Here is a 57,671-nt window from a genome sequence, read left to right on the forward strand (position 1 = left end):
CTGGTGCCCAACCCCGCGGGGCGGGGGCCCCCCCCCCCCGGGGCCCCCCCGGGGGGGGGCCGCCCCCCCCCCCCCCCCGGGGGGGGGGGCGGGGGGCCCCCCCCCCCCCCCCCGCCCCGGCGGTCGTTCGGGCTACCGGGCGGCGGAGTCGCCGTCGCCTGACGCCGTGCTCGCCGGACTCGCACCCTCCGGCACGGTGTAGACGTACTCCTCGATCCGGTCGATCAGCTCACCCTCGAACCGGAAGTACACGACGGTCTGGACCTCATGGCGGGAACCGTCGGTCAGCACCAGGTGGATGACCTGCTGCTGGAGCACCTCGTCCGACTTCCGGAACTGGCGGATGACGTCGTACCGCAAGGAATCGAGCGTCGCGGCGAAGGACTTGAAGTGCTCCAGCCGCTCGCCGATCGGCTGCTCCCCCTGCCCGTCGTTCTGCCACACCGTGGCCTTGGCGGTGCACAGCGCCCGGAAGCCCGCGAAGTCGCTCACCTCCAGGCGCCGCAGACCCGCCAGGACCGTCTCGTCGATGCTCTGCGCCATGTCGAACTCCCGTTTCTTCCGCGTCGGATGGGTCAGGGGCTAACGAAGGAGCAGCCCGAGGTGGCGCAGGTCGGTGACGTACTTGCCGATCAGGGCCGCCGACAGGTGCGGGATGTCCTGGTCCGGGCCGACCTTCGCGGCCCGCACGGCGGCGTGGAACCGCGCGGCGGGAACCGCCGAACCGGGGACGCCCTCCTCGGGTTGCGCGAAGGCGGGCAGCAGGGGCAGCAACGAGTCCCGGCGCTGCTTCTCCGGCAGGGCGCGGAGCGCGGTCGTGATGCGGGCGAGCCAGTCGTCGTAGTCGTCGATCCGCCGGATCGGGTGGCCGGCTTCGATGAGCCAGTCGACGAAGGTGTCCAGCGAGACGCCGTCGTCGTGCGGGTTCAGCGCGTTGAAGGTCCGGTAGCCCCCGGTGGCCTGCGCGCCCAGCGTGGCGACGGCCTCGGCGGTGAAGTCGACCGGCAGGCCGTCGTAGTGCGCGCGCTTGCCGTTGCGGTAGAACGAGCCCGGCGCGATGCCGGTGGCGAGCAGGCTGAGCAGTAGCCGGGTGAAGACGTCGGGCACGTTCAGCTGCCCCCGGTACCGGCTGTGCGCGAGGATCATGTCCGACCGGAGGGTGACGACCGGCAGCCCGCACAGGTCGTGCGCCTCCCGGAGCAGGACCTCGCCCGCCCACTTGCTGGTCGCGTACCCGTTGGCGTAGCCCTGGTCGAGCCGCCGCACCGGGCTGCTGCGGCGGATGTCGGCGTCCTCGTCGAGGACTGCGGGCGCGGATCCGGCGAGCACCGCGACCGTGGACACGTAGGTGACGGGCTTGATCCGCGAGGTGAGCGCCAGGCGGATCAGTTCGGCCGTGCCGACGACGTTGGGTCCGAACAGCTCGCGGTAGGGCAGCACGTGGTTGACCAGGGCGGCCGGGTGGACGATCAGGTCCACGGTGTCGGCCAGCCGCTGCCAGGTGTCCTCGTCCAGGCCCAACCGCGGCTCGCCGATGTCGCCCGCGAGGACGTCCAGGCTCCCCTCGGCCAAGTCCCGGTAGCGCCCGAGCAGTTCGGCGTCACCGCTGTCGAAGGCCGCCTCCAGCCGCTGCGCCGCCGCGGCGGCGTCGCCGCCCCGGACGACGCAGACCAGCCGGCCGCCCGAGGACGCCAGCCGCTCCAGCCATTCCAGGCACAGGAACCGGCCGAGGTAGCCGGTGGCCCCGGTCAGCAGGACGGTGCGGACGGCGCCGTCGGGGCGGGGCAGGGTCGGGGCGGCGGCGATCGTCGAGGCGTCGAGGAAGCGATCCAGGGTCAGATCACCCGCGCGGACCTCGGAGCCGTGCTCGCCGTGGACGGAGGCGAAGGTGGGCCGTTTCGCCCCGGATCCGCGTTCCTCCTCGATGTACCGCGCCAGCCGCGCCAGGTCGTTGGCCGGGCTGATCACCACCCCGACCGGCAGCTCGATCCGGAAGATCTCCTTCATGAGCGTGGCGAAGGACAGCGCGGACAGCGAGTCCCCACCCAGCTCGGTGAAGTGGGCGTCGGCCCTCAGCTCGGTGCCGGAACAACCGAGCAGCGCCTGGGCGGCCCGGCCGACCACCTCCGCCACCGGCTGGTCCGGCCCGGCCTGCCGCAGTGCGCGCAGTTGTCGGGCCTGCCCGTCGGCGAGTTCGGTGTACAGCCGCTCCAGGGCCGTGCCGTAGCGCTCCCGGAGTCTGGGGCGCAGCAGCTTGTGGCTGTCGGCGAGCAGGCCGTTGCCGGTGCTGAAGGGTTCGGTCTCGATCAGGAAGTCGCGCGGGATCTCGTAGGAGTTGAGCTCGGCCTCCTTGGCGGCCCGCTGGAGCGACTCGGCGAGCAGCGGCTTGAGCGCGGCGGTGTCCCCGCCGGCCCTGGCCAGCGCGTCCGGTGCGGGGACGATCACGGCGAGCGGGTAGGCGCGCTCGCTGTTGCCGTACACGAAGACCTGTCGGATGAGGGGGCTGGCGACGAAGACGCCCTCCAGGCGGGAGACGGCCACGAACTCGCCCTGGGAGAGCTTCAGGACGTCCTTGGTGCGGTCGACGTGGACCAGCCGGTCGGGCCCGATCTCGGCCATGATGTCGCCGGTCCGGTAGTAGCCGTCCGCGTCGAAGATCTCGGCGGTGAGCTCGGGCCGCTTGTAGTACCCGGGGATGGCGGTAGTCGTCTTGAGCAGCAGCTCGCCGCGCGGGTACGGCACGTCCGTCCGGAAGTAGCCCAGCTCCGGGGCGTCGACCAGCTTGTAGTCGAGCACCGGCGGGCGCTGCACCACCGTGTCGAGCAGCACCCCGCCGGCTTCGGTGGAGCCGTAGCCGGTGTAGAGGTGGAAGCCGAGGCAGGACTCGACGAAGGCCGCCACCTCGGCGGACAGCGGGGCGGTGCCGCAGAAGGCCTTGGCGACGCGCCCGCCGAGGAAGTTCTCCCGCAGGTCGGTCTTGACCGCCGTCTCGACGTCGCCCGGCTCGCCGGCCCGCCGGTCCAGTTCGCTCCGGTACTGCTGGAAGATCATGTCGCACACGCGCGGGACCATGGTCAGCTCCGTGGGGCGGACCAGCCCGATGTCCTCGAACAGGGTGGACAGGTCGCTCCTGGCGGTGAAGTAGCCGACACCGCCCCGGGCGAGCGAGCCCATCAGCGCCATGTGGCCGGCGAGGTGGCTCTGCGGCATGTAGTGGATGCTGATCGGGGGCACGTCCTCCGAGCCGTAGGTGAACCCGTTCCACGAGGTGCCGACCAGCCGTTGGGTGTAGATGGCCCCCTTGGGGGTGCCGGTGCTGCCGGAGGTGTAGATGATCAGGGCCAGCGGGTCGTCGCCCGGGTCGGCGGTGAACAGGGGCGCGGGCGGCAGGACGGCTCCGGCGTCGATCACGGCGGCCAGCGGTTCGACGGCCACCGGGCGGCCGGCTTCGGCCAGGCGCCTTCGGGCGGACTCGAAGGCGTCGCACTGCCCCGCGACCTCGGGGCGGTAGTCGAACACGATCACCCGTCGGATCGTGGTTCCCCCGAGGGCGGCCTCCACGGCGGTGTCCAGGCGCTCGATGCTCGCGGCGAGGGCGAGCGGTTCGGTCTCGGCGATGAGCGGCCCCAGTTGGGACAGCGGTGCGCTGGACTGCAGCGGTACGGCCACGACGCCCGCGTGGATGCACGCGAGGTCGAGCGTGGCGTAGTCGGTGCTGGTGAACCCCAGGAGGCAGAGCCGGTCGCCCGCGCTCAGCGGGTACTGCGGGTGGTGGTGCCACTCGCCGGCGACCGCGCGCACCCGGGCCCACAACTCGCGGTAGCTGATGGTGTCGAAGCCGGGGAGCAGGCGCGCGGTCGAGGGCTCCCGGGCGCGTTCGCCGAGCGCGGGCCGGTCCCCGTAGCCCTCCATGATGGCCGCCATGACCTCGGCAAGTCCCTTGCCCGGATCACGCACGACCGCGGTGACCGGCTCCAGTGGTTCGGCCATGCTGAGCCCTCCCGTAGCGTCCGGGTGATGTCGATTGCGGACTGGCCCCTGCGCCGTCGGGCGGTGGTCCCGGTCGGTGGGCGCCCCGCCACCGGCGCGAGTCTCACCAGCCGACCGGCAGGGCGTCCGCGCCGCGGATGAGGCGCTCGGTCCGCCAGGGCACCTGGTCGGCCGGCACGGCGAGGTGCAGGCCGGGCAGCCGGCGCACCAGGGTGTCCAGCACGACCCGCAGTTCCATCCTGGCCAGCTGCGCGCCGAGGCAGTGGTGCACGCCGTGCCCGAAGGCGAGGTGCGGGACGCTCCCCCGGCGGAAGTCGATCTCGTCGGGGCGGTCGAACACCTCAGGGTCCCGGTTGGCCAGGGCGAATTCGGCGACCACCGCGTCACCGGCGCGCACGGTCTGCCCGCTCAGTTCCACGTCCTCGGTGGCGATCCGGGTGAAGCCCGCGGTGGCGCTGATCGGGACGATCCGGAAGAGTTCCTCGACCGCGTCGGGTATCAGGCCGGGATCGTCGACGAGTTGCCGCCAGAGCTCGGGCCTGGTCAGCAGCGTGTAGACGAAGTTGCCGATCTGGTTGGCGGTGGCCTCCTGGCCGGCGGACAGCAGGCTGACCCCGAGGCTGACCAGTTCCTCCTCGGTGAGCCGGCTCTCCTCGTCCTCGACGGCGGCCAGTTCGCCGAGCAGGTCATCGGTGGGGGTGATCCGGCGGGCCGCGATCAGACCGGCGAGGTAGTCGTTGAGGTGCCCGCGGTCCCGCGCCGACCGCTCCGGATCGGAGAGCATCAGCAGGCCGTCCACCCAGGTGTTGAACTGTTCGCGGTCGGCGAAGGGCACGCCGAGCAGCTCGCAGATCATCGTGACCGGCAGCGGCCAGGTCAGCATCCGGGTCAGGTCGGCCGGCGCCCCTTCGGCGATCATGGTGTCGAGCAGGCCGTCCACGATCTCCTGGGCGCGCGGGCGCAGCGCTTCGACCCGGCGCACCGTGAAGGGATTGGCCACCCGGCGCCGCAGCCGGCTGTGCTCCGGCGGGTCCATGCTCAGCATGGAGGTGCGGGGCAGGCCGGCCGAGACCGTGCGGGGCACGTCCTCGCCCACGGCGGCGGCCCGGCTGAACCGGGGATCGGCCAGCACCGTCTTGGCGTCCGCGTGCCGTGTGACCAGCCAGGCGTCGCCGCCGTAGGGCAGGCTCACGCGCAGGACCGGCTGTTCGGCGCAGGCCTTGGCCAGCTCGGGGTCGACGTTGAGCTGGTCAATCGGGCCGAACGGGTAGGCCCGCGGCCCGTCCCCTGTCGCGGTCATCGTGTCAGTCCTTCCAGTCGTGGTGGGCGAGTCCCGCCGTGGCGGGCGGTCACAGCGAGGCGCTCTTCCCGCCGTCGATGACGAGGTTGCTGCCGGTGATCCACGAAGCGCGTCGGGACACCAGGAAGCCGACCGCGTCGGCGATGTCCTGGGTCTGGCCGATCCGCCCGAGCGGAACTTCGTCGGCCCAGTCCTCCGATTCGCTGCCGAGATAGTCGACGATCTTGTCGCGCGCTTCGTCCGCTCCCGGTGTCATCACGTTTCCCGGAGAGAGGGCGACGACGCGGATACCGTGCGGCGCCAGTTCGACCGCGAGCCCTTTGCTGTACACCTCCAGGGCGGATTTGGCGGCGGCGTAGTGCAGGATCATCGGGTACGACGAAATGGTGGCGATCGACGACATGTGGACGATCACCCCGCCGCCGCCCGCGCGCATGGACGGCACGAGTGCGGAATTGAGCCGGACGGCGGAGAGGAAATTGATGTCGACCGTGTACTGCCAGTCGTTCTCGATCTCCAGCGCGGTCTGAAAGGCCCGGCAGCCACCCGCGTTGTTGACGATGATGTCCACCCCGCCGAGCGCGTCCAGCGCGGCGTCCGCGAACCCGCGCACACCGTCCGGCGTGCCGAGGTCCGCCGGCACGAACTTGGCGGCGGACGGAGTGTGTTCGGTGGGCCTGCGGGCGCCGGTGACGACGGTGGCGCCGGCGTCGAGGAGGTTCTGCACGATGGCGGCGCCGATGCCGCGGCTGCCGCCGGTGACCACCGCCCGCTTGCCGTCCAGCTCATGGGAAATCTGCGCGGTAAGGGGACTCTGACTCACCCTGGGTTCCGCCACCTTTCTTTCCTCGGCAATCCTGTCCGCGACACTCATCGCCAGGGGAATCAATTCACCGGTGCGACTCGAAAGGCGACGCGGAACCACCTGGACCACTATCAGTGATCACGCGGACACGGTCAAGATGATTATGTCGATGCACTGGATCGCCTTGTGCAATCCAATACCACCGGCCGGGCCGCGGCTGGACGCCGCGATCAGCAGGGCCGATAATCATGCGCTACCGGGGTGCGACCGGCCAGACCATTTCCCGCACGACCCGGAAACGATGTGACGGGGCGTCGGAAAAGGCGCACCCGGGATGTTTGTGCCAGTAGTGCCGACAATTCGGGAGGAACCATGGCCAGCCTGGACGAGCCGTTCGTCGTGGGTGATCTGACGGTGCCCAACCGCATCGTGATGGCCCCGATGACCAGGATGAAGTCCCCCGGCGGCGTGCCGGGCCAGGAGGTTGCGGAGTACTACGCACGCCGGGCGGCGCACCAGGTCGGGCTGATCATCACCGAGGGCACCTACGTCGGCCGGGCCGCCGCCCGCGCGTACGACGACGTGCCGCGCTTCCACGGCGAGCAGGCGCTCGCCGGGTGGGCCCACGTGGTGGAGCGGGTGCACCGGGCCGGCGGCAGGATCATTCCCCAGCTGTGGCACACCGGGGTGGTGCGCACCGGCACCGAGCCGCCCACCGAGGGCCCGTCCGGTCTCGGCCTGGACGGCGGCCCGGCCGGGCGGGCCATGACCCAGCGGGACATCGACGACACGGTGGCGGCCTTCACCGAGGCCGCCGTCACCGCCGAGCGGCTCGGGTTCGACGGCGTCGAACTGCACGGCGCGCACGGCTACCTGATCGACGACTTCCTGTGGAGCACCACCAACCGGCGCACCGACCGCTACGGCGGCGACCCGGCCTCCCGGGCCCGCTTCGGCGCCGAGATCGTGCAGGCCATCCGCGCGGCCGTCAGCCCGGGCTTCCCGGTGTTCTTCCGGTTCTCCCAGTGGAAGGTCAACCACTACGGGGCCCGCATCGCCGAGAACCCGGAGGAGCTGGAGCAGCTGCTCACCCCGCTGGCCGACGCGGGTGTCGACGTCTTCCACGCCTCCACCCGGCGCTACTGGCTGCCCGAGTTCGAGGGCAGCGAGCTCAACCTGGCCGGCTGGACGCGCAAGCTCAGCGGCAAGGCCGTCGTGACGGTCGGCTCGGTCGGCCTGGACCGGCAGTTCGGTGAGGGCCAGTTCGCCCAGGGCTACACCGGGCAGGCCGGCGTGACCGGGATCGGCGAACTGGTGGCCCGGCTGGAGCGCGACGAGTTCGACCTCGTCGCCGTGGGCAGGACGCTGCTGGCCAACCCGGACTGGGCGGCGAAGGCGCTGCGCGGCGAGCTGGCCGGGACCGTCCCGTACGACCCGGCCGTGCTGACCACCCTGGTCTGACGCCACCGCGGCGGGTGGACCACCGCAGCCGGGCCGCGACGGTCGTCGCGGCCCGGCTGTCGTGCGAAGGCCGCCCGGATACCGGTGAGCGGCCGGCGCCCGGCCGGCCGCTCACCGCGGGTCAGTCCAGGCCCAGCTCGCCCCGGATGACCGCGTGCCAGTCGTCCGTCATGCGCCGCGCCGTGGCCTCGTCGAACACGTTCGCGTCGTACTTGAGGAACACCTTGTACCCGTCGCCCTCCCGGTAGAACTCCGTGGCGAGGACGTACTCCCCGGCGTACGGCAGGTCGTCGAACAGCCGCAGGTCCAACTCGCCGGCCCCGGCCGGCGCTTCGTTGGTGAGCAGGTCGGCGCCCTCGAAGTTCTGGAACAGGAAGTTCGTCAGGACCAGCGGTTCGTCGTCCGATCCCACCGCGCGGGTGATCTCCGGCAGCGGGTAGCCGCCGTGCTCGATGCCGCCGACCACCTTGCGCTGCAGGGACTTGAGCAGTTCGGGGAAGCCCCCGGCGGCCGTGCAGCGGATGGGCAGGCAGTTCGCGAACTGGCCGACCACGTCCTGGAACCGCTCCTCGTAGCGGGCGGCCGCGGTCATGCCCAGGACCACGTCGTCCTGTCCGGTCAGCCGGTGCAGGAACCGCACGTACGTGGTGAACAGCACGATGGCGACGCTGACCCGGTGCTCCCGCGCGGTGTCGGCCAGTGCGCCGACCAGCGTCGGCGACAGCCTCATCGTCGCCACCTCCACCCGGGGCATCCGCTTCGGGTCGTACGGACGGTCGTAGGGCAGCGCGAGCGCCGGCCGCGGCCCGTCCAACTCCCGGACCCAGTAGTCCCGGTGCTTCCGTCCCTGCGGGCCGGTGAGCATCGCCTCCTCCCAGGCGACGAAGTCGCCGAAGCCGGCCCGGTTCAGGCTCCCCCGGCCCTGGTAGGCCTCCTTGAGCGTGCGGACCAGGACCGCCGTCGACGTGCCGTCCAGCAGGATGTGGTGCGCGGTGATCAGCAGCAGCCGCCGGCCGCCGGCGAGGGAGACCAGGTGCGCCCGCACCAGCGGGCCCGTCGCCAGGTCGAACGGGACGTCCACCAGGTCGCGCAGCCCGGCCAGTTGCGCGGCGCGCGAGGTGGTGGCGAGGTCGACCCGGTCGAAGGACGGCGTCCTGGTCGGGTCGATGTCCAGGTACGGCACACCGTCCCGCTCGCCGAGGACCGCGCTCAGCACCGGGTGGATCCCGGTCTGCGCGCGGATCGCCCGTTCCAGGGCCGCCTCGTCCAGCTCGCCGTGGATCTCGAAGAGCAGCGGGAGGTGGTAGTTGGTCGACTCCGGCGAGCGCAGCTGGTCCCGGTACATGGTCAGCTGACCGCGCGCGAGGTTCCACCGCCCGCCCGCCGGGCCGGTGAAGTGGGCGCACAGGCCCTCGATGGTCTCGACGTCGAAGAGCAGGGTGGCGGAGACGTCGTCACCGAAGTCCTCGCGCAGGGCGTTGGTGAGCTGGAGCACGAGGATCGAGTCCAGGCCGTAGTTGGTGAGCGGCGCTGTGGTGTCGATCCGCTCGGCCGGGATGCCGAGGACGGCGGCCGCCTTGCCGAGGATGAGCGCGGCCAGGTCGGACGGCGTCGCCGGCGCGGCCGAGGGCTCCGGAACCGGGACGGGCACGGGCTCGGGGGTCGGCGCGGGCTCCGGTCGCGGTGCCGACGCCGGTAGCGGCCGCTCCGGCCCGCCGGTCCCCTGCCGTGCGGCGCTCCCCGGCCCGGCGCCGACCGCCTGCCGGGCCACCCCGTCGCTCTCCGCCGCGATGACCTGCTGCCCCAGCGGCAGCGCCTGCGCCAGCGGGAACACGACCGTGCCGAAGCCCTCCCCCGCCAGCACGTCCCGCCAGTTCTCCGGCGACAGCGCCGGCGAGCCGGGGATCCGCAGCGACCGGTCGTCGAACAGCCACCAGCCGGCGAGCAGCCCGAACGTCACATGGCTGAACAGGTCGAACGCCGACAGCTCGTTCAGCAGCAGCCACCCGCCGGCCCGCATCGCGGCCTTGGCGTTGCGCAGGGTGTTGCGGGTGTCCCTGGTCGCGTGCAGCACGTTGGCGGCGATCACCAGGTCGAACCCGCCCTCGCCGATGTCCTGCCCGGCCAGCGGCTGCTCGATGTTGAGCAGCCGGCAGTCCAGGTACGGCACGTCCGGCCCGTACGCGGTGCGCGCGTGGTTGAGGAAGGCCTTGGACAGGTCCGTGTAGACGTAGGTCTCGATGCTGTCCTGGTAGGGCTTGAGCGCGGCGAACATCCCGGCGCTGGTACCGCCGGTACCGGCGCCGATCTCCAGGATCCGCAGCCGCGCGCCGGGCTCCCGGCGCAGCCGCTCCGCCACCACGCCGACGGCGGCGCCGGCCATGGCACGGTTGAACAGGTCCGCGACGTGGTTGTCCCGGTAGCAGCCCTCCACCAACTCCACCGAACCGCGCGGGAACATCACGTCGGTGGGCCTGGTCCGGCCGGTCAGGATGCCCGGCAGCGCCCGCAGCATGGCGGAGGCCAGCCGCAGTTCGGCCCTGCGGTCGGCGTCGGTCGACCACCGCTCGCACTGCCGGTCCCACTGCCCGAGCACGACGTCCACCGGCTCGGCCGGGACGAGGACGCGCCGGGCGTGCTCCAGCCAGTCGGCGTACAGCGGCAGGATCGCCGCGTGGTCGACGGTCGCCAGCTGCGCCGCCAGCACCTTCGCCAGCCACGGGTCCCGTTCGGCTCGACGCCACCGCACGACCTCGTCCATGAGGTCGTCCGCGCCCTCGGGCGCGATCAGCAGCTCACCGGGGACCCGCGACGGCGTCCGGCCGTGCACGGTGACCCTGGTGGCGCGGTCGAAGTTCGCCAGGGTGTTGTGCCGGTTGGTCTTGACGAAGGCGAGCTGCCGCTGGCCTCCGCCGAGCAGCGCGTCCAGGGCGGCCAGCCCCTCGCGCGGCTCGATCGACACCAGACCGACCCGGCTCAGCCGCTCCCGGTAGAACGCGGACGTGACGCTCCCGAGGTCGCCCCACCACCCCCAGTTCATGACCCTGACCGGGGTGTCCCAGTGCTGTCCGAGCGCGTGCGCGTAGGCGTCGCTGAAGGTGCACCCGGCCGCGTAGTTGCCCTGGCCGGCCGCCGTCGTGAAGGACTGCATCGACGACAGCAGCACCGCGAAGTCCAGTTGCTCGCCGTCGAAGACCTCGGCCATCGCGGTGGTGACGTCGACCTTGGCCGCCAGCCCCGCGCGGAGGGTGGCCTCGTCCATCCTGGCGAACGTGCTGTCCCGCAGCACGAGTGCGGCCTGCACCACCCCGTCGATCCGCGGGTGGCGCTCCTTGACCGCCGCGACGGCACGGCGCAGCGCGGCCGGGTCCGCGGCGTCGGCGCTGAGGTAGCGGACGGTACCGCGTCCCTGGACGGAGCGGATCCGGTCCTCGACGGACGCGTCGGGTGCGCTGCGGCCGATCCAGGTGACGTGCGCGCCGAACTCGCGCACCACGTGCTGGGTCCACGCCGTGCCCAGGCCGCCGGCCCCGCCGATCACCACGTAGACGCCGCCCTCGCGGTACACCGGCTTCGCCGGCGCCTCGCACGGCGCCCAGTGCCGGGCGAGCCACTGGCCGGCCCGCCGGACCCAGGCGTCCTCGGGCGACCGGGCCGGCAGGGCCGGCAGGTCGGCGGGCCACTCGGGGCCGTCGAGGTCGACGCGGCGGACGGTCCACTGCGCGTACTCCCGGCCCAGCGAGCCGAACAGGCCGTGCAGTCCGGCGTGTGCCGGCTGGACGGGGTCGTCGGTGTGGGTGGCCAGCGCGCGGGTCGTGACCAGCGTGATCCCCAGCGGCCGGGCGTCGTACCCGGCACCGATCAGCGCCTTGATCATGCGAAAGGCCGCGACGACGCCGTCGTCCTGGGCGGCCACGTACCCGGCGGCGTCGACGGGGTCGAGCTTGGGCTCGGGCGCGGTCCAGACCAGGTGGTCGATCGGCCCGAGCTCGCGCAGCGCGGCGGTCACCTCCTCGACGGACGCCGACGGCGGCAGCGGCCAGGCCAGCGCGCCGGCGAGGGCCGAGGGTCCGCCGACGGACAGGACCCGGTCGGTCCGGGCGGGCACGGGCGCGTCGGTCGCGCTGATCGAATCCCAGACGGGGGCGAACAGTGCGGGCTCGCTCCGGCCCGTGCGGCGCGAGGTGTACCCGGTCAGCCGCACGCAGACCGCGCCGTCGGCGTCGACCAGGTCGATGTCCAGCTTGCCGAGCGGCCCGGACGCACCGCCTCGGACGACGGCCCACATCGTGGCAGGGCACGGGGCGAACAGGTCGAGCCGGTCCAGGGCGAACGGCACGGCGGTGTCACTCATCCCGTCGAGGTGGGGCGCGACCGCCGCCTGGATCGCCGAGTCCAGCATCGCGGGCGTCAGCGCGCCGGGCTCCGCCGAGTCGGGCCGGACCAGTTCGGCCAGGACCGTCCCGGAGCCGACGTGCGCCCGCCGGATCGCCCGGAGGGTCGGACCGTGGTCGATGCCCATCGACACCAGGGCCTGGTGGATCCGGTCGCCGGACACGGTCTCCGGGCAGTCCGCGCGCAGTGCGGCGAGGTCGACCGGTGCCGGGCGCGGGGCGTCGGACGGTGCGATGCGGCCTTCACAGCACACGGTGGCGCCGGCGGCGATCTCGAACCGGTGCCCGCCCGTGGTGTCGGCGCGCACCTCGACCCGGACGTCGACCGGGTCGTCCGCGACCTCCAGCGGCTGCACCCAGGTCACGTTGCGCATCCGCACCCGGGTGGCGCCCAGCGCCTTGCGGGCCAGTTCCAGGTAGGCGACCGCGGGCAGGAGGTGACGGCCCTGCACCACGTGGTCGCGCAGCAGGCCGTGGGCGCGGGTCAGCGTCACCGCGTCGGCGCGGGTCCGTGGCACAGTGTCCGCGGGGGTCGGCGGCACAGCGTCCGCGCGGGCGGGCGGTACGGCTTCGCCGCCGGTCGCGGGCCAGTGCCGGTCGCGGGCGAAGGGGTAGGTCGGCAGCGGGATGCGCCGGCCCTCGACCGGGGGCCGGGTGTCCTCGGGCACCCGGGCCGGGCTCGTGCCGTCGAGGACCCGGATCAGCTCCTCGCGGTCGCGCACCACGCAGGCGAACCGGTGCGCGAACCGCTCCCGGCCGACGGCCAGGGTGTAGGCGAGGTCGCCGAGGTCGATCGAGGCGTGGGCGCGGACGTGTGCGGCCAGTCGGCGCCGCTGTTCGAGGAGCTGCTGCTCCGTCCGCGCCGAGAGCACCACCACGTGCTCCGCCTGCGGTGCGGCGGCCGGTGCGACGGTCCGCGCGACGTCCCACGCGACGTCCCGCGCGACGGACGGGGCCTCCTCGATCACGAGGTGCGCGTTGGTCCCGCTGGCGCCGAAGGAGCTCACCACGCCGCAGCGCGGCACCCCGGCGGGGGTCTCCCAGTCGTGGGTGCGGGTGCTCAGGTAGAACGGGCTGCCCGCCAGCGGGATCGCCTCGTTCGCGCTCTCGAAGTGCAGCGAGGCGGGGATCCGCCGGTGTTTGATCGCCAGCAGCACCTTCAGCACGCCCGCGACGCCGGCCGCGAACTGGGCGTGGCCGATGTTGGTCTTCAGCGAACCGACCGCGCAGTACTCCGCCTTGTCGGTGCGGGCGCGGAACGCGCGGTTCAGCGCCTGGAACTCGATCGGGTCGCCCAGCTTGGTGCCGGTGCCGTGCGCCTCGACGAGTCCGATGCGTTCCACGTCGACGTCGAACCGCTCGTACACCTCGCCGAGCAGAGCCTCCTGGGACACCGAACTCGGCGCGGTGATCCCGTTGGTGGCGCCGTCCTGGTTGACGCCGCTGGCCTTGATCACGCCGTGGATGTGGTCGCCGTCGGCCAGTGCGTCCGCGAGCCGCTTCAGCACGACGACCCCGACGCCCTCGCCGGGTACGAAGCCGTCGGCGCGGTGGTCGAAGGTGTGGCAGCGGCCGGTCGGCGAGAGCATGCCGGCGCGGCCCGCGAGCCCGTACAGCCGTGGTGTGGACTGCACGAACACCCCGCCCGCCAGCGCCATCGAGGTCTCGCCGGACCACAGGTCCTTGCACGCCAGGTCGATCGCCACGAGCGAGCTGGAGCACGAGGTGTCGACGGCGATCGCCGGGCCCTTGAGGTCGAGGAAGTAGCCCACCCGGCTCGGGATGACCGAGGCCATGTTGCCCCACAGGGTCTGCGCCGGTGCGTCCCGGTCGAGCAGCGTCTGGTAGTCCCCCGCCCACGCCCCGACGTAGACGCCGCAGCGCCGCCGGCCCATCCGGCCCGCGTAGCCGGCGTCCTCCAACGCCTTCCAGGACTCCTCCAGCAGCAGCCGCTGCTGCGGGTCCATCACCACGGCCTCGGTACCGGAGATGTTGAAGAACATCGCGTCGAACTCGTCGATGCGGTCGAGGAAGCCGCCCCGGGTGCAGGTGCTCACGCCGTCGAGGTCGAACCGGGTCGTCTCGGTGACCAGGTCGTCGCCGTCGACCAGGTGGGTCCACAGGTCGTCGAGCGAGTCGGCGCCCGCGAAGCGGCCGCTCATGCCGATCACCGCGATCGGTCCGCGATCCCCGGGCACGGCCCCGGGCACGGCCTGGGGCACGGGCACGGGCGCGGGCTCCGCGACCGGTTGCGGGGCATCGTCGCGCGCCGCCGCCGGCGCCGGGGCGCCCTCCGTGTAGACGATGGTGTCCCCGTACTCGGCGAGCAGGTGCGCGGCCAGCCGGTCGGCACTGCTGAAGTCGAAGACCACGCTCGTCGGCAGGTCCAGCGACAACGCGTCGTTGAGCTGGTCCACCACGCGGATCGCCAGGATCGAGTCCAGGCCGTAGTCGGCGAACGCCAGCCCGCCCTCGACCTCGGCGACCTCCATCGCCAGTGCCCGGGCGATCTTCTCCCGCACCACCGCGGGCACGAGCTCGTCCAGGCTCCGTGGTGCGACGGCGGGTTCGGGGCTCACCGCCGCGACCGGTGCCGTGACCACCGCCGCGACCGGTGCGGCCGGTGCGGCCGGCGGACGTGGCGCCGGCAGCGGGGCCGGTGCCTGCCGGGTCAGGTCGCCGATCCAGAACCGCTCCTTGGCGAACGGGTACGTCGGCAGCGACAGCACCCGGCGCGGCGCCCCCCGGTGCAGGCGCTCCCAGTCCACCTCGACGCCCGACGCCCACAGCGCCGCGAGCTTGGACAGCTTGCCGGCGGTGACCCACTGCCGTACCAGCAGTTCCTGCAGATCGCTGTCACCGGTGATCTCCGCGAGCAGACCGCCCGCATCCCCGGCGGTGCCCCGGTGCCCCCGGCCCGCCCGCAGCGCGGCCCGCAGCTCCGCGGTCGACGACGCCGCGACCGCGTACCGCTCGGCCATCGCCTCCCGCCCGACCTGGAGCGTGAAGGCCAGGTCGGCGAGATCGGTGTCCGGATTGCGGTCGAGGAAGCCGGCCAGCCGGTCCACCGACGCGGTGAGCTGTTCGGAAGTCCTCGCCGAGAGGACGACGACCTGTTCGGCGCCGTTGGGCGCGCCGTCTGTGGGCTGCACGGAATACTCCTCGACGATCACGTGCGCGTTCGAGCCGCCGGCACCGAAGGAGGACACCGCCGCGATCCGCGGGCCGTCGGAGTGCCACGGGCTCAGCTCGCGCTGGACCCGGAACGGGGTCCGCTCGAAGGCGATGTTCGGGTTGAGCTGTTCGGCGTGCAGGCTCGGCGCGAGCTGCCGGTGCTTGAGCTGGAGCAGGACCTTCGTCAGACCGGCCACCCCGGCCGCGGCCTCCAGGTGGCCGATGCCCGACTTCGCCGAGCCGATCGCGCAGTACTGCCGGTCCATGGTGTCCTGCTCGAACGCCTTGGTCAGGCCGGTGATCTCGATCGGATCGCCCAGTTCGGTGCCGGTACCGTGGGCCTCGACGTAACTGACCTGCCGCGCGGAGACCCCGGCCCGGTCCAGCGCCCGCCGGATCACGTCGGCCTGGGCGACCGGGCTCGGCACCGTGTAGCCGGTGGAGCGGCCGCCGTGGTTGACGCTGGAGCCCCGGATCACCGCGAGCACGCGGTCCCCGTCGGCCACCGCGCGGGACAGCGGCTTGAGCAGCACGCAGCCCACGCCTTCGCCGGGGACGAACCCGTGGCCGCCGGTGCCGAAGCTGCGGCAGTGCTGGTCGGGCGAGAGCATGCCGGAGCGGCACAGTTCGACGTAGTCCAGCGGGTGCGCGTAGAGGTTCACGCCACCGGCGATCGCCACCTCGCAGGCGCCGCGCCGGAGTTGCTCGCACGCCTCGTGGATCGCGGTCAGCGACGCCGAGCACATCGTGTCGATCGTCAGGCTCGGGCCTCGCAGGTCGAGCAGGTAGGAGGCGCGGGCGCTCAGCGAGGCGAACGACAGCCCGGGCACCACGAGTTCACCCGAGGGCAGGCGGCCCACCTCGTGTCGGGCGTGGCCGACCTTGGTGACGCCGGCGAACACCCCGACCCCGTGGCCGTGGCGGTCGGCGAGGCGCGCCCTGGTGTAGCCCGCGTCCTCCAGCACCTCCCACGCGGCCTGAACGAACAGCCGTTCCTGCGGGTCCATGGCGTAGGCGTCGCGCGGGGCGATGCCGAAGAACCGGGGATCGAACGCCGCGAAGTCGTCGAGGAAGCCGCCCCACTTGCTGTAGCTGCGGCCGGTGGCCACCGCCGTGTTGCGGTCCGGTTCGAAGAAGCCCTCCAGCGGCCAGCGGTCCACCTCGCGGACGCAGTCGCGGCCCGCCCTGAGGTTCTCCCAGAACTCCTCGGGGTCGGCGGCGCCCGGGTAGCGGCCGCTCAGCCCGATGACCGCGATCGGCTCATCGGCGACGGCGTCGGGCCCGTCGGTCGCGACGACCGGCTTCCCGGACGGCTGCTCCGACGGCCTCTCGGACGGCTGCTCGATGGTGGCGGGCCGGTCGGCGGCCAGCTGCCGGCGCGCCTGTTCCGGCTGCCGGCCGACGGGTCCGCCGGCGACGTGACCGGCGACGTGACCGGCGAGTTGACCGGCCACCGCCCGCAGGGTCGGCTGCTCGTAGAAGATCGTCGAGGACACCTCGGGGTAGGTCCTGACCAGTTCCCGGTTGAGCTGGATGACCATCACCGAGTCCAGGCCGATGTCGACGAGCGGGCGGTCGGGGTCGACCGAGCCCGGCGCCAGCCCGCTGACCTCGGAGAACAGGGTGAGCAGGTGGTGAAGGACATGCGGGTCGGCGCTGGGCGTGGCGGTCGTCGCCACCGGCGCAGGCACCGAGGCCTGCGTCCCCGTCCCGGTCCGCGCCCGCTCCGGGTCGCCGTAGTGCACCCACACCTGGTCCGCCCCCGTGTTCCAGGCGTCGATCAGCGCCGCGAGCCCGTCCTGCGTGGGCATCGGCGCCAGCCCCCGGTCCTCCCACAGGTACGCCCGGGTCCGCTCGCTGACCCGCATGCCGCCGTCCTCCCACAGCGGCCACGCGATGGACGACGTGCGCCCGCGGCGGCTCCCCGCCGCGACCCGCGCGTTGCGCAGGGCGGCGAACTCGTCGAGGAAGGCGTTCGCGGTCGCGTAGTCGGACTGGCCGGGGTTGCCGGTGATCGCGGCGCCCGAGGAGAACGTCAGCACGAACTCCAGCGGGCAGTGCTCGGTGGCCCGGTCGAGGTGCACGAGGCCGTCCACCTTGGTCGCGAGCACGTCGTCCCACTGCTCGACGGTCTTGTCCGCGAGCAGCGAGTCGCGCACCACACCGGCGGCGTGCACGATGCCGGTGATCCCGCCCGCCTCGGCGACCAGGTGCCGCACCTCCTCCCAGCGGGAGACGTCGGCGCGCACGTACCGCGCGACCGCACCCGCCTGCCGCAACTCGGCGAGCAGGCCCTCGATCCGGTCGTCGCGCGGCGACCGGCCGGCGAGCACGATGGTCGGTCGCCGCACGTCGGCGGCGATGCGTCGGGCGGTGGCGGCGCCGATCCCACCGGCGCCGCCCGTGATCAGGTACACGCCGCCGTCCCGCCAGGGCCGGTCGGACGCTGCTCCCCGGATCACGGCCGGGGCCCAGCTGCGCGTGTGCCGGACGCCGTCGCGGTAGCTCACGAGGTCGTCGGCGGCGCGGGCGTTCTCCGCCACGACGGCGGCCAGGTCGTCGCCGGCGACACCCTCGACACCGATGACCTGACCGACGATCCGCGGGTTCTCCTTGGTCGCGGTGCGCAGCAGGCCGGCCAGGGCGAGGTCGTGGGTGACGACCTGCACCAGCGTGGTGCCGTGCCGGGCGTCGAGGCCGCGGACGGTCTCCAGCACCTGCCACGACAGGTCGCGGAACCGGCTCTCCGGCCGTTGCCTGGCCGTGTCGAGGAGGATCGCCCCGGGCACCGGCCCGTCGACCCCGCACAGGAGGACGACGCGCCGGTCGTACCGGCCGGTCGCGGCGGCGGGCGTCGGCGTCCACCGTGCGGTCAGCAGGGCCGTACCGGTCGCCACCCCGGTGCCGGCCGACTCCCTCGTGCCGCTACCTCCGGTGCCGGCCGATTCCCTGCTACCGGGAAGCCAGAACCGGTCCCGGGCGAAGGGGTATCCGGGCAGGTGGGCGCGCTTGGGGGTCCTGCCCCCGGACAGCGAACGCCAGTCGACGGCGCCACCGCCGATCCACCGCCCGATCGGCTCCGCGCTGCCGCCACGGTCCCCGGTGGTGACGAACGCCCGTAGCCTGTCGAGGAGTTCGGCACGCGAGGGGACGACCCAGCCGACCCGTTCCGCCATCTCCTCGCGGCCGACCTGCAGGCTCCACGCGACGGACCGCAGCGAAACGTCCGCCGACTGCTCCAGGTAGGACAGCAGGTCCCGGGCCCGGTCGGTCAACTGCCCCGCGGTGCGGGCCGACAACGGCACCAGGACGCTCCCGCCGTCCTGCTCTCGCTCTCCCTGCTCTCCCTGCTCGCGCTGGTCGGCGCCGACGTACTCCTCGACGACGACATGGGCGTTGACGCCGCCGAACCCGAAGCTGCTCACCCCTGCCCGCCTCGGCGCGAGGCCGCCGTCAGCGCTGCGGGGGCGCGCCCAGGGCTCGTTGTCCCGCACGATGTGGAACGGGCCGCCGTCCAGTTCGATGTACGGGTTGACCTGCCGGACGTGCCGGGTCGCGGGCAGCACACCGTGCTTGAGCGCGAGCAGCACCTTCAGCAGTCCCGCGATGCCCGCGGCCGACTCCAGGTGGCCGATGTTGGTCTTGACCGAACCGAGGCCGCACGCACCGTCGTCACTGCGGCCCAGCCGGCGGAACGCCGAGCGCAGCGCGCGGACCTCCACCGGGTCGCCGAGCGCCGTGCCGGTGCCGTGGGTCTCGATGTAGCCGATGGTGTCCGGGTCGAGGTCGCCGACGGCGGCCGTCACCAGGTCGGCCTGGGCGTCGGCGTTCGGCGCGGTCAGCGAGTTGGCCCGGCCGCCGTGGTTGTACGCGCTGCCCCGGAGCACACCGAGGATCGCGTCGCCGTCGCGCTCCGCCGCCGCCAGGGACTTGAGCACGACCACCCCGACGCCCTCGCCGCGCACATAGCCGTTCGCGCCGGCGTCGAAGGTCTTGCACAGGCCGTCCGGGCTGAGCATGCCCGCGCGGTGCGCGCTGACGAAGGTGTCCGTGCTGAGCAGCACGTTCACCCCGCCGGCGACGGCCAGCTCGCAGGTGCCGGAGCGGATCGCCTCGATCGCGCGGTGCACCGCCACCAGCGAGCTGGAGCAGGCCGTGTCGATCGGTTCGCTCGGGCCGCGCACGTCGAGCAGGTACGAGATGCGGTTGGCCAGGATCGAGTGCGTCGTCCCGGTCGACGTGAACGCGTCCGGTTGCACGCCGCGGGTGGTGAGCAGCGTCGCGTAGTCGTTGCCCGTGACGCCGATGAACACTCCCGTGCTGGTCGGCAGGTCGGCCGGGCGGTACGCGCTGTCCTCCAGCGCCTGCCACACCGTCTCCAGGACGAGACGGTGCTGCGGGTCCATCAGCTCGGCCTCGCGCGGCAGGATGCGGAAGAAGGCGGCGTCGAAGGCGTCGACGTCGTCCAGGGCCCCGATCCGCTGGGGGAAGTCCTGGGCCTCGATGGTCCTGCGGTGGTCCTCGTCGTACCGGTGCCACGGGAAGGCGGTGACGGAGTCCTCGCCCGCCAGCAGGTTCGCCCAGTACTCGTCCAGGGTGCGGGCGCCCGGGAAGCGCCCGGCCGCGCCGATGACGGCGATCGGCAGGCGCGGATCGGCCTCGGCGTGAACCGGCTGCGGCTCGACCGCGGCCACGACCTCTGCCGCTGCCTCGACTTCGACCGGCGGCGGCACCGGCGCGGCCCGGACCGGCGCGGCCCCGGGCTCGACCGTGGCGCCGTGCTCGTCGACCAGGTGGGCGCCCAGCGCCTCCAGCGTGCTGACGTCGAAGAACACCGCCGGACTCACCACGACCCCGAACCGCTCGCGGATCTCCTCCGCGAAGGCCACCAGCGAGATGGAGTCGAAGCCGAACGCGTCCAGGCCGGTCCGCGGATCGAGCTCCTCCGGCTCGAACTTGAGGAGGTCCGCGGCGATGGAGCGCAGGACGTCCACCACGGCCGAGTCCGCAGGCGCGGCCGGCTTCGTGCCGCCCTGCACGGCGTCGGCCGGCTTCGTGCCGCCCGGCACCGCTTGGGCCGGCACCGCGTCGACCTGCACCCGCTCGACCCGGACCGGACGGGCCTGCGGTACCGGCCGCTCGGCCGGCGTCGTCCCTCCGACGCCGCGCCGCACCCCGTCCAGTTCCCCGACGACCTCGCCCGAGCCCTCGACCAGCAGGATCCGGTCGTCTCCGAAGACCACGTGCGTGACCGGCACCCCGGCCCGTACCCGGATCCCCCCGACCCGGTTGAGCGCCACCCGGGTCCAGTCCGGCGCCCCGGCCCGCTTGGCCTCCCACTGCACGCCCTGGGCGATCACCGCGAGCACGAACGGCTCGACGGTGACGTTGCGCCGGACGTGGTCCTGCCGGAAGTCGGGCCGGCCGACGCCCAGCACCGTCCGGCCGTCCGGCGTGCGGAACACACCGTCGACCGCGCACGACGCCGGTTTGTAGTCCAGCCCGCCCTCGGCCAGCTCGGCCAGGAACCGTTCCCGGGTGAGGACCGGCCGCAGGTCGGCCAGGTCGACCCGACCGGTCGGCGCGGTGGCCGCCCGCACGGTGAACTCGACCGCCGCCGCCCCGTCCTCGGTCCGGACGATGCCGTGGCCGTCGGCGAACTCCGTGACGAGCCGCCTGGTCGCCGACCAGTCGATCGGCCGCAGCACCCGGAGGTCGTGGACCGACGCCTCCCCGGCGAACCCGCTGACCTTCGCGGTGGCCAGCGCGAGGTCCACCGCGAAGGTGGGCACGATCGTCGGCGCCTTGGCCAGGCGGTAGCCGTAGTCCAGCAGGTCGGCGAGGTGGACGTCGAGGCCGTAGCGCAGGCCGCGCACGTCGGACTCGTTGCGCCCCAGGAACGGGTGCAGCCGCTCGCGCAGTGCCAGGGGGGCCAGCACGGACGGCGCGCCGTCGGTCTGCTCGACCCAGCACCGCACCTTCTCGAACGGGTACGCGGGCAGTGACACCCGACGGGCCGTCGGCAGCCGGTCCCAGTCGACGGTCCTGCCGGCGACCCAGGTCGTGCCGAGCTCGTGCGCGGGCAGCTCCCGCCGCCCGGCCAGGTAGCCGTCGACGGCCGCCAGCGCGGACCGCAGGTCCCCCGCCACGAACGCCCACCGGTGGGGCAGTTCGTTCTTGCCCACCCGCAGGGTGAACGCGATGTCGGGCAGATCGGCCTCCCGCGCCCCGGCGAGGTGGTCGCGGAAGGTGGCCAGGTAGCGCCCGAGCGCGGCCTCGTTCATCGCGGAGAACACGAACAGCTGCTCGCCGAACGGCTCCTGGCGCACCGGACGTTCGGGATACTCCTCCAGGACGATGTGCGAGTTCATGCCGCCGGCACCGATCGACGTGATGCCGGCCCGCCGGGGATGGGTGACCTGCCGGCCGTCGACGACGGTGACCGCAGGCCGCCAGTCGGCGAGCGTCTGCTGCACCTGGAACGGCGTGTCGGTGAAGTCGATGTCCGGGTTGAGTTCCGTGCTGTGCAGGGAGGGCACCAGCTTGCCGTGCCGGAACTGGAGCAGCACCTTCGCCAGGCCGATCATGCCGGCCGCCGCGAGCAGGTGCCCCATGTTCGCCTTGACGGACCCGAGCGCGCAGAACTGGCTGTCCGCCGTGTACTTCCGGTACGCCGAGGTGAGCGCGCGGACCTCGATCGGGTCGCCCAGCGCGGTGCCCGAGCCGTGCCCCTCGACGTAGCTGATCGTCCTCGGGTCGACCCCGGCGTCCTCGATCGCCTTCTCGATCGCGTGCGCCTGCATGCCCGGGTTCGGCACGGTGAAGCCGTTGCGGGTGCCGGCGTTGGACAGGGCGGTGCCCCTGATCACGGCGTACACCTGGTCGCCGTCGCGCTCGGCGTCGACCAGCGGCTTGAGCACGACCGCGCCGACGCCCTCGCCGAGGATGGTGCCGTCCACGCCGTGGCCGAAGCTGCGGATCACGTCGGAGGTGCCGGTGGTGAAGTGCTCCTCCGACGAGGTGATCAGGTTGTACGGGTGCAGCATCAGGTTGACGCCGCCCGCGACCACCATCCGGCACTCGCCGGCCCGCAGCATCTGCACGGCCTGGTGCACGCACGTCGACGAGGCGGAGCACATCGTGTCCACGAAGATCGACGGCCCGGTCAGGCCGTAGAAGTAGGACAGCATGTTGGGGAGCGTCCCGGTGTAGCTGCCGCTCTGCGGGGCGCCGCGGGTGAGGCTGTTCTGGAAGCCGTACAGGTTGTAGTGGTTGCTCATGGTGCCCACGAGCACACCGACGTCGCCCTGGTAGCGGCGCTGGATGGTCTGCCGCGAGTAGCCGGCGTCCTCCAGCGCCTGTACGCCGGCCTGGAGGAACAGCCGCACCTCCGGGGACATCTGCTCGGCCTCGCGCTTGGAGATGCGGAAGTAGCGGGGATCGAACGCGTCGATGTCGCGGAGGAAGGTGCCGGTCCTGATCACGCTCTTGCCCCGGACGGCCCGGTCGCTGTCGTAGATGGCCTCGTGGCCCCAGCGTTCGGCGGGGACCTCCTCGAACGTGTGCCGGCCGTTCTCCAGCAGCTCCCACAGCTCGTCCATCGTGTCGGCGCCGGGGTAGCGCCCGGACACCCCGATGATCGCGATGTCGTGCCGGTCCTCGCGCGCGGGTTCGCGGACCTCGGCGGTGGTGGTGGCGGTGGCGGACACGGCCGGGGCCTCCGGCGGTACGACGGGCGTCTCCGACGGCGGTGCCGCCGGCGCTTCCGGCTGTGCGTCGGACGCCCCGGCCTCCGCCGTCGCCCCCGGCACGGCCCCCAGTACGGCCTCCAATTGCCCCCGCCGCGACTCCACGAAGTGCGCCGCCACGTCCGCGATGTTCAGGTACTCGAAGAAGATCGTCTTGGACAGCGGTCCGAACAGCTTCTCCAGCTCGGCGGTCACCCCCAGGATGCTCAGCGAGTCGATCCCGTACTCGATCAGGTTGGTGGTCGACTCGATGTGCTCCGGGGCGTGCCGGAGGACCCCGGCGACGACCTCCCTGAGCAGGCCCTCGGTGCGCTCCAGCAGATCGCCCTCGACGACGCCGCCGGACGGCACGACCGAGGCCGACGCCACGGGCGCCGGGGCCACCGGCGCCGGAGCCGCCCGGCGTGGCACCGCGAGGCTCGCCCTGGCCCCGTACCCGACGACGACGTGCGCGGGGGCGTCGGCGAGCAGGGAGCGGCCGAAGGCGCGCAGCCCGTCCTCGGTGGGCAGGGCCTCCCAGCCGCGCTCACGGCGCAGCGACTCGCGGGTGACCTCGTCCAGCGTCATGCCGCCCTCGGCCCACAGCGGCCAGCTGACGGCGACGGTCCTGCCGCTGCGCTCCCCCACGTCGACCAGCGCCTGCCGGTGCCGGGCGAACGCGTCCAGGAACGCGTTGGCCGCCGCGTAGTCGGCCTGCCCCGGGTTGCCGTAGACGCCGGCGACCGAGGAGAACAGCGCGAAGAAGTCCAAGTCGAGGTGCCGGGTGGCGGCGTCGAGGTTGAGCGTGCCGCGCACCTTCGGCGCGGTCACCAGGCGGACGTCGGCCAGGTCCTTGCGCAGCAGGTACTGGTCCCGCAGCAGACCGGCCGCGTGCACCACGCCGTGCAGCGAACCGTGCTCCCGCACGATCGTGTCGACCGCGGCGCAGACGGCCCGGGCGTCGGTGACGTCGACCGGCAGGTAGTGCGCGTCGACCCCCTCGGCCCGCAGGGACTCGACCGAGCCGGCGGTGGACCGTCCGCTCAGGACGACCGTCGCCTCGGCGCGGCCGAGGTAGCGGGCGATGTGCCGGCCGATGCCGCCCAGGCCGCCGGTCACCCAGTACACGCCGCAGGGGCGCAGGTCCGGCACCTCCGGACCGGCGTCGAGCCGCGTCCCGGCGGGCTCCAGCACCTGCCGGGTGCCGTCGGCGGCGTAGCGGACCTCGGTGTCGGCGGAGTCGTCGGCGCACTCCTCCCGCACGATCCGCTCGATCTGTGCCGGGGAGGCCGACTCCAGGCCGGCGACCCGGACCACCCGGCCCGAGACCAGCGGGTTCTCCAGGGCGACCGTGCGGAACAGGCCCCCCAGCGGCGCGTGGAAGTGCGCCGGGACCCGGCCGCCGACCAGCACCACGAAGCGGTGCTCGGTCTTGGGAGCGGACGCGAGCAGCCGCTGGGCCTCGGCGAACACCTGATCCGTCACGGCGTCGACGCCGTCGGCCGGGCTCGCCGGGGTGATCTCCGGCAGGGTCACGGTGTGCGCGGTGCGGGAGGAGCCGCCCGCGTTCAGCGGCCGGTCGGTCCACCGCGTGGTCGCCGTGACGACCCGCGCGCCCGCGTCGGCGGTGCGCTGGGCGAGCCCCCGCAGGCTGGCGCTGATCACGCCGTCGCGGTCGCACAGGTCGATGTCGAACCTGGCGAGCGCCCCGGAGTCCGCGCTCCGCCGCACCCACGCCCAGGTTTCGGACGGGCAGGGCCGGTACACCCGCAGCTCGTCGAGGGCGAAGGCCAGGGTCGGGCCGGCGGCCTCGCCCATCAGGACCACGGAGGTCTGGAAGGCGGCGTCCAGGACGCTCGGCGGCAGCACGTACCCCTCGGCCCCGGTCGCCGGGATGCGGGCGAGAGCCTCGTCCCGCCCGACCCGCAGCCCCCGCAGCGCGCGCATGTCCGGCCCGTACTCCAGGCCCTGGGCACCGAACTCGGCGTAGACCTCGGCGGGGTCGCGCGTGGTGGGGCAGGACGCGCGCAGGGCGTCCAGGTCCAGTGGTGCCGGCTCCGGCGCCGTGACGATCTCGGCGGAGCCCGCGCTGTGGGTCGTCTCGCCCCGGCGGAACTCGAAGGCGATCGCGTCTGCACGCGGCGTCAGTGCGAGCTCGACGTCGACCGGTTCGTCGACGACGACCGGCCGCATCCACGCGACGTCGCTCAGCCGGATCACTCCCTCCCGCGCCGCCGCGAACTCCACCGCGGCCCGCGCCATCTCCAGGTACGCCACCGCGGGCAGCACCCGGTGGCCGCGGACCTGGTGCGAGGCCAGGAAGGGCTCGGCTCCGGTGAAGGTGGAGGTGTAGCGCTGCTGCGCCAGGTCGGAGGTGTTGCGGTGGACGAGCGGGTGCAGCGTCGCGGCGCCCGGGGTCTCGGCCGGCGGCGTGACGTACCAGTGCCGGTCCCTGGCGAACGGGTAGGTCGGCAGCCGTACGCGCTGCGCCCCGGGCAGCGGGGGCCAGTCGGCGCTCCCCCCGCGTGCCCACGCCTGTGCCGCCGCGACCACCTCGGCCCCGGCCCCGGCGGGGTTGCGCACCTCGCCGTCCACGGCGGACTCCAGCGCGGCGACGAGCTGCTCCCGGTCCGCGACGACGAACGCGGCCCTGGCCCGCATCGGCTCGCGGCCGACCCGGAGCGTGTGGGCGATGTCGGCCAGCGACTGGCGCGGGCTCAGCCCGGTCTCGGGGGCCAGCAGGTGCTCCCGCAGCCGGGCGGCCAGCACCCGCAGCCGCTCCGGGTTCTTCGCCGACAGCGGCACGACGTACGGCCCCGGCGCCTCGGCCGCCGCCGCACCGTCCTCGGGCGTCCCGCTCCCGTGCGCCGCCGTCGGGCGGACGTGTTCCTCCAGCAGCACGTGGGCGTTGGTCCCGCCGAACCCGAACGAGCTGACGCCCGCCCGGCGCGGCGCACCGTCGCCGCCCGGCCACGGCCGGGTGTCGCCGACGATGTAGAAGGGGCTGCCGTCCAGGTCGATCAGCTGGTTGCGGGTCTGGAAGTTGACCGTCGCCGGCAGGATCCCGGCGGCCATCGCGCCGATCACCTTCACCACGCCCGCCACGCCCGCGGCCGACTCCAGGTGGCCGATGTTGGTCTTGACCGAGCCGATGCCGGTGCTGCCGGGGCTCGGCGTGGTCCCGTTGGCGTCGTGCAGGCTCTGGAAGGCGCGCTTGAGTCCGACGATCTCGATCGGGTCACCGACCGGCGTGCCCGGCCCGTGGGCCTCGATGTAGCTCACGGTCTCGGGGGCGACGCCGGCCCGGGTGTAGACGTCCTCGATCAGCGCGGCCTGCGCGGCCGGGTTGGTGACGGTCAGCGAGTTGGTCCGGCCGCCGTGGTTGGTGCCGACGCCCTTGATCACCGCGTACACCGGGTCGTGGTCCGCCAGCGCCCTGGCCAGCGGCTTGAGCAGCAGGACCGCGCCGCCCTCGCCCCGGACGAACCCGTCCGCGGCCTGGTCGAAGGCGTGCGACCGGCCGGTGGGCGAGAGCATGCTCGCCTTGCTGAACGCCACGAACAGCTTCGGCGACCAGCACAGGTTCACGCCGCCGGCCAGCGCCAGGTCGCAGTCGCCGTTGTGCAGCGCGGCGACGGCCTCGTAGAGCGAGACCAGGGAGCTGGAGCAGGCGGTGTCGTTGGCGATGCTGGGGCCGTGGAAGTCGAAGAAGTAGGACAGGCGGTTGGCGACGATCGAGTACGCCGTGCCGGTCGGGAAGTAGGCGTCGGTCGGCACGTCGTCGCGTTCGATCAGCTCGGCGTAGTCGCCGTGGCACAGGCCCATGAACACGCCCGTGCGGCTGCCCGCGAGTTCGCCCGCCCGGTAGCCCGCGTCCTCGATGGCCTGCCAGGCCAGTTCCAGCGCGAACCGCTGCTGCGGGTCCATGGTCTCGGCCTCGCGCGGGGAGATGTTGAAGAAGGCCGCGTCGAAGCGGTCGGCGCCCTCGACGAAGCCGGCCCAGACGCTGTACGTCTTCTCCTCGCCGCTGCGCGGATCGCCGAAGTAGCGTTCCTTGGACCACCGCTGCGCGGGCACCTCGGTGATCAGCGAGCGCCCCGCCGCGAGGTGGTCGAACAGCTCGACCAGCGTGTCGGAACCCGGGAACCGCAGGGCCAGACCGATGATCGCGATGTCGTCGGCACTCATCGGCTCTCCCCCACTCGCTGCATGGCACGGCGGTTGTCCACGGTCACCCGCAGGTTCAGCGCGGCGGGCGCCGACCCGCCCGGCCGGCTCCCGCCGTCCAGCACGAACTGCTGGTGGAGCACGGCGGTCGTCAGCAGGTAGAGGAAGGCCTGGTCCTCCTTGGTGCTGATCTCCTCCACCGGCGAGGACATGATCTTGTCGACCAGGCGGCGGGCGAACCTCCGGTCCACGCAGCCGATCCGCGCCAACTCATGGTCGGACAGCAGCAGTTCCAGGTAGTCCGGGCGGCTGTCCTTGAACGCGGCGCTGCCCGGCGCGCGGTAGGGCTGTTTCGGGCGGCTGGTGGTCCACTCCGGGAGCTCGGCGCGGAACGCCTTCTTCAGGAGGGCCTTCTCGACCTGGCCGTCGTCGTAGCGCAGGTTCACCGACGCGGCCGCGCGCACCACCGCCGGGTCGAGGAACGGGCAGCGGTTCTCCACGCTGTGCGCGAGCGCGGCGCGCTCTCCCTGGGTGGACAACAGGAATCCGGGCAGCAGCGTCTTGTACTCCAGCCACTGGGCCTTGTGCACCGCGGACATCTCCGCGTAGCCCGGGGTCCCGGCGACGAGGTCGAGCAGGTCGGCGAACGGGTCGAACCGGTCGGCGAGCAGGCGCGCCGCGAACCGGCCGTTCTGGTAGCGCATCTCGTGCGAGAACAGGCCCGGCAGCCGTTCCACCGAGAACTGCTGGTACAGGCCGAGCAGATGGGCCTGGTGGGCGGAGCCGAAGTGCGCCAGCTCCGGGTGCAGCCCGGCCAGCCTGGTGCGGCGCTCGGCCTCGGGCAGCTCGTTCCAGCGCTCGCGCAGCAGGGTCTCGCGGAACAGCGAGTAGCCGAGGAACGCCTCGTCGGCGCCCTCGCCGCTGAGGATCGTCTTGATCCCGGCGTCGCGGACGTGCCGGGACAGCAGGAACATCGGCACGAACGAGGTGCGGAAGGTCGGGACCTCGGCGTGGTACACGGCGGCCGGGAATGCGTCGGTGATGTCCGTGCTGGTGATCGGGACGGTGGAGTGCACCGTCCCCAGGTGCTCGGCGACCAGGCTCTGACTGTCGGACTCGTCGAACTCCTTGTCCTGGAAGGCCACGGAGAAGGTGCAGACCTGGTGCGGCGAGAGCTGGGTGGCCAGTCGCGTCACCACCGAGGAGTCCAGGCCGCCGCTGAGGTAGACGCCGACCTCGACGTCGGACCGCAGGCGCAGCTCCACGCTGGTGCGCAGGGTCTGCCGGACGAGCTCGATCGCCTCGGCCTCGGTGCCGTCGAAGCCCGGCACGTCGAAGTCGAGTTCCTCGTACGGGCGCAGCGAGCGGCGGCCCGCGCTGATGGTCAGCACGGAGCCCATCGGCAGCTGGCGCACACCCCGGTAGGGGGTGCGGTCGGGCAGCGGCGTCCACGCGGCGTAGGTGGTGGCCAGCTCCCTCGGGTCGAGCTCGAAGCGGAAGCCGGGGAAGGCGCGGAACGCCTTCATCTCGGAGGCGAACAGCAGGTCACCGTCGTTGTCGGTGTAGAACAACGGGCGCTTGCCGTAACGGTCCCGGGCCAGGACCAGGTCACCGGTCGCCGCGTCCCTGATGGCGACGGCGAAGGCGCCGTTCAGCCGGGTGAAACAGGCCGAGCCCCACTGGATCCACGCCTGGAGCACCACCTCGGTGTCGGAGTGGTCGGTGCGGAACGGCCGGCCGAGGCGCTCCAGTTCCGCCCGGAGCTCGATGTGGTTGTAGATCTCACCGTTGAAGCAGATCCAGTACCGCCGTGACGGGTCCGACATGGGTTGCGAGCCACCGGCAAGGTCCACGATGGCCAGCCGCACCGCCCCCATGGCCAGGCCGTCGTCCAGGTAGTAGCCGGCCTCGTCCGGCCCGCGGTGGCGGATGTTGGACAGCATCGAGGTGATGACCTCGGCGGTGGCACCGGGGTGCAGCGAGGTCGAGAGGAAACCAGCCAGCCCGCACATGATCCGTCCTTCTAGCTCGCGGAGATCTTCTTGGTGACGAATTCGTCGATCGCGGTGAGCGAGACGAAGACGTTCAGGAGGATGTCCTCCGGACTGATCTCGACGGAGAACTCGGTCTCCAGGAACTTCATCATCCTGACGTAGCCGAACGAGTCGATGACACCGGCCTTGAAGAGATCGGTGTCCGGGGTGATCACGTCGTCGAACTCGAAGAGGAACCGGTCCTCCAGGTACTTCCTGATCGTTTCCGTCGTCGTTGCCATCGGTCACACTCCAGCCCTGATCTTGAACACCATGTTGGTGAGGGAAAGGCCCCCGATTTCGGCGAATTCCATCCCGTCGTCGCCGTCGACCAGCATCCGGACGCTGTCGGTCCAGCGCACCGGGGACACCAGTTGTTCGGTGAGCATGCGTACCGCCTGCCCCGGTTCGTAGGGCCGGCCCGTGACGTTGGAAACCACGGGGATGGCGGGTTCGGCGAAACTGAATCCCGTCAGGAATTCGGCGAACCGCACCCGGGCCGGCTCCATGTACCGGGAGTGGAACGGCGCACTCACCTTGAGTTGTACGAAGCGGATCTCCCGGCGTTTCAGGCACTCGTGCGCCGCGGCCAGGACGGGCGGGGTGCCCGCGATGACGATCTGTGAGCCGGTGTTGAGGCCGGCAATGTCGACGCCGTCGACGCCGTCCTCCGCCATGAGCTTCAGCAGCTGGTCCGCCGGGGTGTTCATCACCGCGGTCATGCCGCCCGCGGAGGCCGCCGCCATCAGTTCACCGCGCTTGGCGACCAGCCGCAGGCCCGTCTCGAAGTCGAACACGCCCGCCGCGAGCAGGGCGTTGTACTCGCCCAGGCTGTGCCCCAGCAGGAAGTCCGCCCTACGGTCCTCGCCGTGCACCCGCTCGAAATACCGCAGTGCATTGACGACGTAGAGCGCCGGCTGGGTGTACTCGGTACGGGCCAGCAATCCGTCCGGGTCTTCCGTACACAGGGAGACCAGGTCGTATCCCAGCACGTCCGAGGCGAATTGCACAAGGCCCGGATAACGGCCGAAAACCTCCTCCCCCATCCCCTTTTCCTGACTTCCCTGACCAGCAAAGATGACCGCCAGCACGACACTCCTCCCACGTGCGCCTACCTGCTGTTCACCGTGCGCCTACCTGCTGACCTGCAATGACCTGCGCCCGCCGCGCCCCGGCCGAAACCGCCGACGCGAGCACGTCCACGAAGGCCCTGCCGCGGCTGGTCATGGCCAGGTCGGGCATCATGGCCACCCCCAGGGACGAGGGAGGGAGGTCGTCGGCGAGGTCGACCGCACGGACTCTTCCGCCGTCCAACGTCCGCGCGTGCGAAGCGCGTTGATACATCAGCGCGAACCCGGAACCGGCGGCCACCAGGCCGCGCATCGTCTCAAGGCTCGTCGTCGCCACCACCCGTGGCATGCGGACGCCCGCACGGGCGAACATCCGCTCGACGTGGCGGAGCACGCTCGGGGTGTTCAAGGTGACGAGCGGCCGGGTGGCCAACTCGCCCAGACCGAGCGAGCCGGCCATCCCCATCGGGTCGTCGTCCGCCACCAGCGCGTGAACCGTCAGGTCGGCCAGCGGATGGAACCTGGCGTCGCCCGACAGGAAGTCATAGGTGACGGCCAGTTCGCACCGGCCGTCCCGCAGAAGCTCCAGCAGCCGGTCGGCGGACGCCTCGTGGACGTTCAACTGCAGTGCCCCGTACCGCTCTTCGGCCATCCGACAGACCTGCGGCAGCAGGAACGGGGCGATCGGGAAGAAGAACCCGACGTCGAGCTGGCCGGCGGTCTCGCCCGCCAGGGCATCGCCCTGGGCCTTGAGACTCCTGGCCTGCCCCAACAACGCCCGCGCCTCCCGCAGGAGGTGACGACCGCTCGGTGTCAGGGAGACCCCGCGGGCATGGTGACGGAGAAGCAGCTGAACACCGAGCTGACGTTCCAACCGCATGATCGCCGACGAGACCGTCGACTGCGACGCGCATAACTGCTCCGCCGCCTCCGATATGTTGCCGATCTCGGCGGACACGACGAAGTACCGTAATTGTGTGAGGCTGAATCCCAAGCGATCGGTCATGGTGCACGGAAACCTTTTCCCGGAGTCTGACCATTCGGTTTTCGCGGTCGGCCGTGGCGCGCCACGGGAATGCGCCCGGCATTCGGTGACGAACCGCTGGTGAATCGGCGCGCCACGGTCCAGCGCGCCACGGTCCGGCGCGCCGGGGCACGGGTGCCCGCTATCGATACGGAGTCCGGTGACGGCCGGTGACGGTCGCCTCGACCAGCCCGGCAGCACGGGGCGCAGCGCCCCGGCGCGAGCGGACCACGATCCGCGGCGCGTCGGCCGGTTCTCCCCCGCAGCCGCCACGCGCCGACGATCCGTCACCAACGGTGCCGTGCACCGGGCTTACCGCCGACCCTGCCCCCGCAACGACTTCGGGGCCGGCGCGACGAACGGCGAATCCGACGAGGCCGGTTTCCCGGCGTTCGAGGCGTTCGACGCGTTCGAGGTGTTCGAGTACTTCGACGAAGTCAAAGTCGAGCGCTGCTTCGTCTCTTCAGGAAAGCCACCTGCGCGCAGGTAGACACAAAGCGTTTCCGGTCCACTATTATCTGCCGGAGATGCCCCAGTCCCGGAACAGTTCCAGGCGACGGGGCGACGGGGGCGTGTGCGATGACCATGATGACACTTTTCCTCAGCTCCGGTCACAGACGAGAAGCCATCGGGCGGGATGTCGCGGTCCACGTTCACTTGACGTGAGCAGATCAAGTACGTCAAAAGCCAGAAGCGGACAAGCCTCCGAAGAGCCTGCCCTGATCGCCCAGCTCGGAGCCGGGCACGTGTCATACGGTAACTGATAGGTTACCGGTTAACAAGTTGGAGCAAGTGCACGAATGGATCAAGCGCCGGCGGTATGGCAACTGTGGGTACAGAGCCGTCCTGACCTCGACTTGTCGTCGATGGAGATCCTCGGCGGCCTCAAGCACGCACACGCGATGCTGGAGTTCCTCCTTGAACCGGTGTTCGAAGCGGCGGCGGTCAGCTCGTCCGAGTTCGACGTGCTGTACCACCTCCGCCACTCGGCCGAGCCGACGATCGCACGCCGCCTCGCCGCCTCGATGGGCCGCTCGCCGGCCGCACTGAGCAAGGCGCTCGCGAAGCTGGAACGGCGCGACCTCGTGGTCCGGACGGTCAACCCCGCGGACCGGCGCGCCGTCCTGGTCTCCATCACCGACGCGGGCGCGGCCGCCGTCGACGACGTCATGCCCAAGCGCCTGGCGATCGAGCAACAGGTCCTCGGGGCACTCGGCGACGAACAGAGCGCACAGGTACGCATCGCCCTGCGGCGGCTCGCCGAAGCGGTCGAAACCCAGGCCCTGCGCGGCCGGACCACCGAATCGGAGCCCTCCACCACCACCTTGGCCTACTCCCCGCCGCGCTCCCCCGCGCGCGACTCGCCGTCGAGGCCCCCGAGAGCCCCCCGCCGCCAGCTCGCCAACGCCAAATCCCCGCGCAGCGGCCACCCCACGGAGCTGTGACCGTCGGTGGACGACACCTCCGCCGTGCGCCCCGGTGCCGGTGGGTACCGGGGCGGTCGCGTCGCCGGCCGGCCAGGATTCGGGAGGTCCGTATCTGTGGGCTACCCGGCCGCATGGCCATGGCGCGGGCATCCGGCGGGTCGGAGACTGGGGTCGTCGCCGGAAGGGCCGGCGGACGGAAGGACCAGGTGATGACCATGACGAGCGACTCCTCCGCAGCCGGGGTGCGGGTGCCGGACTCGAAGCTGTCGCGGGAGGCGACCGAGCTCGTCCGGGACACCGTGAGCGACCTGATCTACGACCACTCGCGGCGGGTGTACTTCTTCGGCGCCCTCCAGGGGCGCAACCGGGATCTGGGCTTCGACGCCGAGCTGCTCTACATCGCGGCCATGTTCCACGACCTGGGACTGGGCGAGCCCTTCCGGCGCAGCGGACGGCGCTTCGAGGTGGACAGCGCCGATGAGGCCCGCCGCTTCCTGCGGGCGCGCCAGGTGCCGGAGGACAGCATCCGCCGGGTGTGGACGGCCATCGCCCTGCACACCACCCCGGGCATCCCCGAGTTCATGGAGCCCGAGGTGGCGCTGGTGACGGCGGGCGTGGAGTACGACGTCCTGGGCATCGGCTACCACGACATCACCGAGGGCGACCGCGCCGCGATCGTCGCCCTGCACCCGCGCCCCGACTTCAAACAGCGCATCCTCCAGGCGTTCACCGAGGGGGTCCGGCCCAGGCCGGAGACCACGTTCGGCAACGTCAAGGCCGATGTGCTCGCCCACTACGTGCCCGGCTTCGAGCGCGGGGACTTCGTCCGCACCATCCTGGACTCCCCGTGGGCCGAGTGACCCCACGGCGGCGAGCGGACCACGTGGTCGCGGTGGCGGCCTTCGACGGCGTGCAGTTGCTGGACGTCACCGGCCCGGCCGAGGTCTTCACCACGGCCAACCTCTTCGGCGCCCGCTACCAGGTCCGGACCGTCTCCCCGACCGGCGCGCAGGTGCGCACCTCCTCGGGCGTGCGGATCGGCGTGGACGGCGCACTGGACAGTCTGCCGGCGCGGCTGGACACCATGGTCGTGCCCGGCCGGCGGGACTGGCAGCGGGCCGTCGCCGACCCGGAGCTGACGGCCCTGGTCACCGGGCTCGTCCAGCGCTCGCGCCGCATCACCTCCGTGTGTGCCGGAGCCTTCGTGCTGGCCCAGGCCGGAGTGCTCGACGGGCGGCGGGCCACCACGCACTGGCGCCTCGCCGGGCGGCTCGCGGCCGCCTACCCCCGGGTGCGGGTCGAGGCGGACCCGGTGTTCGTCAAGGACGGACCCGTCGTCACCTCCGCCGGCGTCACCGCGGGCATCGATCTGGCCCTGTCCCTGGTCGAGGACGACCACGGCGCCGACCTGGCGCGGGAGGTCGCCCGCGAACTGGTCGTCTTCCTGGCCCGCCCCGGCGGACAGTCCCAGTTCAGCGCCCGTCTGACCCCCCGGACGGCCAAGCACGCGGTACTGCGGCAGGTGATGGACGCCGTCGTGGCAGACCCGGCCGCGCCGCACAGCATGGAGTCCCTGGCCCGTGACGTCGGTATCAGCGCCCGCCACCTGGGCCGGCTCTTCCGCAGCGAGACGGGGCTGACGCCCGGCCAGTACCTCGAATCCGTCCGGCTGGAGAGCGCCCAGGTGCTCCTCGAAACGGGCGACGACCCCGTCGAGACGGTGGCCGGGCAGTGCGGCTTCGGCTCGGCGGAAACCATGCGCCGCATCTTCCAGCACACCCTGGGCATCGCCCCCACCACCTACCGGGCACGCTTCCGCACCACCGCGGCGGCCTGCGGACGTGCACGGTGATGCCGAGGCCTAAGCCTTTCGACATCAGGAGGGCGCGATCAGGAGGGCGCGATCAGGAGGGCGCGGTTCCCGCCCCGGCCGGGGCAGCGGGCCCGCTCGGGAGCTCGAAGCGCACGGTCGGCTCGAAGTTGGCGCGTCGGGCCGCGCGGCGGAACACGGTGCGGACCGCCGGGCCGACGACGAGGACGGCGACGAAGGCGGTGGCGGCGCGGCCGGTGTCCCAGCCGAGCGAGGTGGCCAGGTCGAAGAGCAGGTAGCGGTGCCACTGCTCGGTGAAGGGCAGCCCGGGCAGGTAGGCGATCGAGCTGTTCGGGTCGGTCGAGAACGGCCAGAACGAGAGGTTCAGCAGGAAGCCGAACAGGTAGCCGGAGAAGGCTCCCTGCGCCCGGACCGCACGTTCCCTGATCACGGATGGTCACCCCGGAGGAAGTCCCTCCCGCCGACGGGGAGTTGCCGCTCCACTCCAAGCCCTGCCGAGGGTGACCAGGGCCTGGACGAGGGAGGAGCAGGACGGCACGGGGCGCTTTCCGCCCCGGTACGCAGAGCAAGGGGGATGGGTTCCGATGCGTGCTTCCAGGTGGGCGGCAGGCTGCTACGTGGCCCTGATCGGGGTGATGGCCGGGTCGGGCGGGCTGACCCGGAGCGGCCGCTTCTACCTCGCGGGGATCGTGCTGCCCATTCCCGCCGGGCTCGTCGCGCTGGTGTCTGTGTACGTCGTGCGCGGGCTGTCGACCGGCATCGGCGGGCTGTTCACCGAGACGAGACTGCCGGACGGTGGCGCCCCCGCATGGCCGACCACCACGGGAACGGTGCTCGACACCGCGCTGTTCACGGCCGCTGCGGTCGCCACGATGCTGCTGGCCGAGCGCTTCGTCCGACGCCGCCGGGCGTCCCGCACCACCTGAGCGGCGATCACGAGACGGCCGTCACGAGCCGACGGTCACGAGCCCCGGACCGACCCGCCCTGCACCAGGTCCCACCGAACGCCTCCTCGCCCCGAAGCCGGAGCCCGCCGCGGCGGCGACCGGCCGGGGCACCGCACCGGAGGCGGCCGCGTCGGTGCACTGAGCACCGGAGGACACCCACGTCACCGTGCCGAAAGGCCGGCAGGGGCGACACCCGTCGCCCCTGCCGGCCTTTCGGCACGGGTCGACACCCGAGGAGAACGAGGACAGCGCATTGGGCACCAACACCCAGCCGCCGGCCGGGCGGCGCCCCATCGACGAACCGGCCGTACGGACCGCCCGCGGAGCCGTCGCCGACCGGGGGGCGGTGCAGGCCATGGCGGCCCGGTACGCGCTGCTCGCCGATCCCGGGCGGCTCGCCCTGCTGCTGGCCATCCGCCGCGCCGGGCCGATCTGCGTCACGGACCTCGCCCTGGCGACCGGCATCCGCGACACCACGGTCTCCCAGGCCCTGCGCCTGCTCCGGGCGACCGGGACCGTCTCAGCGGCCCGGCACGGGCGAACCGTCCGCTACCAGTTGGACGACCCCGCCGTCGCCCGGCTCCTGGACCGGGCCGCCGACGCCTGACCGGTCGGCCCGAGCGGGGCCGACCGGCATGTCCGGGTGGCGGCCGGCCGTCGTGACCAGTGCGACGCCGGCACCGCCACCGGCCTGTGGCGGCGGCCCGGACCAGAGCCATGATGGTGGTGGGAGAGGGCCATGATGGTGGTGGGAGAGGAGGCTCTCCGATGATGCGGACCTGGTTCCACCCGCGCACGGGTGAGGGGGCGGCGCTGCTCGGCGTTCTCACCTTCCTGCTGCTGGAAGTGATCGTGCTGAGCGCGCTCCCGCTGCGGGACCGGTTGGTGACCGGCGGTGTGTTCGCCGGTGCGGCGGTCGCGGCCTTCGTCCTGGTGGCGGTCCTGTTGCGCGGCCATCGGGCCGCTCGCCCCGGTACGGACCGGCCCTCCCCGAGCCCTTCGGAGGGGGACTGGTTCAGCCCCGACACCCTGGAGGGGTTCCCGACGGAGGCCGTTCGCCCGTTGCTGCACGGTCCGGACGCGCCGAGCCCCGATACGCTCTCCACCGCGTGGATCCTCGCCACCCACGGGCGCGACGCGGCCTGGATCGCCCACCACGTGGACCTGCCCGTCGGGACGGCCCACCTCCTGGTCGACGCCGCCCGACGGCGCGAAGCCGGCGCCGTCCACGCGCAGGACCCGCCGGGTCGGGGATGATCCCCTGTCGCACGCGGGCGCGACCGTGGCACTACCGCCGGTCCGCCGGTCCTTCGGTCCTCGGTCAGCCGCCGCCGAGGCGGATGGCCTTGACCAGGAGCAGGACGGCGCTGAGCACCAGGTACCCGCGCAGCGCCAGCATGCCGAGGCGCACCCCCGGTGACCATCGGACGGGCTTGAGCAGGGCCAACGGCGGCATGCGCCAGGCCAGCTTGTCCACGGCGGGAATCGCGGGTGGCGGCTTTCCCGGGGCGCCCGCGCGGCTGCGGGCGATGCGCAGGCCGACGGCGGACACGGCCAGTCCCACGACGAGGGCGATGGCGAGCCCGCCGGCGAGCGCTTCGACGTCGACGGCGGGGAACAGGGTGGTCACCATCAGGGTGCCGGACAGCATCAGCAGGACGGAGATGATGAGGGTGGCGACGAGGTTGAGCCAGCGGGGGTTGACCCAGGGGCCGAGGACCTCGGGATCGTTGCAGAGCAGCAGCAGGAAGACGCTGGCGGAGGGGAGGAGCAGGCCGGCGAGGGCCTGGACGGCCTCGGTGATCACGCCGAGCGGTGCGCCGGGGATCAGGACGATGGCGGCGGCGAGCAGCACCATCAGGCTGTAGGAGGCGTAGAACTGCTTGGCTTCGCCGAAGCCCCGGTGGAGGGAGTGGCGCAGGTTGAACACGTCCCCGAAGGCGTAGCTGGTCGCGAGTGTGACGGCCGCGGCGCCGATGATGCTGGCGTCCATCAGGATGACGGCGAACATCACGGCCAGGGCGCGGCTGTGCTGGGCGAGGGCGTGGGCGACGCCGGCGGCGTCCGTGAAGGCGCCCGCGAAGGGAGTGCCGCGGGCGGCGTAGTCGGCGATCATCACCAGGGCCGCCGCGCCGACGACGACCACGAGCGAGCCGATCACGGTGTCGGCGCGCTCGTAGCCGATGAAGCGCGGGGTGATCCGCTTGTCGATGACGTTGGACTGCTGGAAGAACAACTGCCAGGGGGCCACCGTGGTGCCGACGAGCGCGATGATCAGCAGAACGGCGTCGCCGCTGATGCCGCCCTGGATGCCGGGAACCACGAAGTCGTGTGCGGCACGGCCCCATTGGGGCTCCGCCAGCAAGGTGAGCGGGACCAGCAGGAGGCTCACCGCGATGAGCGCGAACATGGCGCGTTCCCAGCGACGGAAGGAGCCGCTGGTGGTGACGGCGATCAGCAGCAGGGCGGCGAGCGGCACGACCAGGTACCTGGAGGCGCCGAGGTAGTCGGCGGCCAGGGAGATGCCGATGAACTCCGTCACGATGGTCAGGAAGTTGAGGACGAACAGGTCACCGACACTGAACCAGCCCCAGAACCGGCCGAAGCGCTCGGTGATCAGCCGGGCGTGGCCGACGCCGGTGACCGCGCCGAGGCGGACGACCATCTCCTGGTTGACGATCAGGACCGGGATGAGCAGGAGAAGGACCCACAGCAGGGAGTAGCCGTAGTTCTGGCCGGCCTGGGCGTAGGTGGCGATGCCGCCGGCGTCGTTGTCGCCGACCATCACGATGATGCCGGGCCCGATGATCGCCAGCAGGGTGAGCAGGCGGGTCTTGAGGCCGGGGCGTTCCTCCGGGCGCTCGCGGGGGATGCGACCGAAGGCGCCTTCGATGTCGCCGAGGTGGGCTTCGTCGAGGACGGCGCCGGGCCTCGGGGCCGGGGCGGGCCTCGCCCCGGGTCTCGCTGCGGGTCTTGCCCCGGGTCTCGCTGCGGGCCTCGCTGCCCGCCTCGCTTCGGGCCGGGGGCTGGCCGGGGCCGGTCCGGGTGCGGGCTTGGCGGGGACGGGCTTGGCGGGGACGGGCTTGGCGGGGACGGGCTTGGAGCGGGGTGCGGCCGCGGGTTCGGGAGACGACGCGGGCTGAGGTCCGGCGGCGGGCCGCCCTGCGGACGGTCTGGCCGGGTGGCCCTCGTCCTTCGGGCGATCGGGCCTTCCGGGCCGGCCGGGTTGCCCCGACCGCCCGGGCTGCCCCGGTTGCTCAGGCGGATCCTGAGCGCCGGTCACGCGCCCTGGTCCGTTCTGTCGTACGGCGGGCCGTCCGCCTGGCCGTGTTCCGCGCGGCGGGTCGGGTGCGGGGCGGGCTCGCGTCGACGCCAGTCCTCAGGGATGACGGTCTCCAGGATGTCGTCGACCGTGATGACGCCGAGGACGCGCTCCTGCTCGTCCACGACCGGCACGGTCAACAGGTTGTAGTCGGTCATCAGCAGGGCGACGTCCTCGACATCGGTGTCCGGCAGCACCCGGACCGGCTGGGTGACCATGACCTGCCGCACCGCCGCGCCCGGATCCGCCTGCAGCAGCGCGACCAGCGTGGCGGTGCCGATCAGCCGCCGCTCCTGCCCGACGGCCTCGACCAGATAGACGCTGGTCAGCGCCTCGGGCTGAAGAGCGCGTGCACCGCGCACGAGATCCAGCGCCTGTGCGACGGTGGAGTCCACCGGGGCGGCGAGGACGTCCAGCGCCATCAGCCCGCCGGCGCTGGCCGGGTTGAACCCCAGCAGGGTCAGGACCTTGGTGCGCTGTCCGGCGGGCAACGCGTCCAGGACCGGTTGGCGGCGGCGCTGCGGCAGGTCGTTGATCGCGTCGGCGGCGTCGTCCGCACGCATCCGGGCGAGCACGGCGGCGATCCCGGCGTCGTCCTTCTCCGCCAGCAGACGGGTCTGCGAGTCGGGCTCCAGTTCCTCGAAGACGTCCGCCTCCAGCTCCGGGTCCGCATGGACCGTCGCCAGGATCTCGTGGGACTCCCCTCGGTCGGCGTTCTCCAGGAGGTCCGCGAGGTCGGCCGGCTTGAGGCGGCCCAGTCGGCCGAACGGGCGCCGTACGCGGGCCGATTGGGAATGGCCGATGAGCGGCTCGAAGGACCTCCAGTCCCGCCACCGCGGTTCCGCCGCCGCGCCCAGTCCGAACAGCCGGGGGCGGTGCGACTGCGTGCCCAGCCGATCGACCACCCAGCCGTCGGGCCGCTCACGGAGTTCGATGTCCTGGGCCCGGACCAGTTCGACGTCGGCCACGTCGACCACCCGATGCCCCAGGACGTCCGCGCGCAGCAGCACCTCGCCCTCGCGACGCTCGAAGGGGCGCAGATCCACGACCTCGCTGGCGAGTCCGATCCGATCCGCGTCGAAGGAGGCGACCTGTTCGACGGGCAGGAACACCTGGTGCTTCCCGATCAGCACCACCAGCCCCGTGACCAGCGGATAGTCCCGCCCGCGCAGCCGGACGATGACATCGGAGAGCCGACCTACCACCGCGCCGCCACGCCCCACCAGCGGGCGGCGCAACAGCCGGGACAACCACAGGGCACGGTCCACGGCACGAAAGCTAGCCGAGCGCGTGCCCGGCGCGACCCCGTATCCCCCGGTCGCGCGCCCGGAACACCTGAAGGGACCAGCCCGGGGCGGGCACCCTCGTGGGCCGATCCTGGGCATCCGCCATCGGACCGTCGACGACCCACCACCGGCGCGCGGGGCACCAGCGGCACCGCACCTGATGCTCCGTGAGTTCCACGACGCGCCCGCGCTGTCAACCCGGGTGTACAGCGCGGGCGCCGCACGGCTTCGTCAGCTCATGGGCACTGGGGGATGTACGGATCGCGATTCACCGAGTGGGCGTTGCCGTCCGCGTACCCCGCGAAGATGTAGCCCGACCAGTACTGCCAGTCGTGGCTGCCCGAGGGAAGTTCGGCGTAGACCTGGTACCAGGTATCGCCCAGGTTGTCGATGCCCTGTCCGACGGTCCAGCACACGGCCATGACGTAACCGCCCGGTGAGAAGTCCGGGGCTCCGCCGACCTTGCCGTTCCAGGTGTTGGGGCTGTTGTAGATGCCCACCGAGTGGCTCGTGTTCAAGTAGACGGCGTCGGTCGCGGATGCGCTGCCCGACGCCAGACCCATTCCCACCGCGGTCAGTGCGGCCACCGTCGCGAGCGAGGCGGCTCGGCGCCCCCATGCGAGCTTCATTTCTCCCCCTTTGATGGAAAACAATCCGGCGAGACGAAGCTACGCCGGGGCGGGTCGGGTGGGAAGAGGGCGCTGGGGCGGATCGCGTGGCGTCGACGCCACGGTGAGACCGGCGGCGACAGCGGCAAGGTCCTGACGCAAGCCGCCGGGATCTCGGCCCTCTGCGCGGCGGGCGTGCGGCGGGACGAGTGTCAACGCAGCGTTCACGGCGTTCACCTGGGAGGGTGGTCCGCCATGCGTGTCCGTCGGTACGCCAACCGTCCGCTCCCCCGCGCTGCTACGAAGGTGCCCGACTGCTCCGATCGGGGCGGGTGTGCGCGGGGCTGATGCGGGGCGAGGCAGGAGCGGATGAAGGCAGACGACGAGGTCCGGACCGTAGCCGTTGCCGGGGTGGACTTCGGTTGGGGCAGCTCCGGGAAGATCAGCGCGGTGCTGTCGGCGCTGCACGGGCGCCGCGACCCGGGGTTGAGGTTCGTCGGGCTGGCGTCGGGGCTGGGGCGGCCGGTGCTGGCCGGGCAGCCGGTGGAGCGCTGGTTCGACCTGCCGGACGGGGAGTTGGCGGCGGCGGTCGCCGAGGTCGTCCGGGCGGAGCGGGTGCGGGCGGCGCTGGTGGTGCTGGACGGACGGCTCGCGAAGGCGCTCGGCTCCTGCGGGGTGCCGGTGGTGTTCGTCGACAGCCTGCCGTTCCTCTGGACGGACGGTGACCGCGACGATCTGCCGCTGGACGCCGACGTGTACTGCGCCCAGCGGTGCGTCGAGCTGCCGCCGGAGTGCGCCGGGGTGCTGGCGGACGTCCGCCGCCTGCGGTGGGTGGACGCGGTGATCGCGACCGGGACAGCCGCCGCGCGGCCCGCGTCGGCGCGTCCGCCCCGGCGGGCGCTGGTGAACCTGGGCGGGCTGCGGGCACCGCAACTCGCCGACTGGTCGGGCTATCCGCGGATCGTGCTGCCCGCCGCGCTGGAGGCCCTGGCCGCGTACGGGGTCGACGAGGTGCACGTCGCGGGCAACCTGCCGGCCCGGCTGGCCGGGCAGCTGGTGGACTCGTGTCCGGCGCCCGTCACGACGACGGTCGGCGCGCTCGCGCACGACGAGTTCCTCGACCGGCTCGGCGCGTGCGATGTGCTGCTCACCTCCCCCGGGCTGACCACGCTACTGGAGGCGGGCCGGCTCGGGGTACCGACGGTCTGCCTGCCGCCGCAGAACCTCAGTCAGATCTTCAACGGCCGCTTCCACAGCAGGGCGCTGGGCACCGATGTCCGCGTCGCCTGGCCCAAGGCCGTCTTCGCCGAGGACGACGCGCTGGCGCTGCGCTCCGAGGGCGAGGGCCGTGCGCTCGACGTGATCTACGGCGGGATCGCCCGCGCCGCCGAGCAGAGCCGGCGCGAGACGACAACCGCCGTGCGGCAGGACGTCCTTGCGGTGCTGGGCCGCCTGGAGACGGAACCCGGCGTCGACTGGGGCGCATTGACCACCGCGGTCGGCACCGGGGGTGCGGCGCAGGTCGCCGACGCCCTGGTCGAACTCCTGGGGGCCGCCGGCCCCGTCCACTGATCCGCCCCCTCGAACCACCAGCCACGAGCCCACGAACCACGAGCCACGAAACGGTCCCGGGTGTCCTCCACAACGCGTACGCGCTCTCGCTACCTGTTCATCCGCATCCTCGAAGCCTGCAACGCCGACTGCTTCATGTGTGACTTCGCGCTCTCCCGCGACACCTTCCGCTTCCCCCTCGCCGACTTCGCCGAGCTGCTGCCGAAGGCCCGCGCCGCCGGGGTCGACTACGTCCGGTTCACCGGCGGCGAGCCGCTGATGCACCCGGACGTCGTGGAGCTGGTGCGGGCCGGCACGGCGGCCGGCATGAAGATGTCGATCATCACCAACGGCTCCCTGCTGCCCAAGCTCGCGCCGGAGTTGGCTGCGGCCGGGCTGGCCCAGGTGATCGTCAGCCTGGACGGCGCCTCGGCGGCCACCCACGACACCTACCGGCGCTCGCCCGGCATGTTCGACGGCGGTCTGCGCGGGCTGCGGCTCGCCGCGGAACTCGGCGTGCTGCCCCGCGTCAACACCGTCGTCGGACCGCACAACTACACCGAAATGCCGGAACTCCAGCAGGTGTTGACCGAGGCCGGGGTCCGCCAGTGGGAGCTGTCGGCGCTCAAGCTGGACCGGACGATCCGCTACCCGGACCCGGACCACGTGCGCGCGGTGTGCGATCCGCTCTACGCGGCCGACCCGGACGCCCTGCTGGTCCCGATGGGCAAGCGCTTCTACGGGGACACGCCCGAGGAGCAGGCCCGCTACTTCGAGGACTCCACCCCGCCCCGGGCCTCGCTGCCGCTCTGCCACGTCGCGGACGACGTGATCTACATCGACGGCAAGGGCGGCCGGATGCACGCCTGCAGCTGCATCCCGCACCGTGAGGGCACCGGCGGCGGGCCCGGCGGGGCGCCGGTGCGCGAGGGCGGGGTGCTGCTGCTGGACACGCCCGCGTTCCGGGAGCACGCGGACTACTTCCGCGAGCGCGGCCCGCAGCTGTGCAACGGCTGCTCGACCACGGCGGCCGGCTACAGCGACGACGTCGCCCGGCTCGGGTCGGTGGCCCCGTGGCGGTACTGACCCCCGATGCCGGGCGGCAGCCGGCGGTGCTGCTCGCCTGCCGGGACGAGCAGTTGGACTCGCTGCTGGCGCTGCGCCGGGTGACCGCCCACCTCGGCGACCTGCCCCGGGCCGTCCTCGCCTCCCACGAGCCGCTGCCACGCGCGGCGCTCGTCTGCGACGAGGAGGCCACCACCGCGCGCCTCACCGCGCTGGGCGTCCCGGTGCTGCACCTGGCCTCCGCGCCGGCGGCCGCCCCCGCGCCCACCGAGCGGCTGCTGCACCGCGCACACTGGCCCGGTTGGCTGGAACACCCGGGCGGCCTACGGCCCACCGGGCTGCTCGCACCGGCCCGACTGGCCCGCCGCCGCAACCGCCGGGGGACGCTGCTGCTGCTCTCGCTCTGGCAGGTGCCGCAACCGGCGGCCGAGGCGTTCACCGGCGATCAACTCCCCTTCCTCGCACGGGAGTCCGTCCGCCGCACCGGGGCCTGCCAGCTGGTCTGCGACACCGGGCTCGACCAGGTCCGGGCGGCCGTCTCGCACCTGCCGGGCGTGACCGTCGGCCGCGCGGCCGAGGTGGACGTGGACGCGCTGCACGCCGGCGCCGAACTGCTGCTCGCCTCACCGACCCTGGCCACCGTCGCGCTCGCCCAGGCCCGCCGGGCCCCGCTGGTCTTCCTCCCCGCGCTCGGCGCCGCCCAACACGACCTGGCCGAGCGGATCACCCGGCACGTCCCGGTGCCGTCGGCGGCCGACCCCGCCGACCCGGCCGTCTGGCAGCCGCCGGGGGCGAACGCGCAGTGGGGCGCGATCGGCCCGGAGCTCGACGACCTGCGCGGCGCGCAGGGCGTCGCCCGGGCCGTCCGTCAACTGCTGCTCGCGCCGCTGTAGCCGCCGTCACCGTCCTCCACCCCGTACGGAGCCGCCATGTCCCCCACCCCCACCGAACCAGGCCCGATCACCGAACCAGGACGAACCACCGGGCCCGACCAGACCTCCGACACCGACCGGGGCGCCGGAGCCGACCGGACCACCGGCCCGCCGCCGAACCGCCCCGGCGCCTCCCCCGCCGAGTGGGACGACTGGCGCTGGCACATGCGCAAGCGCATCAACACCGTCGACAAGGCCCGGCAGTGGATCAACCTCACCGCCGACGAGGAGCGGGCCATCGCCGGGGTCGCCGGCCGGTACCGCTGGAGCGTCACCCCGTACTACGCCTCGCTCATGGACCCGGACGACCCGCTCTGCCCCGTCCGCCAGCAGGCCGTCCCGGCGACCGAGGAGCTGGTGGAGTTCCCGGGCGCCGAGGTCGACCCGGTCGGGGACACCCTCTACCGCCGGACCAACCGGGTGGTGCACAAGTACCCGGACCGGGTGATCATGCTGGTCACCGAGACCTGCCCGGTCTACTGCCGGCACTGCACCCGCAAGTTCCACACCACCGACCTTCAGGGCAGCTACTTCCGGGACGACGAGGGCGGCACCTACGACGAGGACTTCCGCTACATCGCCGAACACCCGGAGATCCGGGACGTGTTGCTCACCGGCGGCGACCCGCTCTCCTACCAGGACGGCCGGCTGGAGGAGATCGTCGCGGGCCTGCGGGCGATCCCCAGCGTCGAGATCATCCGGATCGGCTCGCGCTTCCCCGTGCTGCTGCCGCAGCGGATCACCGACGAGCTGTGCGCGATGCTCTCCCGCTACCACCCGGTGTGGCTGAACACCCACTTCAACCACCCCAAGGAGATCACCCCCGAGTCCGCCGCAGCGGTGGACCGCCTGCTGCGGCACGGCATCCCGGTCGGCAACCAGACCGTGCTGCTGCGCGGGATCAACGACGACGTCCCGACCATGCGCCGGCTGATGACCGAGCTGCTGCGCATCCGGGTGCGCCCGTACTACCTGTACCACTGCGACAACGTCACCGGTGTCGCGCACTTCATGACCTCCGTCGAGAAGGGCTGGGAGATCATGGAGGGCCTGCAGGGCCACATCACCGGTTTCGCCGTGCCGCAGTACGTCCTCACGACGAAGATCGGCAAGATCCCGGTCGCCCGCCCCTCCTTCACCGAGACGCCCGACGGCGGCCTGCTGCTGCGCAACTTCCGCGACCAGCAGCTCCTCGTCGACGGCACCACGCACCCGATCACGGAGTCCGACGCCCGATGACCCTCCACCAACGCCAAGGCCAGCGCTTCCTCCCGTACGGCGCCAACTACCTCGACTGGTCCGACATGGCGGAGCTGAAGGAGGTGATCGACCATCAGGTCCTGTTCCGCTACCAGACCGAGCAGGAGAGCATGGCCTCCCGGCTGGAACGCCTGGTCGGCGAACGGCTGGGCACCGGCCACACGCTGGCCGTGCACAACTGCACCGAGGCGCTGCGGCTGGCGCTGATCTCCACCCGGCCCTCCGTCGGCGACCTCGTGTACATCCCCGCGGTCACCTTCGTGGCGGTGGCGGGCGCGGTGCTGTCCTGCGGCCTGATCCCGGTGCTGGTGGACGCCGACGAGTCCCTCGGCATGGACCCGACCCTGCTGCCGGCGGACGCCCGACGGGTGATCACCGCGCACATGGAGGGCTCGGTGGCCGCCCTGCCGCAGGGCGTGCCGTACGTGATCGAGGACTGCGCGCAGACCCTCGGCGGGCGCTTCCCGGACGGCCGACAGGTCGGGACGGCGGGCTACGCGGGGGTGTTCAGCTTCCACCACAACAAGGTGCTCACCTCCGGCGAGGGCGGGCTGGTGGTGACCGACGACGAGCAGGCCTGGGCGGCGATGCGCTGCTACCACGACCACGGCTCGGCCCGCGTCCCCGGCCACTACCCGACCTGGAACCAGGACGCCTACTACGGCGAGAACTTCGTCACCAGCGAGGAGGTCGCGGCCGTCCAGTGCCAGCAGTTCCGCCACCTCGACGAGGTGCTGGCCGGGCTGGAGCGGATGTACGCCCTCGCGCTGGCCGAACTGCCGGACCGCAGCGACCTCCGGGCGCTCCCGCGCGCCGAGGGCGACGTCAAGGTCAGCCTGCGCTTCCGCTGCGAGTCGCGCGAGCTGCGCGACGCCGCCGTGGCGGCCCTCACCGCCGAGGGGATCGCCAACTGGACGCTGGGCAAGTACCTGCTGCCCGAACACCCGGTGCTGACCGGCCGCCGCTCGCTGTACGCCGACGGCTTCCCGTGGAACCACGCCCCCGAGGGGCCGCTCGCGCTCAGCCGCGACGGCTTCGCCCGCACCCGCGACCTGCTGGAGCGCACGCTCTGCGTGCCGCTCTCCCCCGAACTGCCGCAGCCGCAGCAGGCCGCCGCGGTCAAGGCGATCCGGCGCGTCCTGGAGGCGGTGTGAGCCCGCCCGGTCCGGTCCTGCTGATGGTGGACGACCGCGCCTCCTCCTTCGCCCGCCACGCGGCCCGCACGCTCCCGGACCACCTCGTCCTGCTGCGCTTCGACGAGGCGCGCGCCGACCTCTCCGCGGAGCACCTGCACCGCACCGCGCACCTGCCCGCCTTCTGGGTGCGGGCCGGGGTGCCGCTGGAACAGGAGGCCGCACGCTACCGGCAGTGGGCCGCCGGGCTTCCCGTCGCCCCCAGCCGGTTCTGCAACCCGTCCGAGCCGCGCCAGGTCGTCGCCCAGCGGTTCGCGGCGCTGGCCGGGCTGCCGCACCTGACCGCACAGCAGGTCTCCTGGGTGCGCGACAAGGCCGTGATGAAGCGGCGCTTCCGCGAACTCGGGCTGCGGACGGCCGAGTTCGCCCAGGTCCGGACGGCCGGCGAGATCGAGCGGTTCGCCGCCGAGCACGGCTGGCCGCTGGTGCTCAAGCCGGTGGACTCCTTCGCCTGCGTGGACACCCACCGGCTGGACGGCCCCGAGGCGCTCGCCGCCGTCGACCTGACCGCCCGGGACTGGATGGTCGAGCAGTTCCTCGGCGGCGTCGAGTGGGAGGTGTGCGCGATCATCCTCCAGGGCGAGGTGCTGGACGCCTGGCCGAGTGCGATGCCGTGCCGCCCGCTGGACATCGTCGAGGGCGCGATGAACGCCAACATCAGCGTCGGCACCGACGAGGCCCCGCCGGTCGACCTGCGCGCGCTGCTGCAGCGGATCGTCACCGGCATGGGGATCGACCACGGGTACGCGCACATGGAGTTCTTCCTGATCGACGGCGAGCCGTACGCCGGGGAGATCGGACTGCGGTTGGCCGGCTGCGAGATCCCGGCCAACCACGGGCACGCGTACGGCTTCGACGTCTTCGGCGCCACCCTGGACGTCTACCGGGGGCGGCGGCCGGATCTGAGCTATCGTCAACGACAGTGCGCCGGAGACCTGTTGCTTCCTCTGCCCGAGTCCGGGACGGTCCGCCGGATCACCCCGGTGGAGGAACTGCTGCGGGCCCCCGGGGTGGTCGACGCCGTGCTCAAGGTCGGGGTCGGCGACGCGGTGTCCGCCCGGCGCGCCTCGCACAACGCCTCGGGGTACGTCCACGTGGTGGGAGCCTCGATCGAGGAGGTGGAGCGGCGGATGCGTGCGGTCCTCGGCGCCTTCGTCATCGAGCTGGCGCCCGCCCCCGTGCTGGAGGGCGACCGGTGAGCGACACCCTGCCCCGCGACACCTCGCCACCGCCCCCCGACACCCTGGCGCACCGCGTCCGCTCGCTGCTGCGCCGCCCGCACGTGCGCGCCGTGGCCGGGTGGAGCGTGGTCTCCCGGCTGCCGGTCTACCTGATGTCGCTGGCCACCGTCCTGGTGGTGCGCGAGCAGGGCGGCAGCTTCGCGCAGGCCGGGCTGACCAGCGCGCTGTACACGGCCGGGATGGCGGCCGGCGGGCCGCTGGTCGCCCGGCGGCTCGACCGCGCCGGGCGCCGGCCGGTGCTGCTGGCCACCGGCCTGCTCTACCCGGCGGCGCTCGCCGTCCTCGCCTGGGCCACCCGGCCCGGCACCTGGGGCCAGCTGGCCGCCGCCGCCCTGGCCGGGGTGGCGCTGCCACCCGCCAACGCCTGCATGCGCTCGCTCTGGGCGCGCCTGCCGCTGAGCGACACCGAGCGCGACACCGCCTACCTCTGGGAGGCGGTCCTCGCCGAGGTCCTGGTGATCGGGGCGCCGCTGATGCTGGCCGGGCTGATGCTCGCCGGTTCGGCCGCGCTGGCGCTGACCGCGGTGGCGGCGGTCGGCGGCGCGGGCGCGCTGGGCCTGGCCCTGGTCCGGCTCCCGGCCGGGACCGGCCCCCGACCCGCCGCCCCGGCCGCGCCCCGCGACCTGCTGGGGCCGCTGCGCAACCCGGCCATGCTGGCGCTGACCGGCATCATGGCGGCCTGCGCGGTGCCGATCGGGCTGCTCACGCTCGCCATCCCGGCCTTCGTCGCCGCGCACGGCTCCCCCGGCGGCACCGGCGCGGTCTACGCCTGCTGGGGCGTGGGCAGCGCGCTGGGCGCCGTCTGGCTCGGGCGCTCGCAGTCCGCCGTCCCGGCGACCGTACGGTTCCCGCGTCTGGTCCTCGCGTACGCGCTGGGGACGGGGCTGACGCTGGCGGCCACCTCCCAGCCGTTGCTCGGGCTCGCGCTGGCGATCGGCGGCGCGCCCATCGCCCTGGTGTCCGCCGTCGAGATGACCCTGGTCGGCTCGGTGGCGGACGGCGGCTCGCTGGCGGAGGCCTTCACCTGGGCCTCGCTGGCCACCGTGCTGGGGGACGCCGTCGGCCAGCAGGTCGGCGGCCTGCTGGTGGAGCCGCTCGGGCCACGCGGGGTCTTCGCCGTGGCCTTCGCCATCGCCCTGGCCGCGGCCGCCCTGGCCTTCGTCTGCCGCCCGCTGCTGGACCGCGCCCGCCCCGCCGCCGGGACGTGCGCGGCGTGACCGACTCCCGGCGCCATCCGGCAGCCGTCCGTTCCCACCCCTCCTTCCCACGAGGTCACCGACGATGAACCCCGCAGGCCTGCTCTTCCGGCCGGTCAAGTTCGCCCACCTGCCGTCCGCCGTCAAGGAGTTCCTGGACGCGCCGGACGCGGTCGCGGTGCCCGTCCCGGTCGAGGGCCGGGACGACCTGGCGCAGAGCGCGGAGCTCGCCTCCCGCCTCTACACCGCCCTCGACCGGCCACGGCCGCTGGACCTCGGCGTCGTCCTCGGCGAGGACCGACTCCCGGACGGCGTCGCCGACCTGGCCCGACCGCTGGCCCGGACCTGGCTGCCCGAGAACCAACTCGCCGACGCCCCGGCCTTCCTGCGCGACCACCCGGGCAGCCTGCTGCTGATCGGCTGCTACGACCGGCTCACCCTCGACCCGGTGCGCTCGCTGCTGCTCGCCACCTACCGCAGCCGCACCCACGCCCTCACGCTGCTGAGCGGCCGGGACGCCGCCTCGCTGGCCTGGAGCATCGCCAAGCAGTACGCCCGCGCGGACACCGGCATCGACGCCCTCGGCCTGTTCACCGACACCGACCGGCCGCCGCACCTGCCCGGCGTCCAGGTCTTCGACGACCGGGACTTCGAGCGCGTCGACATCCAGTCCGCGATCCTCGGCACCCGCTGGCGCAAGGTCGCCTTCCAGGGCCACGGCAAGGACGACAGCGTCAACCTGGGCGAGTTCACCATCTGCGGCCTCAACCCGGCCGTCCCGTCCCGGCCGGGGCTGCTCGGCCCGCGCTGCGCGTACGGGCTGCCCTGCTACAAGCCGGAGGACAAGCTCGTCCCGCTGCACCGGGTGACCGCCGTGGAGGTGGTGCTCAGCGCCTGCAACAGCGGGCCACTGGCCGACCTCGCGCTGTACGACCCGAAGTACCAGCTGCTGCTCAACGCGCTGGACGGGCCCGCCCGCACGGTGGTCGCCGCCGTCTCGGTGCACGACTCCGACCGGCCGGAGAACGTCGCCTGGATGCGCTCCGCCCTCACCGGCGCCGACACCGTCGACACCCTCAACGCCAGCCTGGCCGGTTCGCACCCCTACCCGGCCTTCCTGCGCTTCGGCCTGCCCGACACCCCGCACCCCGCACCCGAGCCCGCCGACCACCGTCCCGACCCGCTGGTGCTCACCGTCGGCCGCCGGCTGAACGCCCTGCTCGGCTCCGAACTCCTGCCGCACAACCACGCGTTGCGCCCCCGGCTGACCAAGCTGGCCCGCAAGGTGGACCTCTGGGTGGCCCGGCCCACCCACCTGGCCGACCAGTCCGCCGCCGAGATCCACACCTCGCTCACCGCCGACCTGCAGTCGCTCGACCACGCGATCGCCGGGCAGGTCGCGGCGAACCCCGAGGACGAGCTGATGACCTACCCGGCGCATTTCGGCGACCGCAGCTCGCTCGACCACGAGGTCCGCGAGGTGACCTGCCACTGCGGCCGCCCGGCCCAGGAGTTCACCCGCCGCGGCCTGCTCCCGCAGGTCCTGGACACCACCTGCGCGGTCTGCATGCGCTGCGGCGACGTCACCTTCCGGCTGCCGGAGGCGCCCTCGCTGCTCGCGTACAGCGCCGACGAGGTCGAGCAGGGCGGCTTCCTGGAGGTGCGCGCCGTCCTCAACGCCGCCCGCACCGGCCCCGTCCGGCTCGGCCTGTTCGTGCCGACCTACCTGCGCGAAGACGCCCGCGTCGAACCGGAGCTGGTGAAGGTGCGCGCCACCGGCGGACAGCCTCAGTACGTCGTGTTCCGCGTCCGCTTCGACCCGGCCACCGCCCCCCAGGCGTACTACTTCACGGTCTTCGCCGTGCAGGACCTCGCCGTCTCCACCGCCCGGCGCCACTTCGGCGTCCTGCCCCGCTGATCCCCCGCACCACGAGAAAGACGACCGCCATGACGACGCCTGCCACCAAGCCCGAGATCCGACTCATCGAGCAGAACGGTGAAGTAACCCTCAGCATCGGAGGCGAACAGGCCATGCAGGCCTGGGAGCGCGACCTGATGTGGGCCAGCGCCGACCTGCTCTGCGAGTACGGCCAGGACTTCTACGAGGTCGGGCTCGGCCTCGGCCTGTCCGCCCTGCGGATCGCCCGACACCCCGCCACCCGCCGCCACACCGTCCTCGAACTCTTCGACGAGGTCGAGGAGTTGTTCCGGGCCAAGAACCCGGACCTGCCCGGGAACCTGACCGTCGAGCGCGGCGACTTCTTCCAGCGGATCTTCGAACTGCCCTCGGAGAGCATCGACGGCATGTTCTTCGACCCGGCCCTGGACATGGAGGTCTGGACCGACGCCGAGCTGTGGGCCAGGACCATGCCCGAGGTGGTCCGGGCGCTGCGCCCGGGCGGCGTGTTCATCCCCTTCTTCAGCACCAAGCCCGAGCTGCGCTGGCAGTACACTCCGCACTTCCGCTCCATCCGGGTCGAGCGCCACCCGTACACGGCCTACGACACCACCGAGTACACCTTCGGCACCAGCGGCGACGCCTACATCCAGTGCTTCATCAAGGACTGACCGCCATGACCACTCAGCCCACCGCCGCCGCGCCCGCAGTCCGCTCACTGTTCCTGGCCGGGCCGTTCATCCAACTCCTCGACCCCGCCACCGGCCTGATGCCGGACGACGCCCGGGCGCCGTTCGACCTTCTGATCAAGCACTTCGAAGCCCAGGGCGTCGCCGTGCACAACGCCCACCGCCGCGAGGCGTGGGGCGAGGAACTGATGCGGCCCGAGCAGTGCACCAAGCTCGACCAGGACGAGATCCGCAAGGCCGAACTGTTCGTCGCCCTGCCCGGCTTCCCGGCCTCGCCCGGCACCCACATCGAGATCGGCTGGGCGAGCGCCTTCGGCAAGCCGATCGTCCTGCTGCTGGAGCGCGGCCGGGAGTACACCTTCCTGGTCCAGGGCCTGCACACGGTGGCGACCGTGGAGCAGGTCGTCTACACCGACCTCGGCACCGCGCTGCCCGGCGTCGACCGGGCGGTCGAACGGGTGCTGGCCCGGCACCGGGAGACCATCCCGGCGCGCTGACCCGCACCGGCGGCCACCGATCGGAGCACGACCGATGAGACGAACCCCCATCCTGCTCGCCGTCCTCGCCGTGCTCCTGTCGGTGGCCGCGGCCCCGCCACCGTCACCACCTGTGCCTGCGCCTGTGCCTGTGCCTGTGCCTGTGCCGCAGGCTGACACCGTCCGCACCCCGGCCCGGCCCGCCTACACCGTCGCGCTGCGCAGCGACGCCACCGGCGGCAGCTGGCGGGGCCACGAGCGGATCACCTTCACCAACGCCTCGCCGCAGCCGCTGCACGAGGTGTACTTGCGGCTCTGGGACAACTCCCACGGCGGCTGCGCGGCACCGCCCGTCCGGCTGTCCGGCCTCTCGGGCGGCTACTCCCTGGACTGCACCGCGCTACGGGTCGCCCTGCCCCGGCCGCTGCCCCCGGGAGCGGCCGGCACCGTCGAGTTCGACCTCGCCGTCGACGCCCCCGGCGCCGCCGACCGGTTCGGACGGGACGGCGCCTTCACCTTCCTCGGCAACGCGCTGCCGGTGCTCGCCGTCCACGACGAGGCCGGCTGGCACCTCGACCCGTACACCGGCAACGGCGAGTCCTTCTACGCCCTCGCCGCCGACTTCGCCGTCACCCTGGACCACCCCTCCGAGCTGCTGGTCCCCGCCACCGGCAGCGCCGTCGACGCCCCCGGTGCCGAGGGCCGGACCATCACCCGGGCGGCCGCGCGCCAGGTCCGCGACTTCGCCTGGGCGGCCGGCCCGTTCACCCGGATCACCGGCCGCTCCCCCGGCGGTGTCCGGATCGGCGTCTTCGCGGCCGCGAACGTCACCGCCGAGGACGCCCGGCGGATGCTCGAGCTCGCCCTCGCCACCATCGACGCCCACTCGGCCCGCTACGGCCCCTACCCGTACGGCGAGTTGGCCGTCGTGCTGGACAACGCCTTCTGGTTCAGCGGCATGGAGTACCCGGCCTTCGTCCTCGACCGGGTCAAACCCAGCGCTCTCGTCCACGAGTTGGCGCACCAGTGGTGGTACGGCATCGTCGGCGACGACCAGTACCGCGCGCCCTGGCTGGACGAGTCCTTCAGCGAGTACGCCACCGACCTCGCCCTCGGCCGCACCGGCGAGGGCTGCACGGCCGCGACCCCCTGGGAGTCCGACGCCGAACGCCTGACCAACCCGATGGCCTACTGGGACGCCCACCCCGCCCGCTACGAGGCCGTCGTCTACGACCACGGCGCCTGCGCCCTGCACGAACTGCGCCGCCTCATCGGCCCCGCCGCGATGTCCGCCCTCCTGCACGACTACGCCCGCACCCACTGGTACGGCCTCTCCACCACCGCCGCCTTCAAGTCCGCCGCCCAGGCCGCCACCCTCATCGACCTGGCCCCCTTCTGGCGCGAGCACCGCATCGACGGCTGACCGCCGCCGGGCCCTGAGCCGGGTGTCCGGCCGGGGCGCTGCCCACGCCCGCCTGATCCCCCTGGTCAGGACAGCCCCCGGGGGGATCGGGGGCTGTCCCCACCAGGCGTCGGCCGGTTGTCCTGATGGTTCGGTGGATCTTGACCGCGCAGGCTGGACACATCCGAACAGCAGGAAAGGAACGTCACCTTGCCGAAGTTGATGCGCCGTCGGACCGCGCGTGCCGTGACCGTCGCCGGCCTCGTCGCCGCGGTGGGCGCCACCATGACGGCCGGAAGCGCCGGAGCGATCGTCAACGGACGGGACTCCACCGAGCGCTACCCGTTCATGGCGTCGATCCCGATGTCGGCCCCGTCCGCGGGTCTGACCGACGGCGCCTGCGGGGCGTCGCTCATCGATCCGCAGTGGGTGCTGACGGCGGCCCACTGCGTGACCGGGCCGGTGGACCTGGACGGGACCGTCCGGATCGGCAGTGCCCAGCGGCACTCCGGCGGCACCGTCCGGTCCATCGATCTGACGGTGGTCCACCCTGGCTACCGGAATGGCGAGAACGTGGCCGCGAACCGCGACGACGTCGCACTGGTCCGGCTGGATCGCCCGGTCGCCCAGAAGCCCGTCCGGATCGCGAAGCAGCCGGGGCGGCCCGGCACCGACACGCGGCTGCTGGGCTTCGGCACGGTCGTCGACATCACCGAGCTGGCCGACGCGCGGTTCGCGGAGCGGCTGCAGGAGCTCGACACCCGCCGGGGAGCCGAGAGCGAGTGCGCCCCCGGCTACGCGGACCCCACCAGGCTGTGCACGATCAGCCGCGTGCCGGACGCCATGGCGTGCTTCGGGGACTCCGGCGGGCCGCAGATCCAGCGGGGCCGGGGCGGGCGGTGGGAGCTCATCGGCGTGACCTCCGGCCCCGGCGCCCCCGGGGTCCCCTGTTCGCAGGGTCCGGGTCTCTACACCAGTGCGCCCGCCTACGCGGACTGGATCCGGGACACCATCAGCCGCAACAGCTGACCGGCTGCCGCCCGCGTACGGCATCCGCTCCCCAGGCAGGTGCCGTACGGTGGGTCCGCGCAACAGCCAGGCCGGCCGACCGACCGCAACACGCCTGCCGCGCCTTGACCTTCACACCGGTGTGAAGCCCGATGATGCTGCCATGACGACCACCACATCCTTCGACCCGTACGCGCTCCTCGCGGAGAGCCGGCTCGGTATCCTCGCCACGATCAAGGCCGACGGCCGCCCCCAGCTCTCGCCCGTCATGCCCTTCTACGACCGTGCGGCGAACGCCATCCTCATCTCCACCAGGGAAGGCCTGGCCAAGACCGCCAACCTGCGCCGGGACGCCCGGGTCAGCCTGGAGGTGACCGGGCCGGACGGGCGCTCCTGGGCCACCGCCGAGGGCGTCGCCGGCCTGACCGGACCGGGCACCGACCCCGATGGGGCCGAGGTCGAGGCGCTGGTGGACTACTACCGCCGGGCCGCCGGCGAACACCCCGACTGGGCGGAGTACCGCCAGGCGATGGTCTCCGACCGCCGCGTGCTCATCACCGTCCCGGTCGACCACGTCTACGGCGCCCGGATCTGATCCGCCCCGCCGCCCGGCCCGTCGGCGCCGGGCCCGGGCGGCGGGGCGGCCCGTCAGCGCCGGGTCGCGGTGACGACCGTCGCGTCGAGGTCCTCGCACCAGCCGTCGGCCGCGTCGAGCCCGGCCGCGCGGGCGACGGCGAGGGCCGTCGGCGTCTGCCGCTCGCTGGTCTCGAACAGCAGCGAGCCGCCCGGGGCCAGCCAGCCCGGTGCCTCGGCGGCCACCCGGCGCAGCACGTCCAGTCCGTCCGCGCCGCCGTCCAGTGCCGGCCGTGCCTCGTGCAGACGGGCCTCGGGCGGCAGCAGCGCGATGTCGGCGCTCGGGACGTACGGGACGTTGGCCAGCAGGACGTCGATCCGGCCGCGCAGGTCGACGGGCAGCGCAGCGAACAGGTCGCCCTCGACGACCAGGGCCCCGGCCCCGGCCAGGTTGCGGCGGGCGCAGCGGACGGCGACCGGGTCGACGTCGGCCGCGTAGAGCTCGACCGGGTGCGTGGCGGCGGCCGCCACCGCGGCGGCGAGGGCGCCGCTGCCGCAGCAGAGGTCGACGACCACGGCGCCCGGGCCGGTGAGCGCGGTGGCGGTGGCGGCCAGGAACTCGCTGCGACGGCGCGGGACGAACACGCCGGGGTCGACGGCGATCCGCAGTCCGGCGAACTCGGCCCAGCCGACGACGTGTTCCAGTGGCCGCCCCTCGGCCCTGGCGCGGACCATCACACCCAGGTCGGCCGGTGTGGTGGCGGCGGCGAGCAGGATCCGCGCCTCGTCCTCGGCGAACACGCATCCGGCGGCACGCAGCCGGGAGATCACCGAGGAACGGAGGGCGGCGGAGGCAAAGACCGACAAGAGAACCCCTTGGGGGAATCGGGAGGAGACGGACGACTCCGTCAGGGCTCCCACAAGGGCCGGCGCCGCGCCGACGCGTCCGCGCTACGCGCGCGGGGCGCCCGCACGGCCGCGCTCCGGGAGCACCCGCTCGGACATACCGGTAATGGGGCTCACCTCCTTGAGTCGCGGTCATACTCGGCGTCGGCCACCCTACCGCACCGCCGACGCCGGTGATCAACCGGTGTTCCGGGGCTCGGCTCCGGTCGTCCGGGGCTCGGCACCCACGGCCCGGGGCTCGGCACCCACGGCCCGGGGCTCGGCACCGATGGCCCGGGGCTCGGGGCTCGGGGCTCGGGGCTCGGGGCTCGGGGCTCGGGGCTCGGGGCTCGGGGCTCGGGGCTCGGGGCTCGGGGCTCGGGGCTCGGGGCTCGGCACCGATGGTCCGGCCCTCAGCCGAGCTGGTCGGCCACCAGGGCGGCGAACTCCTCCGGGGTCATGACCGCCACGCCGAGATCCTCGGCCTTGGCGCGCTTGGAACCGGCCTTCTCGCCCGCGACGAGCAGGGTGGTGCGCTTGGACACCGAGGAGGAGGCCTTGCCGCCGGCGCGTTCGATCAGTTCGTTCATCGCGTTGCGGGAGAGTTCGGCGAGGGCGCCCGTCATGCTGCCGGTGACGACCACGCTCTGTCCGGCCAGCGGGCCCGCGGCGGTGCCGTCCGTGGCCGCCGAGCCGCCGTCCGCAGACGTGGCGGCGGGAGCGGTCGGCTCGGTCACCGCGGTACCGACGCCCTGGGCCGCGAGCCGGTCCAACAGCGCCGCCACGTCGACGAGTTCGGTGACGATCACAGCGGCCTTCTCGGCTCCGATGCCGTCCACGCCGGCCAGCGCCTCGGCGTCGGCGGCGCGGATCGCGGCCATGCTGCCGAAGTGCGCGGCGATCCGGCGGGACATCGTCCGGCCGGTGCCGCGGATGCCGAGGGCGCAGAACACCCGGTTCAGGGGGCGGCTGCGGGCGGTCTCGATGGCGGCGAGCAGGTTGTCGGCGCTGGTGTCGCCCATCCGCTCCAGGGTGAGCAGCTGCTCCCGGGTGAGGGTGAACAGGTCGGCGAGGTCGGCGACCAGCCCGGCCTCGACCAGCTGAACGGCCCGGGTGCCGCCGAGGCCCTCGATGTCGAGCTGGTCGCGCCCGGCCGCGTAGATCACCGAGGCCACCGCCTGGCAGGCCCGGCCGCGCACGCAGCGCCAGCGCTGCTCGGAGGTGTCGATCGCGTCACCGCAGCGCGGGCAGACCTCGGGGAAGGCGATCGGCTGCTCGGCGCCGGTGCGCTGGTCGACCAACGGCGCCTCGACGCGCGGGATCACGTCGCCGGCCCGGTAGACGAACACCTGGTCGCCGATCATCAGGCCGCGGCGCTCGATGTCCGCCGGGTTGTGCAGGGTCGCGTAGGTGACGGTGACGCCGTCGATCACCACCGGTTCGAGGACGGCCCGGGGCGCGATGATCCCGGTGCGGCCGACGTTCCACTCGACGCCGAGCAGCCGGGTGACCTGGTGCTGCGCCTGCAGCTTGCGGGCGACCGCCCAGCGCGGCGCGCGGGAGCCGGACCCGGCCGCCTCCTGGTCGGCCACCGCGTCCGCCTTCACCACGACGCCGTCGATCCCGAAGGGCAGCGCGGCGCGCAGGCCGGCGATCTCGTCGATCCGCTGCTGCGCCTCCGCGAGGGTGGCGCAGCGGCGCGGCGCGGCGGCGGTGCCGGCGGCGGTGTGGGCGCCG

Annotated in this window: 35 protein-coding genes and 1 pseudogene (1 of these 36 running past the window's edge); 21 read left to right on the forward strand and 15 right to left on the reverse strand. The window is 73.0% G+C overall.

Features of this window, described 5'->3' with window-relative positions; genetic code table 11:
• Nucleotides 1-132: 132 nt before the first annotated feature.
• The 4 genes from ACIOJE_RS29155 to ACIOJE_RS29170 all read right to left on the reverse strand — a co-directional run bounded on the left by ACIOJE_RS29155 (nucleotide 133) and on the right by ACIOJE_RS29170 (nucleotide 6,164).
• Entirely contained in the window at nucleotides 133-543 is a 411-nt protein-coding gene (locus ACIOJE_RS29155) for a nuclear transport factor 2 family protein (protein WP_400780145.1), read from the reverse strand.
• A 39-nt stretch (nucleotides 544-582) separates the two neighbouring features.
• Nucleotides 583-3,990, reverse strand: coding sequence for a carboxylic acid reductase (car, locus tag ACIOJE_RS29160; protein ID WP_400780147.1), 3,408 nt, complete (start codon nucleotides 3,988-3,990; stop codon nucleotides 583-585).
• Nucleotides 3,991-4,093: 103 nt separating this feature from the next.
• Nucleotides 4,094-5,290, reverse strand: a complete 1,197-nt coding sequence (locus ACIOJE_RS29165) for a cytochrome P450 (RefSeq protein WP_400780149.1) — start codon at nucleotides 5,288-5,290, stop codon at nucleotides 4,094-4,096.
• Nucleotides 5,291-5,339: 49 nt separating this feature from the next.
• The gene (locus tag ACIOJE_RS29170; protein WP_280681977.1) at nucleotides 5,340-6,164 is read right to left on the reverse strand and encodes an oxidoreductase; all 825 of its coding nucleotides are present in this window, start codon (nucleotides 6,162-6,164) and stop codon (nucleotides 5,340-5,342) included.
• Nucleotides 6,165-6,467: 303 nt separating this feature from the next.
• Between ACIOJE_RS29170 and ACIOJE_RS29175 the strand changes: the two genes are divergently transcribed.
• Entirely contained in the window at nucleotides 6,468-7,556 is a 1,089-nt protein-coding gene (locus ACIOJE_RS29175; RefSeq protein WP_400780152.1) for an NADH:flavin oxidoreductase, read from the forward strand.
• Between the two features lie 121 nt (nucleotides 7,557-7,677).
• Here the strand turns inward: ACIOJE_RS29175 and ACIOJE_RS29180 are convergent, their stop codons facing one another.
• The 5 genes from ACIOJE_RS29180 to ACIOJE_RS29200 are packed head-to-tail and all read right to left on the reverse strand — an operon-like array spanning nucleotide 7,678 to nucleotide 31,127.
• Nucleotides 7,678-27,039, reverse strand: coding sequence for an SDR family NAD(P)-dependent oxidoreductase (locus ACIOJE_RS29180; RefSeq protein WP_400780154.1), 19,362 nt, complete (start codon nucleotides 27,037-27,039; stop codon nucleotides 7,678-7,680).
• The gene (asnB, locus tag ACIOJE_RS29185) at nucleotides 27,036-29,030 is read right to left on the reverse strand and encodes an asparagine synthase (glutamine-hydrolyzing) (protein WP_400780156.1); all 1,995 of its coding nucleotides are present in this window, start codon (nucleotides 29,028-29,030) and stop codon (nucleotides 27,036-27,038) included. The genes ACIOJE_RS29180 and asnB overlap by 4 nt, the downstream gene beginning before the upstream one ends.
• A gap of 11 nt (nucleotides 29,031-29,041) precedes the next feature.
• Entirely contained in the window at nucleotides 29,042-29,293 is a 252-nt protein-coding gene (locus ACIOJE_RS29190; protein WP_280681970.1) for an acyl carrier protein, read from the reverse strand.
• A gap of 3 nt (nucleotides 29,294-29,296) precedes the next feature.
• The gene (gene fabD, locus ACIOJE_RS29195; protein WP_400780158.1) at nucleotides 29,297-30,142 is read right to left on the reverse strand and encodes an ACP S-malonyltransferase; all 846 of its coding nucleotides are present in this window, start codon (nucleotides 30,140-30,142) and stop codon (nucleotides 29,297-29,299) included.
• A gap of 31 nt (nucleotides 30,143-30,173) precedes the next feature.
• On the reverse strand, nucleotides 30,174-31,127 hold the full coding sequence (locus tag ACIOJE_RS29200; RefSeq protein WP_400780160.1) for a LysR family transcriptional regulator: 954 nt from the start codon (nucleotides 31,125-31,127) through the stop codon (nucleotides 30,174-30,176).
• A 178-nt stretch (nucleotides 31,128-31,305) separates the two neighbouring features.
• Between ACIOJE_RS29200 and ACIOJE_RS29205 the strand changes: the two genes are divergently transcribed.
• The 4 genes from ACIOJE_RS29205 to ACIOJE_RS29220 all read left to right on the forward strand — a co-directional run bounded on the left by ACIOJE_RS29205 (nucleotide 31,306) and on the right by ACIOJE_RS29220 (nucleotide 34,424).
• Nucleotides 31,306-31,635 (forward strand): hypothetical protein, encoded by a 330-nt coding sequence (locus ACIOJE_RS29205; RefSeq protein ID WP_400780162.1) that lies wholly within the window; start codon nucleotides 31,306-31,308, stop codon nucleotides 31,633-31,635.
• Between the two features lie 376 nt (nucleotides 31,636-32,011).
• Entirely contained in the window at nucleotides 32,012-32,590 is a 579-nt protein-coding gene (locus tag ACIOJE_RS29210; protein ID WP_280681963.1) for a MarR family winged helix-turn-helix transcriptional regulator, read from the forward strand.
• Between the two features lie 197 nt (nucleotides 32,591-32,787).
• Nucleotides 32,788-33,432 carry an HD domain-containing protein gene (locus ACIOJE_RS29215; RefSeq protein ID WP_280682147.1) on the forward strand — a complete coding sequence of 215 codons (645 nt, stop codon included), beginning with the start codon at nucleotides 32,788-32,790 and terminating at the stop codon, nucleotides 33,430-33,432.
• Nucleotides 33,420-34,424 carry a GlxA family transcriptional regulator gene (locus tag ACIOJE_RS29220; RefSeq protein WP_280681961.1) on the forward strand — a complete coding sequence of 335 codons (1,005 nt, stop codon included), beginning with the start codon at nucleotides 33,420-33,422 and terminating at the stop codon, nucleotides 34,422-34,424. Before ACIOJE_RS29215 ends, ACIOJE_RS29220 begins: the two co-directional genes overlap by 13 nt.
• 52 nt (nucleotides 34,425-34,476) lie before the next feature.
• Here the strand turns inward: ACIOJE_RS29220 and ACIOJE_RS29225 are convergent.
• Nucleotides 34,477-34,803: pseudogene (locus ACIOJE_RS29225) on the reverse strand (ECF transporter S component); the annotation flags it as partial.
• A 184-nt stretch (nucleotides 34,804-34,987) separates the two neighbouring features.
• On the opposite strand from ACIOJE_RS29225, the gene ACIOJE_RS29230 reads away from it, so the two are divergent.
• From ACIOJE_RS29230 to ACIOJE_RS29240, 3 genes are all read left to right on the forward strand, one after another.
• On the forward strand, nucleotides 34,988-35,329 hold the full coding sequence (locus tag ACIOJE_RS29230; protein WP_400780165.1) for a hypothetical protein: 342 nt from the start codon (nucleotides 34,988-34,990) through the stop codon (nucleotides 35,327-35,329).
• A 274-nt stretch (nucleotides 35,330-35,603) separates the two neighbouring features.
• Nucleotides 35,604-35,957 carry a metalloregulator ArsR/SmtB family transcription factor gene (locus ACIOJE_RS29235; RefSeq protein ID WP_280681951.1) on the forward strand — a complete coding sequence of 118 codons (354 nt, stop codon included), beginning with the start codon at nucleotides 35,604-35,606 and terminating at the stop codon, nucleotides 35,955-35,957.
• Nucleotides 35,958-36,118: 161 nt separating this feature from the next.
• Entirely contained in the window at nucleotides 36,119-36,607 is a 489-nt protein-coding gene (locus tag ACIOJE_RS29240; protein ID WP_280681949.1) for a hypothetical protein, read from the forward strand.
• Nucleotides 36,608-36,671: 64 nt separating this feature from the next.
• Here ACIOJE_RS29240 and ACIOJE_RS29245 read toward each other — a convergent pair whose 3' ends face one another.
• The 3 genes from ACIOJE_RS29245 to ACIOJE_RS29255 all read right to left on the reverse strand — a co-directional run bounded on the left by ACIOJE_RS29245 (nucleotide 36,672) and on the right by ACIOJE_RS29255 (nucleotide 40,587).
• On the reverse strand, nucleotides 36,672-38,135 hold the full coding sequence (locus ACIOJE_RS29245) for an NRAMP family divalent metal transporter (RefSeq protein WP_400780168.1): 1,464 nt from the start codon (nucleotides 38,133-38,135) through the stop codon (nucleotides 36,672-36,674).
• Between the two features lie 494 nt (nucleotides 38,136-38,629).
• Nucleotides 38,630-39,940 (reverse strand): magnesium transporter MgtE N-terminal domain-containing protein, encoded by a 1,311-nt coding sequence (locus tag ACIOJE_RS29250; protein WP_400780170.1) that lies wholly within the window; start codon nucleotides 39,938-39,940, stop codon nucleotides 38,630-38,632.
• A 254-nt stretch (nucleotides 39,941-40,194) separates the two neighbouring features.
• Nucleotides 40,195-40,587: a hypothetical protein gene (locus ACIOJE_RS29255; protein WP_280681943.1), complete on the reverse strand. Its 393-nt coding sequence runs from the start codon at nucleotides 40,585-40,587 to the stop codon at nucleotides 40,195-40,197.
• 348 nt (nucleotides 40,588-40,935) lie between these two features.
• Between ACIOJE_RS29255 and ACIOJE_RS29260 the strand changes: the two genes are divergently transcribed.
• From ACIOJE_RS29260 to ACIOJE_RS29320, 13 genes are all read left to right on the forward strand, one after another.
• Nucleotides 40,936-42,138: a hydroxymethylcytosylglucuronate/cytosylglucuronate synthase gene (locus ACIOJE_RS29260; protein WP_400780172.1), complete on the forward strand. Its 1,203-nt coding sequence runs from the start codon at nucleotides 40,936-40,938 to the stop codon at nucleotides 42,136-42,138.
• A 60-nt stretch (nucleotides 42,139-42,198) separates the two neighbouring features.
• Nucleotides 42,199-43,203, forward strand: a complete 1,005-nt coding sequence (gene blsE / locus ACIOJE_RS29265) for a cytosylglucuronate decarboxylase (RefSeq protein WP_280681939.1) — start codon at nucleotides 42,199-42,201, stop codon at nucleotides 43,201-43,203.
• Nucleotides 43,191-44,075: a CGA synthase-related protein gene (gene blsF / locus ACIOJE_RS29270; RefSeq protein WP_400780175.1), complete on the forward strand. Its 885-nt coding sequence runs from the start codon at nucleotides 43,191-43,193 to the stop codon at nucleotides 44,073-44,075. The genes blsE and blsF overlap by 13 nt, the downstream gene beginning before the upstream one ends.
• A gap of 36 nt (nucleotides 44,076-44,111) precedes the next feature.
• Complete coding sequence (gene blsG / locus ACIOJE_RS29275) at nucleotides 44,112-45,353, forward strand: arginine 2,3-aminomutase (protein WP_280681936.1); 1,242 nt, start codon at nucleotides 44,112-44,114, stop codon at nucleotides 45,351-45,353.
• Complete coding sequence (locus ACIOJE_RS29280) at nucleotides 45,350-46,528, forward strand: DegT/DnrJ/EryC1/StrS family aminotransferase (protein ID WP_280681930.1); 1,179 nt, start codon at nucleotides 45,350-45,352, stop codon at nucleotides 46,526-46,528. Before blsG ends, ACIOJE_RS29280 begins: the two co-directional genes overlap by 4 nt.
• Complete coding sequence (locus ACIOJE_RS29285) at nucleotides 46,525-47,766, forward strand: ATP-dependent carboxylate-amine ligase (protein ID WP_400780178.1); 1,242 nt, start codon at nucleotides 46,525-46,527, stop codon at nucleotides 47,764-47,766. The genes ACIOJE_RS29280 and ACIOJE_RS29285 overlap by 4 nt, the downstream gene beginning before the upstream one ends.
• Nucleotides 47,763-49,025, forward strand: coding sequence for an MFS transporter (locus ACIOJE_RS29290; protein ID WP_400780180.1), 1,263 nt, complete (start codon nucleotides 47,763-47,765; stop codon nucleotides 49,023-49,025). Before ACIOJE_RS29285 ends, ACIOJE_RS29290 begins: the two co-directional genes overlap by 4 nt.
• Nucleotides 49,026-49,089: 64 nt before the next feature.
• On the forward strand, nucleotides 49,090-50,922 hold the full coding sequence (locus ACIOJE_RS29295) for a hypothetical protein (RefSeq protein WP_400780182.1): 1,833 nt from the start codon (nucleotides 49,090-49,092) through the stop codon (nucleotides 50,920-50,922).
• A 29-nt stretch (nucleotides 50,923-50,951) separates the two neighbouring features.
• Nucleotides 50,952-51,572: a class I SAM-dependent methyltransferase gene (locus ACIOJE_RS29300; protein ID WP_280681922.1), complete on the forward strand. Its 621-nt coding sequence runs from the start codon at nucleotides 50,952-50,954 to the stop codon at nucleotides 51,570-51,572.
• A 5-nt stretch (nucleotides 51,573-51,577) separates the two neighbouring features.
• The gene (locus tag ACIOJE_RS29305; RefSeq protein ID WP_400780184.1) at nucleotides 51,578-52,087 is read left to right on the forward strand and encodes a nucleoside 2-deoxyribosyltransferase; all 510 of its coding nucleotides are present in this window, start codon (nucleotides 51,578-51,580) and stop codon (nucleotides 52,085-52,087) included.
• Between the two features lie 142 nt (nucleotides 52,088-52,229).
• Entirely contained in the window at nucleotides 52,230-53,489 is a 1,260-nt protein-coding gene (locus tag ACIOJE_RS29310; protein ID WP_400780186.1) for a M1 family metallopeptidase, read from the forward strand.
• A gap of 201 nt (nucleotides 53,490-53,690) precedes the next feature.
• Complete coding sequence (locus tag ACIOJE_RS29315) at nucleotides 53,691-54,497, forward strand: S1 family peptidase (RefSeq protein ID WP_400780263.1); 807 nt, start codon at nucleotides 53,691-53,693, stop codon at nucleotides 54,495-54,497.
• Nucleotides 54,498-54,639: 142 nt separating this feature from the next.
• Entirely contained in the window at nucleotides 54,640-55,071 is a 432-nt protein-coding gene (locus ACIOJE_RS29320; RefSeq protein WP_280681917.1) for a PPOX class F420-dependent oxidoreductase, read from the forward strand.
• A 53-nt stretch (nucleotides 55,072-55,124) separates the two neighbouring features.
• Here the strand turns inward: ACIOJE_RS29320 and ACIOJE_RS29325 are convergent, their stop codons facing one another.
• On the reverse strand, nucleotides 55,125-55,916 hold the full coding sequence (locus ACIOJE_RS29325) for a putative protein N(5)-glutamine methyltransferase (RefSeq protein ID WP_280681915.1): 792 nt from the start codon (nucleotides 55,914-55,916) through the stop codon (nucleotides 55,125-55,127).
• A gap of 431 nt (nucleotides 55,917-56,347) precedes the next feature.
• Nucleotides 56,348-57,671, reverse strand: partial view of an NAD-dependent DNA ligase LigA gene (gene ligA, locus ACIOJE_RS29330; RefSeq protein ID WP_400780189.1) — the 3' portion only. The gene runs 743 nt beyond the window's last position; the window shows 1,324 of its 2,067 coding nt (coding positions 744-2,067); its start codon lies beyond the right edge, outside the window; the stop codon is at nucleotides 56,348-56,350.

It is taken from the genome of Kitasatospora sp. NPDC087861, from assembly GCF_044742585.1.
Lineage (GTDB): Bacteria > Actinomycetota > Actinomycetes > Streptomycetales > Streptomycetaceae > Kitasatospora.

Bases quoted from the DNA above. Each gene is read 5' to 3' on its own strand.
- ACIOJE_RS29155 (WP_400780145.1), bottom strand. From the start codon at position 543: ATGGCGCAGAGCATCGACGAGACGGTCCTGGCGGGTCTGCGGCGCCTG.
- car (WP_400780147.1), bottom strand. From the start codon at position 3,990: ATGGCCGAACCACTGGAGCCGGTCACCGCGGTCGTGCGTGATCCGGGC.
- ACIOJE_RS29165 (WP_400780149.1), bottom strand. From the start codon at position 5,290: ATGACCGCGACAGGGGACGGGCCGCGGGCCTACCCGTTCGGCCCGATT.
- ACIOJE_RS29170 (WP_280681977.1), bottom strand. From the start codon at position 6,164: ATGAGTGTCGCGGACAGGATTGCCGAGGAAAGAAAGGTGGCGGAACCC.
- ACIOJE_RS29175 (WP_400780152.1), top strand. From the start codon at position 6,468: ATGGCCAGCCTGGACGAGCCGTTCGTCGTGGGTGATCTGACGGTGCCC.
- ACIOJE_RS29180 (WP_400780154.1), bottom strand. From the start codon at position 27,039: ATGAGTGCCGACGACATCGCGATCATCGGTCTGGCCCTGCGGTTCCCG.
- asnB (WP_400780156.1), bottom strand. From the start codon at position 29,030: ATGTGCGGGCTGGCTGGTTTCCTCTCGACCTCGCTGCACCCCGGTGCC.
- ACIOJE_RS29190 (WP_280681970.1), bottom strand. From the start codon at position 29,293: ATGGCAACGACGACGGAAACGATCAGGAAGTACCTGGAGGACCGGTTC.
- ACIOJE_RS29200 (WP_400780160.1), bottom strand. From the start codon at position 31,127: ATGACCGATCGCTTGGGATTCAGCCTCACACAATTACGGTACTTCGTC.
- ACIOJE_RS29210 (WP_280681963.1), top strand. From the start codon at position 32,012: ATGGAGATCCTCGGCGGCCTCAAGCACGCACACGCGATGCTGGAGTTC.
- ACIOJE_RS29215 (WP_280682147.1), top strand. From the start codon at position 32,788: ATGACGAGCGACTCCTCCGCAGCCGGGGTGCGGGTGCCGGACTCGAAG.
- ACIOJE_RS29230 (WP_400780165.1), top strand. From the start codon at position 34,988: ATGCGTGCTTCCAGGTGGGCGGCAGGCTGCTACGTGGCCCTGATCGGG.
- ACIOJE_RS29240 (WP_280681949.1), top strand. From the start codon at position 36,119: ATGATGCGGACCTGGTTCCACCCGCGCACGGGTGAGGGGGCGGCGCTG.
- ACIOJE_RS29245 (WP_400780168.1), bottom strand. From the start codon at position 38,135: ATGGTCGGCGACAACGACGCCGGCGGCATCGCCACCTACGCCCAGGCC.
- ACIOJE_RS29255 (WP_280681943.1), bottom strand. From the start codon at position 40,587: ATGAAGCTCGCATGGGGGCGCCGAGCCGCCTCGCTCGCGACGGTGGCC.
- ACIOJE_RS29260 (WP_400780172.1), top strand. From the start codon at position 40,936: ATGAAGGCAGACGACGAGGTCCGGACCGTAGCCGTTGCCGGGGTGGAC.
- blsG (WP_280681936.1), top strand. From the start codon at position 44,112: ATGTCCCCCACCCCCACCGAACCAGGCCCGATCACCGAACCAGGACGA.
- ACIOJE_RS29280 (WP_280681930.1), top strand. From the start codon at position 45,350: ATGACCCTCCACCAACGCCAAGGCCAGCGCTTCCTCCCGTACGGCGCC.
- ACIOJE_RS29295 (WP_400780182.1), top strand. From the start codon at position 49,090: ATGAACCCCGCAGGCCTGCTCTTCCGGCCGGTCAAGTTCGCCCACCTG.
- ACIOJE_RS29300 (WP_280681922.1), top strand. From the start codon at position 50,952: ATGACGACGCCTGCCACCAAGCCCGAGATCCGACTCATCGAGCAGAAC.
- ACIOJE_RS29305 (WP_400780184.1), top strand. From the start codon at position 51,578: ATGACCACTCAGCCCACCGCCGCCGCGCCCGCAGTCCGCTCACTGTTC.
- ACIOJE_RS29315 (WP_400780263.1), top strand. From the start codon at position 53,691: ATGCGCCGTCGGACCGCGCGTGCCGTGACCGTCGCCGGCCTCGTCGCC.
- ACIOJE_RS29320 (WP_280681917.1), top strand. From the start codon at position 54,640: ATGACGACCACCACATCCTTCGACCCGTACGCGCTCCTCGCGGAGAGC.